This is a genomic window from Enterococcus sp. DIV1094 (assembly GCF_017316305.2).
Taxonomy (GTDB): domain Bacteria; phylum Bacillota; class Bacilli; order Lactobacillales; family Enterococcaceae; genus Enterococcus_B; species Enterococcus_B mangumiae.
In genome coordinates this window covers 2,736,101-2,793,771 of sequence record NZ_CP147250.1, presented here as the reverse complement: position 1 = coordinate 2,793,771, position 57,671 = coordinate 2,736,101, and the positions used below count along the sequence as shown (strand labels likewise).

The 57,671-nt window shown below is 39.2% G+C and carries 55 protein-coding genes (2 of these 55 running past the window's edge); 37 read left to right on the top strand and 18 right to left on the bottom strand.

What is annotated here, in order from left to right; all coding sequences use genetic code 11:
* The 4 genes from DOK79_RS13250 to DOK79_RS13235 all read left to right on the top strand — a co-directional run.
* On the top strand, window positions 1–738 hold the 3' portion of the coding sequence (locus DOK79_RS13250; protein ID WP_206854178.1) for an amidase. Its footprint begins 720 nt before the window's first position; 738 of the gene's 1,458 nt are visible here — the last part of the coding sequence; its start codon lies off the left edge, out of view; it ends in the stop codon at window positions 736–738.
* 177 nt (window positions 739–915) lie between these two features.
* Window positions 916–1,605: a hypothetical protein gene (locus DOK79_RS13245; protein ID WP_206854176.1), complete on the top strand. Its 690-nt coding sequence runs from the start codon at window positions 916–918 to the stop codon at window positions 1,603–1,605.
* A 7-nt stretch (window positions 1,606–1,612) separates the two neighbouring features.
* Window positions 1,613–2,575, top strand: coding sequence for a sce7725 family protein (locus DOK79_RS13240; RefSeq protein ID WP_206854174.1), 963 nt, complete (start codon window positions 1,613–1,615; stop codon window positions 2,573–2,575).
* A gap of 15 nt (window positions 2,576–2,590) precedes the next feature.
* Window positions 2,591–3,097, top strand: a complete 507-nt coding sequence (locus DOK79_RS13235) for a GNAT family N-acetyltransferase (protein ID WP_206854172.1) — start codon at window positions 2,591–2,593, stop codon at window positions 3,095–3,097.
* Between the two features lie 26 nt (window positions 3,098–3,123).
* Here the strand turns inward: DOK79_RS13235 and DOK79_RS13230 are convergent, their stop codons facing one another.
* The 3 genes from DOK79_RS13230 to DOK79_RS13220 all read right to left on the bottom strand — a co-directional run bounded on the left by DOK79_RS13230 (window position 3,124) and on the right by DOK79_RS13220 (window position 6,819).
* Window positions 3,124–3,684, bottom strand: a complete 561-nt coding sequence (locus DOK79_RS13230) for a guanylate kinase (RefSeq protein WP_206854170.1) — start codon at window positions 3,682–3,684, stop codon at window positions 3,124–3,126.
* A 168-nt stretch (window positions 3,685–3,852) separates the two neighbouring features.
* Complete coding sequence (locus DOK79_RS13225) at window positions 3,853–5,034, bottom strand: nucleoside transporter C-terminal domain-containing protein (protein ID WP_206854169.1); 1,182 nt, start codon at window positions 5,032–5,034, stop codon at window positions 3,853–3,855.
* Window positions 5,035–5,316: 282 nt separating this feature from the next.
* Window positions 5,317–6,819, bottom strand: a complete 1,503-nt coding sequence (locus tag DOK79_RS13220; protein ID WP_206854167.1) for a DUF1846 domain-containing protein — start codon at window positions 6,817–6,819, stop codon at window positions 5,317–5,319.
* 159 nt (window positions 6,820–6,978) lie between these two features.
* Here DOK79_RS13220 and DOK79_RS13215 point away from each other — a divergent pair, with 159 nt between their 5' ends.
* From DOK79_RS13215 to DOK79_RS13160, 12 genes are all read left to right on the top strand, one after another.
* Complete coding sequence (locus DOK79_RS13215) at window positions 6,979–7,170, top strand: hypothetical protein (protein WP_010735437.1); 192 nt, start codon at window positions 6,979–6,981, stop codon at window positions 7,168–7,170.
* 193 nt (window positions 7,171–7,363) lie between these two features.
* Window positions 7,364–8,242 carry a viral A-type inclusion protein gene (locus DOK79_RS13210; RefSeq protein ID WP_206854165.1) on the top strand — a complete coding sequence of 293 codons (879 nt, stop codon included), beginning with the start codon at window positions 7,364–7,366 and terminating at the stop codon, window positions 8,240–8,242.
* The gene (locus DOK79_RS13205) at window positions 8,242–9,318 is read left to right on the top strand and encodes a hypothetical protein (RefSeq protein WP_206854162.1); all 1,077 of its coding nucleotides are present in this window, start codon (window positions 8,242–8,244) and stop codon (window positions 9,316–9,318) included. The genes DOK79_RS13210 and DOK79_RS13205 overlap by 1 nt, the downstream gene beginning before the upstream one ends.
* A gap of 178 nt (window positions 9,319–9,496) precedes the next feature.
* On the top strand, window positions 9,497–9,889 hold the full coding sequence (locus DOK79_RS13200; RefSeq protein ID WP_242543221.1) for a DUF4430 domain-containing protein: 393 nt from the start codon (window positions 9,497–9,499) through the stop codon (window positions 9,887–9,889).
* Between the two features lie 28 nt (window positions 9,890–9,917).
* Window positions 9,918–10,886 carry a cation diffusion facilitator family transporter gene (locus tag DOK79_RS13195; RefSeq protein ID WP_206854159.1) on the top strand — a complete coding sequence of 323 codons (969 nt, stop codon included), beginning with the start codon at window positions 9,918–9,920 and terminating at the stop codon, window positions 10,884–10,886.
* Window positions 10,887–11,131: 245 nt separating this feature from the next.
* Window positions 11,132–11,911, top strand: coding sequence for an AzlC family ABC transporter permease (locus DOK79_RS13190; RefSeq protein WP_206854156.1), 780 nt, complete (start codon window positions 11,132–11,134; stop codon window positions 11,909–11,911).
* Complete coding sequence (locus DOK79_RS13185) at window positions 11,904–12,221, top strand: AzlD domain-containing protein (RefSeq protein WP_206854153.1); 318 nt, start codon at window positions 11,904–11,906, stop codon at window positions 12,219–12,221. The genes DOK79_RS13190 and DOK79_RS13185 overlap by 8 nt, the downstream gene beginning before the upstream one ends.
* A gap of 129 nt (window positions 12,222–12,350) precedes the next feature.
* On the top strand, window positions 12,351–13,943 hold the full coding sequence (locus tag DOK79_RS13180; RefSeq protein ID WP_206854150.1) for an oligosaccharide flippase family protein: 1,593 nt from the start codon (window positions 12,351–12,353) through the stop codon (window positions 13,941–13,943).
* A 252-nt stretch (window positions 13,944–14,195) separates the two neighbouring features.
* Window positions 14,196–15,044, top strand: a complete 849-nt coding sequence (locus DOK79_RS13175) for a DegV family protein (protein ID WP_206854148.1) — start codon at window positions 14,196–14,198, stop codon at window positions 15,042–15,044.
* 151 nt (window positions 15,045–15,195) lie between these two features.
* Window positions 15,196–15,675 carry a DUF6530 family protein gene (locus DOK79_RS13170; RefSeq protein ID WP_010735448.1) on the top strand — a complete coding sequence of 160 codons (480 nt, stop codon included), beginning with the start codon at window positions 15,196–15,198 and terminating at the stop codon, window positions 15,673–15,675.
* A 21-nt stretch (window positions 15,676–15,696) separates the two neighbouring features.
* Window positions 15,697–17,919 (top strand): AAA family ATPase, encoded by a 2,223-nt coding sequence (locus tag DOK79_RS13165; protein WP_206854146.1) that lies wholly within the window; start codon window positions 15,697–15,699, stop codon window positions 17,917–17,919.
* Between the two features lie 177 nt (window positions 17,920–18,096).
* Window positions 18,097–19,737, top strand: coding sequence for a glycoside hydrolase family 13 protein (locus tag DOK79_RS13160; protein WP_206854144.1), 1,641 nt, complete (start codon window positions 18,097–18,099; stop codon window positions 19,735–19,737).
* An 87-nt stretch (window positions 19,738–19,824) separates the two neighbouring features.
* Here DOK79_RS13160 and DOK79_RS13155 read toward each other — a convergent pair whose 3' ends face one another.
* The 7 genes from DOK79_RS13155 to DOK79_RS13125 form a co-directional block, all read right to left on the bottom strand.
* Window positions 19,825–20,373 carry a TIGR01440 family protein gene (locus tag DOK79_RS13155; protein WP_206854142.1) on the bottom strand — a complete coding sequence of 183 codons (549 nt, stop codon included), beginning with the start codon at window positions 20,371–20,373 and terminating at the stop codon, window positions 19,825–19,827.
* Between the two features lie 16 nt (window positions 20,374–20,389).
* A complete protein-coding gene (locus tag DOK79_RS13150; RefSeq protein ID WP_206854140.1) occupies window positions 20,390–20,887 on the bottom strand; it encodes an ECF transporter S component in 498 nt (165 codons plus the stop codon).
* Window positions 20,888–20,891: 4 nt separating this feature from the next.
* A complete protein-coding gene (locus DOK79_RS13145; RefSeq protein ID WP_206854138.1) occupies window positions 20,892–21,683 on the bottom strand; it encodes a bifunctional hydroxymethylpyrimidine kinase/phosphomethylpyrimidine kinase in 792 nt (263 codons plus the stop codon).
* Between the two features lie 230 nt (window positions 21,684–21,913).
* On the bottom strand, window positions 21,914–23,443 hold the full coding sequence (locus tag DOK79_RS13140; protein WP_206854136.1) for an AMP-binding protein: 1,530 nt from the start codon (window positions 23,441–23,443) through the stop codon (window positions 21,914–21,916).
* Between the two features lie 300 nt (window positions 23,444–23,743).
* On the bottom strand, window positions 23,744–24,742 hold the full coding sequence (locus DOK79_RS13135) for a tyrosine-type recombinase/integrase (protein ID WP_206854133.1): 999 nt from the start codon (window positions 24,740–24,742) through the stop codon (window positions 23,744–23,746).
* Between the two features lie 257 nt (window positions 24,743–24,999).
* Complete coding sequence (locus DOK79_RS13130; protein WP_206854132.1) at window positions 25,000–26,310, bottom strand: sensor histidine kinase; 1,311 nt, start codon at window positions 26,308–26,310, stop codon at window positions 25,000–25,002.
* A gap of 4 nt (window positions 26,311–26,314) precedes the next feature.
* Window positions 26,315–26,989 (bottom strand): response regulator transcription factor, encoded by a 675-nt coding sequence (locus DOK79_RS13125; protein ID WP_206854127.1) that lies wholly within the window; start codon window positions 26,987–26,989, stop codon window positions 26,315–26,317.
* Between the two features lie 142 nt (window positions 26,990–27,131).
* Between DOK79_RS13125 and DOK79_RS13120 the strand changes: the two genes are divergently transcribed.
* The 7 genes from DOK79_RS13120 to DOK79_RS13090 all read left to right on the top strand — a co-directional run bounded on the left by DOK79_RS13120 (window position 27,132) and on the right by DOK79_RS13090 (window position 33,816).
* Window positions 27,132–27,857 (top strand): polyphosphate polymerase domain-containing protein, encoded by a 726-nt coding sequence (locus DOK79_RS13120; protein ID WP_206854125.1) that lies wholly within the window; start codon window positions 27,132–27,134, stop codon window positions 27,855–27,857.
* Window positions 27,847–28,521 (top strand): DUF4956 domain-containing protein, encoded by a 675-nt coding sequence (locus DOK79_RS13115; RefSeq protein ID WP_206854123.1) that lies wholly within the window; start codon window positions 27,847–27,849, stop codon window positions 28,519–28,521. Before DOK79_RS13120 ends, DOK79_RS13115 begins: the two co-directional genes overlap by 11 nt.
* 15 nt (window positions 28,522–28,536) lie before the next feature.
* A complete protein-coding gene (locus DOK79_RS13110; RefSeq protein ID WP_206854121.1) occupies window positions 28,537–30,381 on the top strand; it encodes a carbohydrate-binding domain-containing protein in 1,845 nt (614 codons plus the stop codon).
* 279 nt (window positions 30,382–30,660) lie between these two features.
* Window positions 30,661–31,734, top strand: coding sequence for an ABC transporter permease (locus tag DOK79_RS13105; protein ID WP_206854119.1), 1,074 nt, complete (start codon window positions 30,661–30,663; stop codon window positions 31,732–31,734).
* 4 nt (window positions 31,735–31,738) lie between these two features.
* Entirely contained in the window at window positions 31,739–32,422 is a 684-nt protein-coding gene (locus DOK79_RS13100) for an ABC transporter ATP-binding protein (RefSeq protein WP_206854118.1), read from the top strand.
* Window positions 32,423–32,441: 19 nt separating this feature from the next.
* Complete coding sequence (locus DOK79_RS13095) at window positions 32,442–33,059, top strand: TetR family transcriptional regulator (RefSeq protein WP_206854115.1); 618 nt, start codon at window positions 32,442–32,444, stop codon at window positions 33,057–33,059.
* Between the two features lie 178 nt (window positions 33,060–33,237).
* Complete coding sequence (locus DOK79_RS13090) at window positions 33,238–33,816, top strand: histidine phosphatase family protein (RefSeq protein ID WP_206854112.1); 579 nt, start codon at window positions 33,238–33,240, stop codon at window positions 33,814–33,816.
* Window positions 33,817–33,891: 75 nt separating this feature from the next.
* On the opposite strand, the gene DOK79_RS13085 is transcribed toward DOK79_RS13090, so the two are convergent.
* Complete coding sequence (locus DOK79_RS13085; protein ID WP_206854109.1) at window positions 33,892–34,773, bottom strand: MurR/RpiR family transcriptional regulator; 882 nt, start codon at window positions 34,771–34,773, stop codon at window positions 33,892–33,894.
* Window positions 34,774–34,984: 211 nt separating this feature from the next.
* On the opposite strand from DOK79_RS13085, the gene DOK79_RS13080 reads away from it, so the two are divergent.
* The 12 genes from DOK79_RS13080 to DOK79_RS13025 all read left to right on the top strand — a co-directional run bounded on the left by DOK79_RS13080 (window position 34,985) and on the right by DOK79_RS13025 (window position 46,535).
* The gene (locus DOK79_RS13080) at window positions 34,985–36,022 is read left to right on the top strand and encodes a Gfo/Idh/MocA family oxidoreductase (RefSeq protein WP_206854106.1); all 1,038 of its coding nucleotides are present in this window, start codon (window positions 34,985–34,987) and stop codon (window positions 36,020–36,022) included.
* Between the two features lie 168 nt (window positions 36,023–36,190).
* A complete protein-coding gene (locus tag DOK79_RS13075) occupies window positions 36,191–37,225 on the top strand; it encodes a LacI family DNA-binding transcriptional regulator (RefSeq protein ID WP_206854103.1) in 1,035 nt (344 codons plus the stop codon).
* 133 nt (window positions 37,226–37,358) lie between these two features.
* Window positions 37,359–38,693: a PTS sugar transporter subunit IIC gene (locus DOK79_RS13070; RefSeq protein WP_206854101.1), complete on the top strand. Its 1,335-nt coding sequence runs from the start codon at window positions 37,359–37,361 to the stop codon at window positions 38,691–38,693.
* A gap of 12 nt (window positions 38,694–38,705) precedes the next feature.
* A complete protein-coding gene (locus DOK79_RS13065) occupies window positions 38,706–39,143 on the top strand; it encodes a DUF3284 domain-containing protein (protein ID WP_206854098.1) in 438 nt (145 codons plus the stop codon).
* 71 nt (window positions 39,144–39,214) lie between these two features.
* Complete coding sequence (locus DOK79_RS13060) at window positions 39,215–41,461, top strand: alpha-galactosidase (RefSeq protein ID WP_206854094.1); 2,247 nt, start codon at window positions 39,215–39,217, stop codon at window positions 41,459–41,461.
* The gene (locus DOK79_RS13055) at window positions 41,458–43,506 is read left to right on the top strand and encodes a beta-galactosidase (RefSeq protein WP_339092288.1); all 2,049 of its coding nucleotides are present in this window, start codon (window positions 41,458–41,460) and stop codon (window positions 43,504–43,506) included. The genes DOK79_RS13060 and DOK79_RS13055 overlap by 4 nt, the downstream gene beginning before the upstream one ends.
* A gap of 83 nt (window positions 43,507–43,589) precedes the next feature.
* Complete coding sequence (locus DOK79_RS13050) at window positions 43,590–43,877, top strand: rRNA processing protein (protein WP_206854091.1); 288 nt, start codon at window positions 43,590–43,592, stop codon at window positions 43,875–43,877.
* 160 nt (window positions 43,878–44,037) lie between these two features.
* Window positions 44,038–44,229 carry a hypothetical protein gene (locus DOK79_RS13045; RefSeq protein ID WP_206854089.1) on the top strand — a complete coding sequence of 64 codons (192 nt, stop codon included), beginning with the start codon at window positions 44,038–44,040 and terminating at the stop codon, window positions 44,227–44,229.
* A 35-nt stretch (window positions 44,230–44,264) separates the two neighbouring features.
* On the top strand, window positions 44,265–44,609 hold the full coding sequence (locus tag DOK79_RS13040; RefSeq protein ID WP_206854088.1) for a hypothetical protein: 345 nt from the start codon (window positions 44,265–44,267) through the stop codon (window positions 44,607–44,609).
* On the top strand, window positions 44,606–45,121 hold the full coding sequence (locus tag DOK79_RS13035; protein WP_206854086.1) for a hypothetical protein: 516 nt from the start codon (window positions 44,606–44,608) through the stop codon (window positions 45,119–45,121). Before DOK79_RS13040 ends, DOK79_RS13035 begins: the two co-directional genes overlap by 4 nt.
* A 114-nt stretch (window positions 45,122–45,235) precedes the next feature.
* Window positions 45,236–46,180, top strand: a complete 945-nt coding sequence (locus tag DOK79_RS13030) for an L-lactate dehydrogenase (protein WP_206854082.1) — start codon at window positions 45,236–45,238, stop codon at window positions 46,178–46,180.
* 115 nt (window positions 46,181–46,295) lie between these two features.
* Window positions 46,296–46,535 (top strand): hypothetical protein, encoded by a 240-nt coding sequence (locus DOK79_RS13025; RefSeq protein ID WP_206854078.1) that lies wholly within the window; start codon window positions 46,296–46,298, stop codon window positions 46,533–46,535.
* 47 nt (window positions 46,536–46,582) lie between these two features.
* Here DOK79_RS13025 and DOK79_RS13020 read toward each other — a convergent pair whose 3' ends face one another.
* Both DOK79_RS13020 and DOK79_RS13015 read right to left on the bottom strand, forming a co-directional pair.
* Complete coding sequence (locus DOK79_RS13020; protein WP_206854076.1) at window positions 46,583–46,756, bottom strand: hypothetical protein; 174 nt, start codon at window positions 46,754–46,756, stop codon at window positions 46,583–46,585.
* Between the two features lie 696 nt (window positions 46,757–47,452).
* On the bottom strand, window positions 47,453–49,996 hold the full coding sequence (locus tag DOK79_RS13015; RefSeq protein WP_206854074.1) for a cation-translocating P-type ATPase: 2,544 nt from the start codon (window positions 49,994–49,996) through the stop codon (window positions 47,453–47,455).
* Window positions 49,997–50,256: 260 nt separating this feature from the next.
* Between DOK79_RS13015 and DOK79_RS13010 the strand changes: the two genes are divergently transcribed.
* Window positions 50,257–50,745 (top strand): GNAT family N-acetyltransferase, encoded by a 489-nt coding sequence (locus DOK79_RS13010; protein WP_206854072.1) that lies wholly within the window; start codon window positions 50,257–50,259, stop codon window positions 50,743–50,745.
* Window positions 50,746–50,787: 42 nt separating this feature from the next.
* Here the strand turns inward: DOK79_RS13010 and DOK79_RS13005 are convergent, their stop codons facing one another.
* Both DOK79_RS13005 and DOK79_RS13000 read right to left on the bottom strand, forming a co-directional pair.
* The gene (locus DOK79_RS13005) at window positions 50,788–51,102 is read right to left on the bottom strand and encodes a hypothetical protein (protein WP_206854070.1); all 315 of its coding nucleotides are present in this window, start codon (window positions 51,100–51,102) and stop codon (window positions 50,788–50,790) included.
* A 70-nt stretch (window positions 51,103–51,172) separates the two neighbouring features.
* Window positions 51,173–53,344, bottom strand: coding sequence for a type IA DNA topoisomerase (locus tag DOK79_RS13000; protein WP_206854068.1), 2,172 nt, complete (start codon window positions 53,342–53,344; stop codon window positions 51,173–51,175).
* Between the two features lie 418 nt (window positions 53,345–53,762).
* Here DOK79_RS13000 and DOK79_RS12995 point away from each other — a divergent pair, with 418 nt between their 5' ends.
* Entirely contained in the window at window positions 53,763–55,643 is a 1,881-nt protein-coding gene (locus DOK79_RS12995) for an RNase A-like domain-containing protein (RefSeq protein ID WP_206857292.1), read from the top strand.
* A gap of 70 nt (window positions 55,644–55,713) precedes the next feature.
* Here DOK79_RS12995 and DOK79_RS12990 read toward each other — a convergent pair whose 3' ends face one another.
* From DOK79_RS12990 to DOK79_RS12980, 3 genes are all read right to left on the bottom strand, one after another.
* Window positions 55,714–56,295 (bottom strand): hypothetical protein, encoded by a 582-nt coding sequence (locus DOK79_RS12990; RefSeq protein ID WP_206857294.1) that lies wholly within the window; start codon window positions 56,293–56,295, stop codon window positions 55,714–55,716.
* 14 nt (window positions 56,296–56,309) lie between these two features.
* Window positions 56,310–56,876: a hypothetical protein gene (locus tag DOK79_RS12985; RefSeq protein ID WP_206857296.1), complete on the bottom strand. Its 567-nt coding sequence runs from the start codon at window positions 56,874–56,876 to the stop codon at window positions 56,310–56,312.
* Between the two features lie 623 nt (window positions 56,877–57,499).
* Window positions 57,500–57,671: the 3' portion of a Txe/YoeB family addiction module toxin gene (locus DOK79_RS12980; RefSeq protein WP_206857298.1), read on the bottom strand. 95 nt of this gene lie beyond the right edge of the window; the window shows 172 of its 267 coding nt (coding positions 96–267); its start codon lies off the right edge, out of view — the gene reads right to left on this strand; its stop codon occupies window positions 57,500–57,502.

Sequence of the window (57,671 nt, the reverse complement as noted above, 5' to 3'; positions counted from 1 at the left end):
CAACACCCTGTGAAAAAACGGTTGAAAATCGCGGTCTGTGTTGATTCTCCAATCGGCACGAAGGTGAGTGAAGAAGCGCAGCATGCTGTTCGAAAAGCAATGATGTTTCTTGAACAAGCAGGACATGAGATCGTTGAAATGCCTTATCCTTTAGATGGGCGCACATTGATCAATTCGTATTACCAAATGAATGGTGCTGAAACAGCCGCAATGATCGAATCGATTGAAAAAGGCTTGCAACGAGGAGTTGAAACTAACGAGCTTGAACCGATCTCATGGACACTATGGCAGTATGGCAAGAAACTTTCCGCGGCAGACTATGTCCATTCATTACACGTATGGGATCATGCAGCTGTTACCATGGAGACTTTATTCGAAACCTTTGATTTGTTCCTTTCACCAACTACCGCGGATACTGCACCGAAAGTCGACGCTGATTTACAAAGTGACTTGATACGTCAACAGATGGCTGAGATGCCACATCTATCCGCAGACGCAGGGTTAGCAGTCGTTTCTGAGATGTTCGAGGAGAGCTTGACGATCACACCTTATACGCAGTTAGCAAATCTGACAGGGCAACCAGCAATCAGTTTACCGACGCATCTCAGTGCAAAAGGGTTACCGCTTGGCATTCAGTTTATGGCTGCCAGAGGAAGAGAAGATCTACTGTTCCAGGTTGGTGAATTATTTGAACAAAACGGCTTATTTCATCTGCCAGTTGGAATAGAGAATGAATAAGGGATTACTTAGAAGAAAAAACGAAAAATGTGACATTTGATCTGCATTTTTCGTTTTTTCTATGTGGTTATCGGATTGGGAAATAGTAAGGATGAGTAAAAAATAAAAATGACAGTTGGATTTTTCCGCTTTTTCAGGTAAAATGAAAAGGCGAAAGTATGTTCGGAGGTGGAGCTGATGAAAACTCCTTTAACGATCGAGCTTGAATCATCGTTGTATCATTATTGTATCGAACAAGGAGGAATCGTTGTCGAGGAAGTAACGATGCCTGATGATCATGGAATCGTTGACACATTAAGTTGTCTGACAAAATTTGATGGAACAAGAGAATGGCGCTGTTACGAGCTAAAAGTCACAAAAGCAGACTTTCGGTCAACCGCTAAACTATCTTTTGTCGGTCATTATAATTATTTTGTTTTACCTAGAAAATTATATGAAGAAGTCCAAGGCGAGATCCCACCAGAGATCGGTGTATTAGTTTATCGTTCTTATGCAGTAGAAGAGGAGATGCCGGTTCCTGGAACCTTTGTCATTGCCAAAAAAGCGATGCGTCGAGAACTAGGAGTAGCTGAAGACGCATTGACCAATCGCTTTATGGCCTCTTTATTCAGGGAAGTCAGAAAAGCAAAACAGATGGAGCGTGGGGTAAAATACTTCCCATCAGAACAGTTATACAAAGAACTGAAAAAACGTTCTGAAACGCAAGATCCATTCTCAAAAGAGCGCTACTATGAACGCTTTATCGAAGAAATCGAAAACCAAGCAATCAATGACTTACAAGAAGAAAATCGTGCCTTGCAACAAGAACAGGAATGGTTGCGCCAACAACGCCATATTCGACGCCTGCCAACTGAACCATTGGAGTGAACAATCTATGTATTATCCTTATTTACGTGGCAAACAATTCGATTTACTAGCTTTGAAGGAAAGCTTGAATCGAGGTCTATTGTCCTCTCAAGTCCAACCAATCATTGAGCCAGTACGTGATTCCGCGACATTAAAAAATATCATCGAATTGTTTCAAAAAAAGAATCATCCATTGATCGTGATCAAAAATCCTCAAGTGGGGCAGTTCAAATTATTTGAACAACACATCCACACGTGGGCAGTCAGTGAAAATAGCTCGTTAGCACAGGCAGAGATCATTACACCAAGTAATTATGAACAAGTGATCGAAACACCACCGCCGTTTATTATTTTTGATGGCCAACATCAGCCAAGAGAGGTGGCTATTTGGCAAGATTTAATCGCGACAAACGCAACTTTTTTCATTCCTGATTCCAGTCGCTTGCGTATGCAGTTGCCTGAAAATAAGATCATTGTCCGCGACCAATTCCAAACGAGACGTCATGTAGAATCTTATGCAGAAAAAAATGATGATTTCTTCAGTGACGATCATCTTTTCTATCAAATCGATGGTTACAACGGTTTTTCTGATTTTACGATTGAAGGAAGCCGCTATTTTGATAAAGGTTTTCCAAGTCGAGCGCTTGCCTTGCACCTTACATATGTGGATGCTTATGGAAATCTTCGAATCAAACACTTTGTTTCAGATAGCAATGATTCTGCGAAAGATCAGGCGTTGAAATTTATAGAAGCAGCAAATAAAATGTATGGTTGGTTGATGAAGAACCATCAACAAATTTTTATTACCGAAGGATTACTTGAATTAGTCAGTCTTTATCGACAACAAAAATTTCCTGGCTTAGGTGTCTTGAAAAAGTGGACTCTGATGCATCACCTCGAATTAGTCAGTCAGTTATTGGAACATCCGACAGACTGGCTGCGTAGTGGTTCAAGGGTAGATAAGTTATATGAACTGATCACGACTCAATAAAAAAGGAGCGAATATATGTACCTTAGAAAAACAACACCGAATGACTTACCTAGAGTCATGGAAATCATTGATCAAGCAGCAGCATATCTTGCTGAACAAAGGTTGCCTCAGTGGCAAGGGGAGCAAAAACCATCAGAAAAACAAATAAACAAGGATATCAAACGACAAGAAAGCTATGTCTTGATTGATGAAGGAGTCATCGTTGGGACTGCCTCGCTTGTTGCCGGCATTGATCCAGTATATACTGCAATCGACGGAAAGTGGGAAGGCGAAGGTGAGTATCTCTCGATTCATCGAGTCGCACTTGATCAAAAAATCAGAGGGAAAAAGATAGGGAAACAGTTATTAGAACATTTGTTGACGGTCGCCGCCTATCAAGGAGTTACCGACGTTCGAATCGATACCTTTCCGACGAACCAACCAATGGAACGAACGATCTATTCCGCCGGATTCAGTTATTGTGGAATGATCGAGTTTCCATTTACACATGGCGAACGAAAAGCGTATCAAAAACGTTTATGAATAGTTAAAAAAAGCAAATCACCTGTTTAGCGATGTTCCGCTTCTCGGATGGCTTGCTTTAAATTTTTTGCCTCGATCAACAAACTTTGATCATTTTCAAAAATAATCAATGTAGGGACGTTTTTCAATTTTTCCAGTTCTCTTTGGTCTTTTTCAAAAAGAGTTAAGCGTTGTTGGATTTTATCTGGTGCATCCCCACGTAAATGAAGGCGTTCGCTTAACACCTTTTTTGACACCGTGATAAATATCGGCTGGATACAGTCACCGAATGTTTCATACAAGTGCCAAAAGCCTGAAGCGGTAAGAATCGTGTAACAATCACCGCGTGCAAGAAATGATAAGATCTCTTGTTTGCTCGAACCGTAATAATGATTGGCGTACTCATCCCATTCGGCAAATTCTTGACGTTTGATCATCTGTTCAAATGTTTCTTTAGAAACAAAATGATAGTCGATTTGATCTTGTTCATTTATACGAGGTGGGCGAGTCGTATAAGTAATGATTTTTTGTTGATGAGAAAATACGGCTTGTGCCAAACTCGTCTTACCGGAACCAGAAGGCCCGATAAATACATAACATCTGTTCATACGTCATTTTCCTTTCTAAAAGTTCAAACGAATGGCTAATAATAGAATGAATATATACCGAAAAGTTGAAACCTGATCATTTAAATAAAAAAACTTAACTAATCCAAACAGAAGATCTGTCCCAATCAGCTAAGTTCAGTATACTTGAAGCTTTATTTAATTGAAAGTTTATACGAGAATACCTGTAACGATCGCACTTAAAAAGCTAACCAATGAGGCAGTGAACAAGATTTTCAACCCATGTTTTGCCACTAAGTTTCCTTTTTCTTCATTCAACCCTTTCATTGCTCCTGAAATAATCCCAATTGAAGAGAAGTTAGCAAATGAAACTAAAAAGACAGATAGAATAGCAGTTGTTCGTTCAGTAAACTCGAATGTACCGGTTGATAATTCGGTCATCGCCACAAATTCATTGGTCACTAATTTAGTTGCCATGATACTACCGGCATCAACTGCTTCATTCCAAGGAATCCCACTGATAAAGGCAAAAGGTGCAAAAATATAACCTAAGATTTGTTGGAATGTGATCCCAAAAATACCATTGAACAACGCGTTGATCATCGCAATCAATGCAACGAAACCGATCAACATCGCTGCGACAGTGATCGCCACATGGAAACCGTCTAAAATATATTCGCCTAGCATTTGGAAAAATGTTTGCTCTTTGTCTTCTTCAATCACTAGTTCATCTTCTGTTTCATCCAACTCATAAGGATTCACGATCGATGCAAGGATATACCCACCGAAAAGATTCAATACTAACGCAGTGATGACATATTTTGAATCGATCAGTGCCATATAAGAACCAACGATCGACATCGAAACCGTCGACATGGCAGAAACACTCATTGAGAATAACCGTTTTTCTGTTAAGAAAGGTAATTCTTTTTTGATCGAGATGAAAACTTCAGATTGCCCAAGGATAGCTGAAGCAACACCATTATAGGATTCTAATTTTCCCATGCCATTGATTTTACTCAAGCCTAATCCAACAGCTTTCATAAATAGCGGGAGGATTTTGATATAACGTAAAATCCCAATAATTGCAGAAATAAAGACGATCGGCATCAACACATTCAAGAAGAAGGGGAAGCTACCAGCGTTTGCTACGCCACCGAATACAAAATCAACGCCCTCTCCAGCAAATGCCAATAAATGGTCAAATAGTTTTGCCAACATTGAGACAACTGCTGTACCAAAAGTCGTTCGCAATAAAACAAAACCAAACACAAATTGTAAAACTAGCATGATGACTAACGGTTTGCGTTTAATGGCTTTTCGATCACTACTAACCAAAATCGCCAATCCAAAAATAAAAAGTAAACCAATAATTCCAATAAACTGACTCACAAAAAATCACTCCTTACCAAATTCCGTTTAATTCTACATGTTATTTTTATAGAATACGAATCTTTTGAGCGAAATTTCATGAGATTTTTAGACTAAAGCGTATACATAAATAACGAATATAATATAACGTGAGAAAACAGGGGAATAGTGTGAAATAGCAATTAATTAAAAGAATCAACTGACTGGTTTTTATCTAGTAAAAAGCTTCTTGTTACAGAATAAAGCAACTAAAAAGCGAGTCTAAATCATTATAGTGATTTTCAACCCGCTTTTTTGAAGTTTTTATTGATAATACAAGTTTTCTGAAGGGTAAACTGGTGCACTCGTGATGTCGATACCTAATTGTTTAAGATTTTGTTCATCGTTCTTATTGATCATCACGGTTGAATGTGCTTGAGCGCCTTCAAGTTCTGCTAGTTTTTCATAAGCAACTTGGGCGATTGGATTGGTGACTGCACTGATCGATAAAGCAATCAATACTTCATTGAGATTCAGCGTATCGATAGAAGAATGTAATGCTTTACTCTTTAATCCTTGGATCGTTTCTAAAACGAGGGGTGACAACAATGGGATCTCGTCTGAGATATGCGCTAAATATTTGATAGCGTTCAATACAACCGCAGCAGAAGCATCCATCAATTGGCTAGTTCGACCAGTTAAGATCACTTGGTCTGGGAGTTCGATAGCAATAACAGCCATCGGTTCTGTACTAGCAGCTTGACTCGTTTTAGCATATTCATGGGCAGGAGTTACGACTTTGCGATCTTCTGGACGCAAACCGACTTCTTCCATGATCAATTTGATGCGATTCACTGCATCTTCATCCGTCAATCCTTTTTTAAAGTCACAAGCTGTTTGGAAATAGCGTCTGATGATTTCTTGTTTTGACGCTTCTTGAATGACTTCATCATCAATAATGCCAAAACCTACACGGTTGACACCCATGTCGGTAGGCGATTGATAGACTGATTCTTTGCCAGTGATTTTTTCGATGATCCGCTTTATGACTGGGAAAGTCTCCACGTCACGATTATAGTTGACCGCTACTTTGTTGTAGGCATCAAAATGAAAAGAATCGATCATATTGACGTCTTTTAAATCGACGGTTGCTGCTTCATAGGCAATATTCAATGGATGTTTCAATGGGACATTCCATACTGGGAAAGTCTCAAATTTAGAATAACCCGCCGCATTGCCTTTTTGGCTTTCGTGATACAGTTGATTCAAGCAAGTGGCTAATTTCCCACTACCTGGTCCAGGCGCTGTCACAACGACGATCGGTTTTGTTGTTTCAATGTATTCGTTCTTCCCAAAACCATCTTCTGACACGATTTTTTCGACATTGATCGGATAATCCTCGATCTCAGCGTGTTTATATACTTTGATATTACGGCGTTCCAACTTATTGATGAAGACTTTTGTTGCTGGCTGTCCGTTGTAACGAGTGATCACCACGCTATTGATCGATAGACCATATCCACGTAATTCGTCGATCAAACGCAAGATATCCATATCATAAGTAATGCCATAATCGCCACGAATCTTATTCCGTTCAATATCACCTGCGTACACACAAATCAAAATCTCAGCTTGATCACGTAATTTTTGCAACAATTTGATTTTTGCATCTTCTTCAAATCCGGGCAAGACACGTTTTGCATGCTTGTCATCGACTAATTTTCCACCGAATTCCAGATACAACTTATCATAATGATGGACACGTTCAAGGATATACGCAGATTGCTCTTCAATATACTTCTCTGAGTCAAAACCAATTTTTTTCACTTGTTTCCCTCCTTAGCTACTCTCGCATTTTTTCATTTTTTAGAGGTTTCGTCAACTATCAATTGAGTATGTAAAGAAATTTCAAAGAAAAAACAGAAGAATCATGCTTGTCTAAGAAGTCATTCATTGGTATGATAGGTTTGATAAGGAAGGTGTCCCATGAAAAAAAGACAAAAAAAGAAAAACGCGTACAAACAGTATATACGCTCGATTTTTACAGGCTATGAGCATATGCTAGAAGATAGCGAACTGAATGAATTGAAGTTTTCTTATTTAAACGAAGAAACATTGCTCACAAGAGATGAGAACCAACGCATCCATTTCACTACTAGAGATTTACCCAAAAAATAATGCTAAGAGCGGGGAATCGACGTCCCGCTCTTTTATATTTTTTGAATCTCCAGTTCAACCCGTAAAAAGTAATTTTTATTGTAAGTCAGCGCATACTTAGTAACACTTTTTACTTAGAAAATGATACTATTGAATTACATAGAATAATTGATGAAAATTGATGCGTTCAAAAGCATGAGGAGGCAAGTAAGCTATGATAGACCCAGAGATGAATGAACACCATGATGAAAATGAATATGAGGAAGCATCTTCGTTTTACGATATCAAAGAAAAAGCGAGTATGAATCTTTCTCAATTATTAGAAGATCTGCAAGCTTTTGAACAAGCAGTCCGCGAAGAAAACATTCCCGCGATCTATCAGTTATACAATGGACGTTTGAATGATGAGCTTAAAAAGAGCTCGAATGAAAATCATGAGATCGATCAGCTGTTGATGCGCAAGATCCATGACCGTTTCTTGCAAGAGTTTCCTTTTATGGTGCACACAGAGACTATTTCACCAACGATGAGTTATTACCAGATCGGGACGTATTATCATGAACGTCCAACAATCGGGATTGACGCTAGTTTACCTGAGATCTTTGTGTTGCCACAAATCGATGAGGAATGGGAAAAATATGCAACGAAAGAAACGCTTGATTACGATAAACAAATCAATGAGTTAGAGGCAAAAGTAATCACTGCGAAAACTGAGATCGATCGTTTGGATGATGCTATCAAAGAAATCGACCGTCAGATCACAGATTTAGATGATACAAAGGGCTTTTTGAATCGTAAAAAAATAGACGAAGAGATCCAGGCTTTGGAACAAAAAAAACAAGCCTTAGAAAATGAAAAATTAGGATGGCTTCCGTATATCGAAGAGCCAGAAAAAATCCAAGAACAAAAGCAATCATTATTACATGAAGAAAAAGCGGACCAATTACGTGCCGCAATCGTTGAAAAAGAACAACGACAAATAAAAAAATACTTTGGTGAAATGGAAGGTTTCAGACAGTCGATCCATCGTTTCTTGATGTCGTACCTTGGCAGTGAAAACCCTGAATTAGTCGAAGAGGGAGGGGACGAGTGATGACAAAACAAGAAGAATTAGAAAACCAAGTGCTAACACCTGAAGAGCATGGAACAAGCGAACCATTAGCAGAAATCCAAGTCAATGAAGAAGAAATAGACAATGAGGTAATGGAAACACGCGAAGAAGCAAAAATCCATGAAAAAGAAAAAATCGTCCCGAACGCAACGAACCAATCGGGCAATGATCGCTCAACGGTCGAACATGCAGTCAATGAAAACCAAGCATATCTTTCGGGTAAGCAAAATGATCATGAAGACATCGTTAATTTGATTGCAGCAGCAGAAGAAGAGCTGGCTGATCTACGTCTACGTAAATACTTGATCGAAGCGGACTTTAATGAATTATTAGTCGCTTATCATCGCTACGTCTTAGAAGATACACCGCTCTCTACGATTGCTAAGACGAGTTTGATCGAATACTTTGCTTACGAATTATTAAAACCATTGAATGATACTGGCTTGGAGTTATCCAAACAAGCATACGATGTCTGGGAAACTAGATATTTTTCGATCAATTATAGTTTGACTCCGCAAAAAGAGTTGATGTTCTCCTTTGTGTTACCTACGATTGATCAACGGTACCAGGTAGAATCCATCAATTTGATGCGAGTTTCCCCAGAACACATGACGATCGAGATCGATGATGACCGAGTATTGGCATTGATCCGTCATTGGTCGGTCGAGCGCGTGTTTTCAGCGAGCCAGATCACGATCTTCAACCACAAGCTGAACCAATTGTTTGCCTATGCGCGCAAACTCGGCTTTACAGTAGATCAAACACTATTAGACAATACAAAACCACTACGATTAGATATTGCCAGCAAGTTCCCAGCTACGCAAGAAGTGTTAGACGATATTTTTATCGTTGCTATGAAAAATCCGCAATATGATATGGAAAAATTAGATAGCACGACTTATAAAGTGTTACTTGATAAAGGACAGTCACTCCAAATTTCACTTAACGATCAAACACAGACAGACTTAGCGATTTCTTCCGGTGACTATCATCGTTCAGTGATCGATTTCTTCATCAATTACGAGTTTTTAGTTCCCTTGATGGTACGCAAAACTTGATAGTATTTTTTACACTTGTTGATCAATGAAAGAGGTTGTGACGGAAGTAGTCAGCCGAAATAAGCCGGAACAGCCAAAATTGTTTTTAACAGTTGCGGCTGTTCCGGCTTGTCTATTTTTATTTGGAGAGCTTCATCGATTATGGATGACAAACTTTTCTATGAAAAGGGGGGACAAAATGAAAAAGATAGGAACTAGTCTTATTATTTTTGCGACGATGCTATTATTCATTAGTGGTTGTGCGGATCAAACATCCAAACCAACAGATCAACAAACTTCATCACTCGTTAGAGACGAACAAGCAACGATCACTTTACAAGAAGATGGGGAAGATAAACTGATAAAAAAAGTCATTTTCAAAACTGGACAAAACTTATTAGCAGTACTTGAAGAAAACTTTACAGTGGAAGAAGATATGGGCTTTATCACTTCGATCAATGGCCATCAACAAAATGAGAAAGAAAAAAAATATTGGATGTTCTCTGTAGATGGTAAAAATACTAGGGTAGGTGCCAAAGAAACCATTCTGAAAGATGAGCAAACCGTTATCTTCAATCTAGATACTCTTTGATATTTTTTAAGTGAAGGGATGAAAAATCATGGAAAATTTAAAGAAAAGCGGCATGTTTTCAGTACTTGCTGCGTTGGGTGCCAATCTTTTAGTTGCACTTAGCAAGTTCGTCGGTTATGCCATCAGTGGTAGTGCGGCAATGTTGAATGAAAGTATCCATAGTATTGTTGACTGTAGCAATCAAGTGTTGCTTTTAGTGGGCGATAAACGAGCAAATCGTGGCCAGAGTGACTTGCATCAATTTGGCGAAGGACGCGCAAAATACTTTTTTAGTACGATCGTGGCTATGATGTTGTTTTTCGGTGGGGGCGCACTTGGTGTGATGGAAGCTTTCGAAAAGCTGACACATCCCGCCCATGAAGTTGGTAATCCATGGATCGTTATTCTGATCCTCTTATTTGGTTTAGCAGTAGAAGGCAGTTCGTTACGTATCGCCATGAAAGAGATCCGTGAATTAAACACTGAAAATCTTTCAACGATGCGTTTTTTGCGAGAAAGTCGCCACAGCGAGATCTTAGTGATTTTCACAGAAGACCTGTGTGCAGTGATCGGTCTTGTTTTAGCATTAGTTGGTACACTATTGACGATGGTGACAGGGATTGCTGCTTTTGATGCGATCAGTGGTCTATTGATCGGATTTTTATTGATGGGTGCTGCGATTTTTCTTGCAAAAGAATTTTATAGTCTGATCATTGGTGAAAGTGTGACCGCCTCAGATTTGAAAAAAATCAGACGTGCTTTTGAGCGAGGTGAAGTCAATCGAGTCATCGATATCAAAACCGTCCATTTAGGGCCAACCGAAATTTTGGTCGCCGCTAAAATCGATCTTCAAGAGACAGAATACCAAACACATCTGATCATCAATGACATCGAACGGACGATTCGTGAACAATTAAATGATAAAAAAATCTATATTTATATCGAAACGGACAAATATGATCCAAATTATTCTAACATCCCAAGAACGCAAACGAATCACACAAGGACACTCGAATAAATTATAAAAACCTGTGTTATTTTTAACTTTAAAATGATTGTTTGTTAAAAAAAAAATACCTTATACTCATTTAAAATCATCAAAAAAGCAGGGAAAATCCTCTTTTTTGATGATTTTCTTTCATTTTTCTCCCTAAAAATGAGAAAAATATTATGTTGTTTTTCGTTAAAACGGCTACATTTTTATTTATTTGTGTTACAATAAGTCCGCTATTTATTTGTTGTAAATTGAAGGAGATATCGTTAATGAATAAACAGAAACGGGCGCCTTGGCAGCAGTCGTTACATGCGGCATTGCCACTTTGCCTCAGTTATATCCCAGTTGGATTAGCTTGTGGGGTCTTACTACAACAAGTTGGTTTTGATCCACTCTTGGCAGGTTTATTATCCATCTTAGTATTTTCTGGCGGCGCACAATTCTTGGTTGCTTCAATGTTGGCTACACAAGCGCCTCTTTCAACCACACTCTTGATGGTTTTTTTCTTAGAACTACGGTATATTTTGCTAGGATCGAGTCTTTCAGGCTTTATGAAGAAAGAAAAGCGTTCCTTTTTAGCTGTGTTTTCTCAATCATTGAATGATGAAAACTATGCAGTCAATTATCTAAAATATTCAACTGATCCCACTTGGGATAAAAGAAAAGCCTTATATGTCAATTGGTTTTCGATGGGCGCATGGTCGATCAGTAACATGGTCGGAAATCTTTTTGGATCCGTGATTCGGGTGGATACAGACTTGGTCCACTTTGCCTTAACTGCCATGTTTATTTTTATGTTCGTCATGCAAATGAAAAATGCCTTGTTGATTTTCACTGGACTCTTTTCGGGTATATTAAGTGTCATTTTTATGGTTTTATTCCAAAATACTTTTGGGTTGATCGTCGCGACACTGATTGCTTCCTCTGCTGGTTTTGCAGTCGAGCGTGCCTTCAAGAAAGAAAGAGAAAAGAAATCTAGTAAAAAGGAACAGGCTTTGAATGAACCATTGTTCCATTTCCCAGAACAGGAGGTCCAACATCATGACTGAATGGTACTTGTTGTTACTGGTTCTCGGCTTATTTGTCGTTGCCTATATTCCACGAGTTTTTCCAATGCTTTATTTCACACACCGGAAAGTGCCTGCATGGTTTAGTGAGTGGATGAAGTATGTACCAGTCGCTTTATTTGCGGCTTTAGCTTTCAAGGATGTGTTTATCACTCACGAACATTTAGATATCGCTTGGAATATCAAAATCGCAGCTATGATACTGGTCGTAGGTGTAGCCTATAAGACACGCTCAATGGCTTTATCTGTCATCACTGGTCTAGCTTCTGTGTTTTTATTGTCAATGTTATAGAATTTCTTAAGCTTCTCAAAAAAATGGAGAAGCTTATTTTTTTGTTTTCATCAACGAGTTGTCCTTCAAGTTTTTTTTGTTATAATAGGGAAGATGTTTATTCTAAATAGAAATAGTTGAGGTACAGGTATGAATAAGAAATTGATGCAAGGGACATTTTGGCTGACCTTTGCCAATCTACTCTGTAAAGTTTTAGGTGTCGTTTATTTGATTCCTTGGTTAAGTATGATGGGGAACAATCAAGACGGCATGTTAGCAACAACTTTATATAACGTGGGCTATTTACCTTATGGCCTTTTCCTAATGTTAGGTACTGTTGGGTTTCCAAATGCGATTGCAAAGAAAGTCGCTGTGGCAACAAAAAATGACGACGAACAAGCGTGTCGTATCATTTTTCGCAGTACGATCAACATCATGTTCGTGATCGGGATCCTCTCTGCGATCTTGATGTATTTGTTTGCGCCAGCTTTGGCAAAAATCAGTCCCATCTCGAATGTGGATAATGGGATCTTAGCAATCCGTAGTTTATGTCCTTCTTTAGTCGCCATTCCGATTTTAAGTGCGATGCGAGGCTACTTCCAAGGGAAAAACCATCTGCGTCCTTATGGTACTTCATTGATCATCGAGCAAGTGATCCGTGTGATCGTCATCTTAGCTGGTACGTATTATTTACGCGTGCTGACAGATGGGACGATCGTACAAGCGGTCTTGATCAGTACAGTTGCTTCATTCTTTGGAGGGCTTGCTGCTATTGGTCATATGTTTGTTGTCGGACGACAAAACGATTATTTCCGATTAAAGGATTTTTGGATCTCTAGTCGCTATTTCCAAAAAGACAATCGGTCAGCGTCTGTTTCGATCATTCGAGAAACGTTACCGTTTATCTATGTCGGTTCTGTGATTACGATCGTCCAAATGATCGATCAAGTCACGATGAAACCTTTCTTACATCTTTTCAGACCAGAAATTGCGGATCAACAACTTGAATTTTTGTTCAGTCGTGCATCGGTCAATCCAAATAAGTTGACCTTGATCTTGATTTCAATGGTCGGAACAGTCGCAATCAGTAGTTTACCGATCCTAAGTACTTTAGGAAAAAAAGACCGTCTCCAAATTGAAAAAACAGTAGGGGACAGCTTCTCGATTGCTTTGCTGATCTTGTTACCTTCACTCGCAGGGATGTCATTATTGGCAGGTCCATTATATACATTGTTCTTTGGCTATGATCCAGAGAGTGTGGGCTACTTCCAAATGGCGCTATTGGCTTCCTTATTCTTCTCGTTGTTTACGATCTTATCAACGATGCTTCAATCATTGAATCATCATTTGGTCGCAATCAAACTGACGACAGAAGCGATTATCTTAAAAGTGGTCTTCCAAGCAATCGGGCTAGCTTTGTTCGGCGGATATGGCATGAGTTTGTCAAATACATTGGCTTTCGCTTTTGTATTTGTTCGCGGGTATCTTTATTTATCAAAAGAATACCGCATCTCACCATTTGCCAAGATCAGTCAATTTTTCTTGAAGACGTTCCGTTCGACTATGGTGATGTTACTCCTTTGTTGCGTTCTTTTCTTTGTGTTGAGTCTGTCATTATCCATGACTTCAAAAGCGCACGCAGTCGTTTATTGTGTCGTGATCGGCGGCTTTGGCGGTTTGACATTCTTGTTTGCACAATTTGGTAGAAATGCTATGCAAATGGTCAAAAGCTTCAAACGGTAATATATGATTTTAACAAGCACCATTCAATCGATCAATCATCAATATTCCAATAATAAGTCAGGACGTAAGAAAAGATATTTCTAGTCTTGGCTTTTATTTCTTTTAGAAGAGGATGAAAGGTTCAAATCTTTGCATTTTGATAAAAAACATGGGTTCCTTTTTCTATAATCCGGACAAAGGTTCAAATATTTTCTTACTTATGATATAGTATTAAAGACTGGTAAAATTCTTTGAAACGAGGAACTTAAATAAATGAAATTAGCAATCGTAACTGACAGTACAGCTTTCCTGCCAACACGTATCAAGAACCATCCTGACTTATATGTGATCCCCATCCCTGTGATCTTAGATGGCAAGATCTATAACGAAGGCATTGACATTGAAGCAGACGAATATTACGGGCTGTTGAAAAACAGTAAAGATTTCCCTACGACTTCCCAACCTGCAGTAGGTGAAGTTCTAGCACTTTATGAAGAACTAAAGGAAAAAGGATACGATACGATCTTAAGTATCCACTTATCAAGTGGGATCTCTGGGTTCGTCAATACGCTATTTGCGATGAAAGACGACGTCAAAGATATGACGATTGTTCCTTATGATTCTAAAATCACTAGTATGCCCATGGGCCATATGGTAGAATCTGCTTTAGACTTAAATGATAAAGGTTATTCACTTGAAGCTATTTTAGCGCATGTCGATCGAATCAGAGACAATACATATGCCTATTTGATCGTAGATGACTTGAACAACCTTGTCCGTGGTGGACGCTTGACGAATGGCGCAGCACTTATCGGTGGCTTATTGAAAATCAAACCGATCTTGACTTTCTCAGATGGAAAAATCATTTTATTCGAGAAGATCCGTTCCAGCAAAAAAGCTTTTGCACGTGCGGAACAAATCATTGGTAAACGAAATGAAGAGATCAAACCACCGGTCAAATTATATGTGATCCATGCGAATAATCTTGAAGTTGCAGAAGAAGAAAAAGCAAAATTACAAAAACAATATCCGCAAGCAGAAATCGAGATCGGCCACTTTGGTCCTGTTATTGGTAGCCATTTAGGTGAAAAAGCGATCGGTATTGCGATTTCCGCGCAATGATTCTGCCAAAACAAATAATGATAGTAAAGAACAGTTTGAGCACATGTTGCTTAAACTGTTTTTTTGCATTTATAACTGATTTAACTTATACTAGCGTTAAATATCTAGTAGTTTACTAAATTACTAAACGACTAAAAAGGAGTAGAGAAGCATGGAGATCCCAACAAATCTAAAACATAAACCAGTGATCGTGGTAGAAGATTACGACAAAGTAGACGGCAGAAATGCCTTGCATACAGATGCTAAAGGTCTGTCATTAGGATTAGCACAGTGGAATGATCGTGGCAAAGTCGATATTTCCGGAAAAGTGTGGCGTCACACAGGTGAAAAGTGGTCTCGCCAATCAGAAGAATTACCAATTACACGAATCCTTGACTTAGCGATTTTAGTTGCGCAAGGAAGTGTGTATTTTCAAGATGCGTACCGCCACGAGAAATTTTATGATCCTGAAAATCCAGTTGTCGATATCATTGGCTTACAAGGAAATCGGATGACTGTGGAAGTCGATACTAAAAACCCTAAAATCGATGAAGATATCATGTTGTATTATGATGCATTACAAAAAGATGGCGAATTACTTGGTGAACGTTTTCGTATCTTGAAACGTTTGTTAGATGATCTAGGGTATTAATGTCATAAGGAAGTGTTTATCATGGAAAACTTTTCACTCACCGATCAACGTGTGTTTACACCGATCGAAAAACAAATGATCTGGAAAAAACCAGCTAGTCACCAAACAAGTGAAGAAGAACTGCGCATTGCCACTGAGATCAAAGCAAACTGGCATGATCCAGAAATGAAAATCAGTAATGTGCTACTTGAAGGAGATGCTGGCTCTGGGAAAACCCAACTAGCCAAGGCACTCTCTTTTGATCTACAACTGCCTTACACAAAAGTGACTTGTTTTGCAGATATGGATAAATCAGATGTCTTTGGTGCATTATTACCAGTGATCGAATCCGATCAAGAAGACGATCAGGAGTTATTAGCCGCGATTGAGCAAACAGACACACTCGACGCTGTGTTGCGCTTGATCCAGCAACACTATCAAATCGATCAACAGGCTGCTAAAGCAAAGTTAGCTGATTTGGTACAACGGATCGAAGAGCAGCAAGAAAGCGCGGTCCATTATAAATATTATCCGTCTGAGATCGTGCGTGCCATCGAAAAAGGCTATTTATTAGAAATCCAAGAGCCCACGGTGATTCGTGACGCTTCGGTTCTTGTTGCTTTGAACTCTGCCTTAGAAACAAATGGTTTGTTAAACTTACCGACAGGAGTGATCCAACGCCACCCCGACTGTGTCATCGTCATTACGACGAATCGTAATTACCAAGGTAACCGACCGCTGAATGAGTCATTACGAGATCGGATGCAGCATGCTGAGAAAATGGATTTACCAGAGCTTTCAGTCATGGTGGAGCGAGCAATTAGCAAGACGCAAGTCAACGAACCAACACTTTTGTTGAAAATGGCAGAGATCATTCGTCTCTTAGACGAAACAGCGAAAGCAAATGCGATCAAGGGTGTTGCTGGGATGCGTTCTTACTTTTATTGGGTCAATACGATGAAGCAAAACCAAGATATCTTTGCTTCTATTTATCCAAAAGTGTTGTATAAACTAACGACTGATCCAGATGAATTACACATCTTGACGACTGCATTGACGGATAGCGGGCTTTTAGATGAGCTGAGGGAACTGATTCGACAAAAGAAATGGGGCGACGTATCAAAGGAAGTTGCGCCGGTCAAAGGTCGGAGGATCAGTGAAGAAGAAGCGGCAGAGCGCCAAATCGAAACATTGGTAGAAGAAACCGCATCACTGGGTGAAAGCACCGCAAAAGAAGAGGAAGCCGTGCCAGAAGAGACTGCGGAAGAAAAGACACAAGCTGAACCTTTACCCTTAACGGAAGAGCGAAGCAAAGATGTCGAAGGACGTAGCCAACAGCAACTACAATCGGAGGATGAATCAGAAGAGATGTCTGCTTCAGATATGGAAGCTTTGGACAAACAACTGAAACGTGAGCTGAATAAAGAAGCACGTCAACTGATGAAGAACACGATCCATGAAAAAGAGGGATTGATCGTTCATCGTCCTAAGTTCGAAGTAGGAAATCCTGAAGTGGTAGCGATTCGTCGAGAAATCGATCCCGTCGTTGATTCATTGAGTCGCCAAATCCTTGATTTATTGGAAAATGAAGAAAGTGACACCTACCAAAAAGGGAAGTATGAAGGACAGCGGTTCAATGCTAGTCGGATCGCTTATGGTGATCTGCGGCAATTTGATAAAAAAAATCCACCGCATGAACAGCCTTCATTGGCGGTTGGATTACGAATCGATGAGTCTGGTTCGATGGTTCGTGACGATCGGATCTTGGCGGCTAAAAAAGCAGCATTTGCTGTTGCGGCATTTGCGAAACGAGTACGTATTCCTTTGTTGATCTACGGTGATACAGCCGATGCTTCGACAAGAGAAAAAACCTCGATCTTTTCGTACAAAGAATTTTCAGATTCATTTGATTGGTTAGAACAGAAATTGGTAACCATGAAACCAAGGCAAAACAACCGCGATGGTGCAGTTTTACGTTTGATTGCTGGCAAACTAAGTGAACAAACAGCTACAACAAAACTGATCATCAACATCAGCGATGGCCAGCCAAAAGCCTTACCTGATTACACGGGTGTTAAAGCAAAAAATGATATACAAGAAGTATTGACTGAATATGAACGGCAAGGAATCGTTTTTGTTTCTGCCGCAATCGGACAAGATAAGGAAGAGATCAAAGAAATTTATGGCGCAAGTCGGTTCGTGGATATCACTGATTTGACAACGTTCCCTAAACAAATGATTCAATTGATTTCTCGTTATCTATAAATAAATACTAAACGAACATCAAAGATGAGGTATACTATGGTCTTTGATGTTCGCTTTTTTAATTTTTTTCATGTATTATCAGCACTACTCCATCTGATGTTCGCATAAAAAAGTTAACGGTAACAAATATGTAACCGCTTGAAATTAAGCTATAATAAAGAAAAAAGGGGGATAAGTATGAAGCAGACCGAAAAGTGGTGGAAAGAAGCAGTTGGTTATCAGATCTATCCAGCGAGCTTTAAAGATAGTAATAATGATGGGATTGGCGACATCAATGGGATTCGCGAGAAACTAGGCTATTTGAAAGAACTAGGGATCGATTTTATTTGGATCAATCCAATCTACAAATCTCCGTTTGTCGATAACGGTTATGATATCAGTGACTATCAAGCGATCCTCGAGAAGTTTGGCACAATGGATGATTTTGATGCTTTATTAGCAGAAGCGCATCAACTGGGGATCAAGATCATTATGGATCTTGTCATCAATCATAGCTCGGATCAGCATGAATGGTTTATTGAATCCCGCCAGTCGGTCGACAATCCTTACCGTGATTACTACATTTGGGTCGATGGCACACCGGATCAAGCGCCTAATGGCTGGCAATCGATTTTTGGCGGCTCCGCATGGGAATATGATGAACAAACTGGTCAATACTATTTACACATTTTTGCCAAAGAACAACCAGACTTGAACTGGGAAAGTGACAAACTGAAAGACGAACTCTTTACAATGATCCGCTGGTGGTTAGATAAAGGCATCGATGGTTTCCGTTTAGATGCGATCTCTCATGTCAAAAAAGATGAATATTCTGTCGAAGCGACCGAAAATCCTTTTTCTCCTTTTCAAAATGTCTCGGGTATTGAAGATCACTTGACGGAATTAAAAGAGGTCTTTGATGAGTACGATATCATGACTGTGGGAGAAGCAAGTGGTGTTTCGGCAGATGAAGGACCTGAGTGGGTAGGGGATAATGGCTACTTCGATATGATTTTTGAATTTGATCACATCTCGATCTGGAAACATGAAAAAGATGGGGACTTAGATGTATTAGGTTTGAAAAAATCACTAGGCGCTTGGCAGCGGTCATTGGACGGTAAAGGGTGGAATGCTCTTTATATGGAAAATCATGATGTACCAAGGTGTGTGTCAGTCTTCGGTGACACGACCCCAGCATATTGGCAACTGTCTGCTAAAGCGATCGCTATGATGTATTTCTTTCTACAAGGGACACCGTTTATCTATCAGGGACAAGAGATCGGTATGACAAATCTACCATTTTCTTCAATTGAAGAGATCGATGCAGTGGATTCGAAAAGACTTTATCAACAATTACTTGATGAGGGACGATCAGAAGAAGAAGCCTTGGATATCGTCGCAAATACGACCAGAGATAACAGTCGGACACCGATGCAATGGAATGAAGAGTCATATGCTGGCTTTTCTACGGTTGATCCTTGGCTGATCGTCAATCCGAACCACCAAACGATCAATGTCGCTGAGCAAACGAATGATCCACAATCGATTTTCTCTTTTTACAAAGAGATGATTGCGATCCGTCGCGAAAATAAAGGATTGATCTATGGTAGTTTTAACGAGTATCTTACAGAAGATGAACAACTCTTTGTGTATGAACGAGTTCTTGATGAAGAACAATACCTGATCATGGTCAATTTGACCGATGAACCAGCAACGTATTCTTTACCAACAGAAATTGGCACAAACTGGGAAGTATTACTGGAAAATCAACCACGTACAGTATTTGAACTAAGTGGAACATTCGCTCCGTATGAAGCACGTCTTTATCGAAAAAATTAGTGAAGTGAACGTGTGGTAAAAGTGTACAGTCAAAAAAGCCCAAAACCCGAAATTTTTAGAATGATTTCAGGGTTTTGAGCTTTTTTATTATTCGTATTGTGCACGAGGTCCGCCAATGTATTTCGGACGAGACCGTAAAGCAGTCACATGAGCGCTGCCTAGTGTATTCGAGCGAGGTCGGACAGGAACTTGAACATGTTTGACGTGCATGCCGATCGCGGTGTCACCAATATCGATTCCTGCTTGAGCGACAACATGCTCCACTTCGACAGGATCACTGAATTGATCAAATGCTGCAACTGAGCAGGCACCACCCGCGTGAAGTGCAGGAATGACAGAGACGATCTCAAAGTCTTTCTTTTCAGCCACTGAACGTTCGACAACTAACGCCCGGTTCAGGTGTTCACAGCCTTGAACTGCTAATGAAATCCCTAGTGGGTCCAGCTGTTCTTTCAGTGTTTCGATGACCCATTGACCGATTTCTGCATTTGAGTTTTTCCCAATGTGTCCGCCAACGATCTCACTTGTACTACAGCCTAAAACAAATAGATCGCCTGCTTTAAGATTGGCTTCGCTTAGAATATCTGAAACCATTTCCGTTAATTGTTGTTTGAAGCTGTCTTTTGTTACTTCCATTTTTTATTCATCCCTTTTACTTGGTTTTTACCGTTGTTTGTTGCAAAGGCAAGCGCATCAATGCTTTTGTCAGAGGAATCGCAACCACGATACCGACAATGTTTTGGACCAAATTGCTTGGTAATGAAGCGACACCGACTGGCCAGTCATACAACAACCAGCTAGCAAAGAAATAGCCTAAGACCATAATGATCGTACCTAATGTCAAGCCGAAGCCCCAACGCACAGAACCTTTCCCTGCAAAGTAACCGGCAACCCATCCTTGTAAACCATGGATCAATAAAGAGAAGATCGCCCATTGGGGATAACCAGCAAGTAAATCAATAAACAAGCCACTTCCTGCACCAACGATCAAGCCGCCCATCGGACCAAAAAGCGCAGCTGCGGCATAAATACCGACTTCACATAGCGTAACAAATCCATTGGTTCCAGGGATTGGGATCAAGATGACTAAAGAGATCCCGACAGTCAAAGCTGTTAACATCGCATAGATAGCAATTCTTTTCGTATTCATTAATTCATTCCACTCCTTTTCCTTGTGACCAAACACTTCCCGTCTGATCCTTCATCATGACACCGTTCAAGATACAGTCATAGACAAAAGCCTTACTGCGTGCAACAGCCTCTGTCAAAGGATAGCCTAAGACAAGATTAGCAGTAATCGCTGAGGCAAACGTACAACCTGCACCGTTGACGGTTTGTTGTTCTAGTTTTTCCCGTCTAAAAGTAATCGATTCTTTTCCATTGAATAACACATCCAATGCTTCATCCCCGATGATTCCAGTACCGCCTTTGATCACGACGTTTTTCGCACCTAAAGAATGGAGATATTTCGCACAATCCACCATTTGGACAAATGTGTTGACTGGTTGACTATAAAGTAGGGCAGCCTCCTTTAAATTAGGTGTCAAAACATCCGCCAGGGGAAATAGCTCCTGTATCATTTTTTGCATATAGGCTTGATTTAAGGTATCGTTTGTTTCCTTAAATGCAAAGACAGGATCGATCACGATTGGCAGATCTTCAAAATGGGTAAGGAAGTCACGTACAATGTCGATTGCTTCGATTGAATGTAATAACCCGATTTTTATTCCATCTAAATCGGTCATTTGTTTGATCGAATCCAATTGTTTGGCTAACCATTCTGCCGGAATCGTCTCTAAAATAAATGCGCCATCTGAGTCGAGCATGCCGATACAGGTCAATGCACTCATTCCAAAAATATGATGGTTCTCAAATGTCTTTAAATCAGATTGGATCCCACCGCCAGCAAATGGATCCGAGCCGCCGATCGTTAATATTTTTTGCACTTTCATCCCTCCACAAAAAGAGTATACCGTTTTCGAGTTCAAAGAAAAACAGCCAATTGGCAGATTGTTAGGTCAGCCAATTATTTAAATATGATTGTAATTCAAAATTCAAGTTTGAACGAAAGAAGAGGGAAGAAAAACTAACGTCTTTTGAAGTTTAAAAAGCGATCAAACCATAAAAAAGCAAGCACCTTCTTCAATAGAGGAAGGGTGCTTGCTCAAATTGGTCATTAATTATTTGCTTCTTTGAATTCTTTTTCGATTTGCAAACGTTGCACTTTCATCGTTGCGGTTCTTGGAATATCTTCATAGGCACGTAAGATTGGTTTGTTCAATCGTGGTAATTCATGGACTTGGTTCCACCAACGATCCCAATCCATCTCTTGATTAGGTGCTAAAGCGATGATTGGTTGTGGTGAATTATCTTTGTCACGAACGATCACGACTTCAGCTAAAAATTCCAAGGAATCTAATAAGTAGTCTTCGATTGCTAACGTACTGTTGATCGTATCGATCAAATCGACTTGACGATCTTTCAAATGGAGGTGACCTTCATCATCGATACAACCGTAGTCGCCACTATCCCACCAAACACCATACACGTTTTCTTGGAAGCGAGCATCTTCTTTGTAATAAGTCAATGCACGACCTTTTGAGAGTAAATGGATGTGTCCATCTGTGTTAGCAGGTAGTTCATTACCCGCTTCATCAGTGATCCTTGCTTTCGTCAAGTCGCCTAAACCGACACCCATATCACGTGCATCACTAGTTTTTAGGCTTTCTAACGTATGAGCTTTTAAAATCATTGGCCCACATTCACTTTGTCCGTAAACTTGTAAAAAGATCGCATCTTTAGTCGCTGATGTGTGTAGGAAAACTTCCATTGTTTGATTGTTGATTGCATCAAACGTAGAGTGGTAGTAGCGAATCCCAGAAAAAGCTTCTGGATGCTCTCTAGCAGTAAAGCTCCATTGCACGAAATTATTCGGATGTGTCTCTAAAGCAATTGGCGGATTCTCTAATAATAATTTCACTACATGTTCACCTTGAGGATCTGCAATCGGCATCATAGGAAAGCCCATTGCCATCAGTGAAGAAATACCGATGTTGAATCGAGAATGAACAGGTGAGATATGAAAAGCAACTAACTTTTTCTCGGCAATTTTAGTAAATACTGTTTTTTGCCATTTTGTCCGCCAGCCCATCGAATGAGCAGAGTGACAAATCAATTTAGGGATACCAGTCGTACCTGAAGTATGAGTCATATAGGAGATCTCATCGTTATCTAATTTCTTTTGTTCTACAGGAGTGGCTGGTTGCTTGATCAAATCAGCGACAGCTAATTGTTTGCTTTTTGTGCCATTCGTGATTCCTGCCACACGTTCACATGTAACTTCATCGAATAAGAGATAAGGATCTTCCAAGCGATCGACAAATACTTCAAGTGTACTTGTTGGTAAATGGTAAGAAGGCATCACAGGGACAGCACCTAGATAAGACGCAGCGACAGCCATCAAGTACGTGTCAAAAGCAGAACTTTTGTAAATCATGATTTTATCGCCAAGTGATACACCTAAATTCGCAAGTTGATAAGCGCGTGTCAACACTAGCTCATGACATTCCTTGTAAGTGCTTTTAGAACCAAGTTCTGGAAAAGCCACTAAGGTTTGATCGAAAATCATTGGGACATCTGGTGTTCGTTCTGCCGCTTCTTGAAAATTCGTATAAAGATTAAGTGGGGTATAGTCGATTGTTTCCATCTTTCACGCTCCATAAACATATTTGTTAATAAATGTACAAAGTCTTAATTATGATAGCACATCCTTAAACTAAATAACAGAGAAATTTAGTTAGTAAGATAGCCGAATGATTGAAAAACATACGATTAAATTTGGCGTAATCAGCATTAAAAATCTACTGAATATTTTTATATCATCCATAAAATAAGGATAGATATTTTTCTTTCCCCCCATGTAAGATTCTTTTTTTAAAACACTAAGAACTCAAAAATGCAAAAGCGACTTCTTTGAAAAATAAATATTTCTGATCCAACCTGTTTGTCATCGATAAGTGAAGTCACGCATCTTCTCATAAATTTCTTCAAATGAATGAGAACGAACATAGCGATTCCCGCAGAGATAATTCACAGCATCTTTGTCACCTAAATATAGCTCAGTGTAATAGCGGAAAGTTTTTCGACACAATTCCGGTGAAACATTTTTGTACACAGCGATTCGCTCAAGGACTTGGCGGATCGTTCGAGGAGAGATTTGCTCATCGTGAGAAGAGCGGAAAACAAATGACTCACCAGATGATTCTTTTTTATGTTGGTCATAATAATTTGCGAGTATCGGCAGTGCTTCATTGGGAATAGGTACTCGATTCAAGCGGTTCGCTTTTCGATCAACAACCAAAATCTGTTTCGTTAAATCAATGTTTTTCCACTTTAATTCCACAACTTCATGGATCTTCAAGCCACAATAGAGCAGGACAGCCACGATTGCCAGATTTCTTGCACGATTTTTTCGTTCAAAAAGTGCTTCTCGTGGGGAATTGAATCCTTTTGAAGGAATAAAGAGAGAGTCAAAATCGCTTAATAAAGAAGCATCGATATAACGTGGAGCAGGAGCAGTCGTCTCTGGTAAGCTATCTCCTAATAAGGAAATCTCTTTTTCAATCGAACCTTTTTCATATAAAAAACGTAAAAAATGATTCAAGGCATACTGTTTGCGAGAGATTCCATAATACCCATTTTTAAATTGTTGTTGTGTTTCTTGTGAAGCGGCAGTATGAAAAGCGCGTGTATGAAGGTAAACTTCACTCAAAAAATTTAGATACACTTGTTTTTCCAACTGAATGATCAACTGGTCATCAATCTCTTGTTTATGCGTCTTTCGTAAATAGTCTGTAAATAAATGGAAATCTTTTGCATACTCAAAGCGACTAGCCAACGATAATTTTTTTTGATTTACTTGTAAAAATTCATTGAAAATCGGAGGCAATTGAAGCATCCGTTGTTTCAATTTTTCTTGTAGCTGTTTTCTTGTTTTCATATCCATGCAAAAAACCTCCATTTCTTATTTGAGAATAGGGAAGAAGCATCTAGCCAAATTTTTCGATAGGATCACTTCAAACCTTTTGCTTATTCGTCTTTTAAGGTAAGCAACAAAATGTATCAATTATTTTTTTCCATAGGTTTATTTTACTACAATTAGCCAATGAATACGAAAAACAAAACCAATAAAAAACACTTCATCCTAGCCTCAGCTATTGATCGAAGTGTCTTTTAACGTGTGATTAAATCTAACAGTGTCGCTTATTTGATAGGCAGCTGGATTTTAAAATCAACGCCTAAAGGTTGATGATCCGCTACCGTCAATTGTCCTTTATGTTGTTCGATCAATTGTTTCGCAATCGCCAAACCGAGACCATAACCGCCAGTTTCTTTTGATCTTGCTTGATCCTCGCGGTAAAAGCGATCAAAAATCCGTTTCTTGTCTTCATCGCTGATCGAAGGGCCGGTATTTTTGACATGGATCACCCAATCTTTGTTCGTGTTCGTTGAGGTGACGATGATTTGATCGTGTGTACTTGTATATTTCAGTGCGTTATCCAATAAAATCACTAAGACTTGATGGAGTTTTTTCGGATCTGCTAAAACGTTGATATCTGCTTGATTATCTAAAAGAAATTCTTTTTGATCAATCGTTGCCATCTCTTGGAAAGGCTTGACCAGCTCGGCAATAAATCCTTTGGTACGTAACTCTTGCTTCGTGAGTGTATCTTGACTTGAGTCATTCCGTGCTAACGTCAACAAGTCCGAAGTCAACCCAGTCAAACGTCTCGTTTCAGACAATGCTTGTGCGATACTTTCAGATTCATCAATGATCGTATGGTTCGGTTTGGTGAATAAATGTTCCAAACTATTTTGGATGATCGTCAAAGGTGTGCGTAACTCATGTGAGGCATTTTCGACAAATTCTCGTTGTCGCCGCCAAGAAGCAAGGATCGGACGCATATTGAGCTTGGATAAATAATAACTGACGCCGATGGAACCTAACCAGAAAACAATCATGCAAAGAATCATGATCGTTTGGAATGTTCGCAAAGAAGAACTGATTTGATTGGTATTTTCTAACACTTGGACATAGGCAACTTCGCCTTGATTTGTTGCTTTTTTGGTGATGGAACGAAAAGTAAGGGGTGTTTCTTGTCCATCTTGCCCCAAATCAATATTTTGGATCGTGTCTAGATGAGTGGTGTCCAGCTTGATTCCTTCGATTTGATTAAACCGTCCGCCGATAGTTTCTTTATTCAATACTTCACCCGAAGCCGACCACAAAATGACTTGCGTATTAAAACGATCACCTTCTGGTAACGAGTCTGCCTGACGTGGCGGGATTTGCGCGTTTAAGAAAGGATCGCCTTGTTGGTACCGTTCGATTTCTAATTGCACCATACGAGAATTGATCGTGCTGTTTTTCAACATCAGATCGGTTTCACGATAGGCGGTCTGATTCAATAGTTGCAAAATGATTCCGCCAAGCAAAAGAAAGATCACCGCAAATGCTGTCACGTTAGCTGCAAAAAGTTTTTTACGTTGTCTATTTGAAATACTGTCAGTCATAGCATCACTCTCCCTGCAAGATATAGCCAACATTACGTAACGTTTTGATTTCTTTATCCAAACCCGTTTCACGTAGGTGCTTTCTTAGATTACTCATATAGACTTCGACGACAGTGATCGTCGTGTCTGAATCAAATCCCCAGATACGGTCAAAAATCTGTTCTTTTGTCAAAATGATCCCTTTATTTTGCAAAAAATAAACAAGCAGTTCAAATTCTTTCCCTTGGATCGGTAGAAGTTGTTTCTTATATTCGACCGTATTTTGGTGCAAGTCGCAGATGATTTCTTGATACGCCAACGAATGTTCATTAAAAAGTCCCAGCGAACGTTTCAATAACGCTTTGATGCGCATCAGTAATTCTTCCCGATAAAAGGGCTTGGTCAAATAGTCATCCGCGCCGCGCTCAAAGCCTTCGATCTTATCTTCTAAGCCATCTTTCGCTGTCAAGATCAGCACAGGGGTCATCATTTTCTGTTTCCTTAGCTGTGCTAATACTTCATACCCATTCATTTCAGGGATCATCAAATCAAGAACTGCTAGATAATAAACCCCAGATTCTAATTCATATAACCCTTCACTACCATCATAGACTTGAGTCACTTCACCGATTTCAGAAATGATTTCTTTGATATTTTCCGACAATACGTGATCATCTTCAATCACTAATAATTTAATCATACGTTACACCTCAATTGTTTTAGCATACGTGTTGATTTTACCATGATTAGCATAAAGAAAACTTAAATTTCGGATTAAGTTACGTTTAAGCTAACCTTTGTATGCTAGATGGCATCACTTAAGAAAACCAGGAGGAAAGAAAATGAAATTAAAAAATGTATTTCAACGCAAAGAAACAAAATACCTATTGACTACGACTCAGTTTCATTCGTTTATTGAAGAACTGAAAAAACAGATGCAGATCGACGATTACGGGTTGCATACGATTTTATCGTTGTACTTTGATACAGCAGACGATCGTTTTATTACAAATTCCATGAATAAGCCGAGATACAAAGAAAAATTCAGGGTGCGAAGTTATGGGGTGCCGACTGATTCATCGCTCGTTTTTTTGGAAATCAAGAAAAAGGTCAATGGGATCGTCTATAAAAGGAGACTTCCGCTAACTTATTCTGAGTATCTAAAATGGCTCCAAACAAAAGACTTTCCTAGCGAAAACCATGAACAGATCCAACAGGAAGTGGATTGGTTATTCAGAAAAAATCCGGATTTATCACCGAAGACACTGATCATTTATGAGCGAATGTCGCTATTTGGCAAAACCGATCCTGACTTTCGTGTAACCTTTGATCAACACATCCGTTTTCGCCAAACAAATCTAGATCTAGCCATCACCGGAGAAGAAAACTTAGTCGCACCAGAGCTTGGCGTATTGATGGAAGTCAAAGCGCTAGGGGCATATCCTTTGTGGTTTGTCGAGTTACTCAATGCGTATCAACTGAGAAAAGGAAGTTTTTCAAAATACGCAGAAACGTATAAGCGACATTTATTTATTCAAACAAAGGAGGAGAATCAACATGTTATCTAGTTTGATCGAATCAGGTACGACTATTCAACCATTCCAGTTATTGCTATGTATCGCCACCTCACTACTATTAGGTTTATTAGTCGCCTTTATCCATATGCAACGGAATGTCTATACAAAAAGTTTTGTCGTTACTGTTGCAGTCTTACCGATACTCGTTCAATCCGTCATCATGCTAGTAAACGGGAACCTGGGAACAGGGCTAGCAGTTGTTGGTGCGTTCAGCTTGATTCGCTTTCGTTCCGTCGCTGGTGGGTCAAGGGAGATCACGAGTATTTTCTGGTCAATGGGTATCGGGATTGCTACAGGGATGGGCTATGTGACGTATGTACTAATATTTTCAGTGATTGTCGCAATCTTTTTATTAGTACTGTACCTTTCACCATTTGGCAATCAGAATAAAGTAGCTGAAAGAGAATTGAAAGTAACGATCCCAGAAGATTTAGATTATCCTGAACTATTTACTGATATTTTTGAGAAATACACGTATACGCATCACCTCAGTTCAGTCCGAACAACGACAATGGGCAGTCTGTATGAATTACGCTATATCCTCTTATTGAAAAATCACCAACAGGAAAAAGAAATCATTGATCACATCCGTGTACGTAATGGCAATTTACCGATCGTACTAGGCAAAGTAGCAACAAATCGCGAGGAATTATAAAGAGGAGGAACGCGCATGAAAAAAATCTATTCATTGATTACCGCCAGTCTATTATTGACCGCCTGTTCTTCAGCAGATTCGACTTCTTCGAATCAGGCGAGTACAGACGCGTCCGAAGCAAGTACGGCGACAACGCTGTCTACTGATGCGACAACGACAGAACAACAAACGACTTATGGCACCTATGAGACAGAAGATTTAACAACGAGCTATGAGAAAAGTTCTGCCATCGACATCCAATTAGGCGAGAAGACAGAAGTTACAGGAGAAGGCGTCGAAGTAGTGGACGAACAAGTAACGATCACGCAAGGAGGAACCTATGCGATCAGCGGGACTCTGACTGACGGTCAATTGATCGTGAATGTGCCAAAAGAAGAAAAAGTCCATCTTATCTTCAATGGTGTAACAATCACCAATTCTAACGGGCCGGCTGTTGCGATCCAACAAACAGAAAAGGCGATAGTAACCCTAGCAGAAAATACCGAAAATCATTTATCTGATGGTGAAAACTATACACTTGCTGAAAACGAAACGGAACCAGACGCAACACTATACAGTAAAGAAGATTTGACCATCAACGGAACCGGTGCATTGACTGTCGATGGAAACTATAGCAACGGCATTCGTAGTAAAGATGATTTGATCTTGATATCTGGCACTTACACGATCAACGCGAAGAATAATGGGTTGAAAGGAAAAGACGCTGTAGCCATCAAAGGAGGAAACTATCAAATCACCACGGAAGAAGGGGATGGAATCCAAGCGACCAACGCAGAAGATGAAACAAAAGGATATGTAGCGATCGACGGTGGGACTTTCGAGATTAATAGCGGAACAGACGGTATCCAAGCGGAAACTGCTATCAATAGCCAAGAAGCAGAAATCACGATCCAAACCGCCCAAGGAGCAGACAGCACCAATTTAGATACTAATGAAAGTTATAAAGGAATGAAAGCCGGTAACAACGTATTGATCAGTAGCGGAACGTATGTCATCAACAGTGCAGATGACAGTATCCATACAAATAATCTTGCGGAAATAACCGGAGGCACGCTCACGTTAAGCTCTGGGGATGACGGCATCCACACGGACAACGAATTGACCTTCAATGGCGGTATGATCGAGATCCAGCAATCCTATGAAGGAATCGAATCGGCAGTCATTACCTTTAATGACGGAGAAATAAATGTCACTGCCAGCGATGATGGGATCAATGCTGGTGGTGGTAGTGACACAGAAACAACGACTGGTCAATTTGGCGCTGACAGCTTTGGCGGACCACCCGATGCGTCGGATGATAGTAAAAAAGTGATCATCAACGGTGGTACTGTCTATGTCAATGCAGAAGGTGATGGTTTAGATAGCAATGGCACTATCGAGATGTCAGGAGGGACGATGTTGATCGATGGCCCAGTAAATGGCGGCAACGGTGCATTAGATTACGGTGGAACCTTTACTTTAACAGGTGGAACCTTTGTGGCAGCTGGTTCCAATGGGATGGCGCAAACCGTCAGCGATAGTTCCACTCAGGCAACGGTAGCAATCAGTTATGAAACTGTCCAACAAGCAGATACACTGATGAGTATCACATCAGAAGCAGGGGAAGCAGTGCTTGCCTATCAACCATCAAAAAATTATCAAACAATCGTTGTCTCCTCACCACAGCTTGCGGTTGGGGAAACGTATACTATTGCTAGCGGCGGAAGCACTCAAACTGAAGGCAAAAATGGTCTTAGTGAGCAGCCGATAGTCAGTGGTGCGAATGATCTAGGGACTTTCACTTTCTCAAATACTTCAATGACGATCTCTCAATCCGGTGAAGCAGTCTCCTTTGGTCAAATGGGACCAGGAGGATTTTAGATGTTAAATCTGTAAGGTAAAGTAATAATAGCGACCACCAAGATAGTATGCCAATAAGCACTATTTTGGCGGTTGCTTTTCGTTTATTCCTTTCATCCTATGAAAATCATTGCTCGCATCCAGCTAAGCAGTTCTCAGTGTTTTTTTCTTTAAAAAAATAATAATCTTATGAACTGAATAAGCAAACCAAGCAATTGACTTTTGGTCGATACAAGCGCTATACTTTTCTCCAGTGACACTTTGTCACTCGCAAAGTGATCGAAATGGAGGAATCAAAAAATGTTTTTAGCGATAAAAGAAATGCGCTATGCCAAAATGCGTTATGGACTGATCATTGGGATCATGTTTTTAATCGCCTATGTCGTTTTTATGTTGACGGGTCTAGCAAGCGGACTATCCGAAGAGTTCAAAAAAGCCATCGTTGACTGGCAAGCACAAGAGATCGTATTGTCTGAAGATGCAAATAAAGTATTTGCTGCTTCCCAATTAGTAAGAGGTGATTTGGATCAAGTAGAAGCCAAAGACAAAGCACCGATTGGTTTGTTCAGCGGAGCAGTCAAGGCAGAAGAAAAGGAAAATATCACTGTCTTCGGTACGACTAGAGATGCGTTTTTATTGCCTGACTTATTGGAAGGCGAGATGTTCAAACAAAAAAACGAAATCATTATTTCCAAAAATATGGCTGATCTAGGTTTTTCGATCGGCGAAAAAATTAAAATAGGTAGCTATGATGAAGACTTGACGATCGTGGGGATTTTCCCAGAAACTTACTATACCGTGGGACCGGTCGTTTATACGGATCTTGATACATGGACACAGCTGAAATTTGGCGATCAACCGTTTGCCTCTGATGAGAAAAAACCAATCAATGCCATCGTCACCAAACAAGCAGCCACCATTCAAACAGACGGTGGATCAAAAACACTGCAAAAATTGTCGATTGAAGACTTTATCCAAAGTCTACCAGGATATTCTGCACAAAATATGACATTGAATGCGATGATCTATTTCTTGTTCGTTGTCGTTGCAGCTGTTGTCGGCATCTTTATGTACGTGATCACTTTACAGAAAACAGCAATTTTCGGCGTGATGAAAGCGCAAGGGATCAGAAATTCATTTATCGCTCGGTCACTAGTAGCGCAAGCATTCATTGTCGGCTTTGTCGGTGTCCTATTCGCTGTCGGCTTAGCTTACTTGACTAGCTTGATCTTACCAGCAGCCATGCCGTTTGCCATCATTTGGTCGCAATGGCTATTGTATAGCGGGATCTTGATCGTCGTAGCCATGATCGGTGGTCTGTTCTCGATCCGAACAGTCGCTAAAGTTGATCCAGTAATTGCGATAGGAGGATAATGAAATGAAAGAAATCTTGACAATGAAAAAGATCGTCAAAAAATTTGGTAATGGACGTACAGAAGTAACTGCCCTAAAAGAAATCGATTTTTCAGTGAAGCAAGGAGAATTTGTTAGTATCATTGGTCCTTCAGGCTCAGGAAAAAGTACCTTTCTAACAATCTCTGGTGGCTTACAAACACCTAGTTCAGGCGAAATAACCATTAACGGACATTCTTTTTCCGAATTAAATGAAAAAAAGCGAGCGGATTTACGCTTTAAGGAGATTGGTTTTATTTTACAAAGTTCGAATTTGATCCCTTTTCTAAAAGTCAAAGAACAATTTTATTTAGTTGATCGTGTCGCTAAGAAAAAAGAAGAGGACGAACGAATCGACGAACTGCTGAAATCACTAGATGTCTACGAATTGAAAGACAGCTATCCGAAAGATTTATCTGGCGGGGAACGACAACGTGTAGCGATCGCGAGAGCATTGTTCAATGAGCCAAGCTTGATTTTAGCAGACGAACCGACAGCAAGTTTAGATACCGACCATGCATATGAAGTTGTTAAATTACTAGTGAAAGAAGCACATGAGAAACAAAAAGCCACGGTCATGGTCACACATGATTCTCGGATGATCCAATGGAGCGATCGTGTCTATCGCATGGAAGATGGTTATTTGACAGAGCAAACAATCGCAGAGTAAGCAGTAAGGGAGAATGCTTATGCCGAAAGAGACTTTTTTTAACATTTCTAAAGAAAAGCAGCAATGGATCTTAGAGATTTTACTCGATAAATTTTATGATCGGCACATCAGCCAAGTCAAAGTCTCCGAAATCGTTGAAGCCATGGAAATGTCCCGCGGTGCATTTTATAAATATTTCCAGGATTTGGAAGATGCATACACATTTACTGTACGAAACTACTCCAATCGAGTCCACGGAGATATCATTGCATCGATCAATCGAAATCGAGATCACTTTTTCTTAGGCATCGAAGAATACCTTGCTTGGTGTGGTGGATTAAGCAAGGATAGTCCTTATTGGCGATCGATCAAATTACTGACCCGAGCGAGTGACCTTGGTTCATCAAAACGTTTACCTACTAACCACGATTCATCTATGGTCCAACAATGGCTGGATTTATTGAAAATCAACCAGATCAGCATGGACACAACAGAAGAAGCAATCAGCTTTTTGTATTTCGTGATGGCTCTTGTCATGAATTCTTTGACCGATTATATGGTCAATCAATGGACCGCAGAAGAACTGATCGAAGATTTTCGCTATAAAGTCAAATGGTTAGAAATAGGGATAAAAAGCAAGAATGCGAATGAACAATAGAAAGTAAGGATACGAAAATAAGCGCCTCCTTCCACAGATTTATTCTGTATTTGGAAAGAGGCGCTTATTTTTGTCACAAACTCATCGAAAAGGAAATTTCCCTATTGACTTAGAGTTCACTCCAGAGGCTATACTAAAAAGTGAACATACATACACAAATCGATATGGAGGACTCGTGATGAAAAAACTTTATCTTATGCGGCATGGTCAAACGTTGTTCAATCAATTAGGCAAAATCCAAGGCGCTTGTGACTCTCCTTTGACAGAAGCGGGAATCAGACAAGCAGAAGTGGCGAGAGAATATTTCCAGACCAATCAAATCCCTTTAGATGCGTATTATTCATCGACCCAAGAACGAGCATCCGATACGTTAGAGATCATTATCGGACAAAAGGAATACCAGCGGAGTAAAGGGTTAAAAGAATGGAATTTCGGGCGATTTGAAGGGGAAAGTGAAGCCTTGAATCCGAAAAGACCAGTTGGGGAAACTTCCTATGGCGATTCGTTTGTCCCATATGGTGGCGAGTCTGCAAAAGAGCTGCAACAAAGAATGAACGCGACCTTGACCGATATCATGGAAAAAGACCATCAAAACGTTTTAGCAGTGAGCCACGGTGGTGCGATGTACTTATTCATCCAAAAATGGTTGCCTTATGAACAAGTGGCTAAGATAAAATTTGCAAATTGCTGCATTTTAGAATTTGCGTATAGCGATCGTCAATTTAAATTCATACAAGCGATCAATCATCAATTTTAAGAAGTATTTTTACTACAGATAAATAGCCTAAAGACAGAAGTGCTAATTCTCCTGTCTTTAGGCTATTTATAGTTGCTACAGCTCTTGCTTTTTGTATTCCTTTAACAGTCCTTTTTGGATCAATTCTTGTTTTTCTTTCAAGTTCAATAAATTTTCTTGATAGTTTTGGGCATACATCAAGGAGTACAAGGTATTTAAGACGTAGTCAAAGGCAATTTGAGAAGAAAAGGTGGCTACTTTCGCAAAATCATATTCTTCCTGGGAAACGACTAGCCGCATCGCTGCTTTTTTTGCCATTTCAGACTGTTCATTTCCTGTAATCAATAGACTAGGTGCTCCGATATGGGTTAGATAAGTAAGAATCCGTTCATAATGATGGATGCGCCCACTATAGCTAATAAAGATAGCACAATCATTCTTCGTTAAATTAGCCGCATTCCAAGATGAATCGCTATATTCTTCCGCTAAGATCAAGAACTTATTCAATTTCACTAATTTATTTTGGAATTTCCGTGCGGTTATTTGCGAATCTCCTTTCGCAAATAAAAAGATGCGTTCCGCTTGGTTCAAGACAGTCGCAATTTTTTCTAACGATTGATCTTCAATTTGAAATTGCGCTTTTTTTATTGCTTGAATCGATAAGTCTGCCATTTTTTTGGCAATCATCTTCGCATCATCTTCGACGGTAAAAGGAAAATTGGGATCGATCACTTGATTGAACTGGGCAACCAACTGATGGACTTCTCGCCCAAATTCAAAACGAAATTCTTTAAATCCACTATAACCGAGCTTTTTACAAAATCGGATGATGGCCGAGTGGGAGGTGTAGGTCTCCTTTGCAAGCTCTTCGATCGTCATATAAACAGCTGCTTCTCGGTTCAATCGTAGATAGTCTGCGATCCGTTTTTCATTTGTCGTAAATGTTTCCTGTGACACTAATTTCTCTTCAATAAGCATACACAACACCTCACAATCTATCTTACTGAATAACTCGAAAAATAACCACTTCTTTTTACAGTACTTTAATATTGAACATCTTTTTCAGAAATCATGCCCTTCTGTCAGTTTCTTTGAACATTTTTGCCAAAAAAACAAGAAACGATTCTCTTTTTTTCATTCTGTCTTATACTTAAAAATAAGAAACGAATCGAAAGTAGGAGGAAACGACATGTTAACAATCGCATACTTAGGCAATGGCAAAAGTACCAATCGCTATCACTTACCGTTCTCAAGAAGACTACCAGACAAAATCAAGGTCAAAAAAATATTCTCACCATCGGCACCGGCATGGGAAACATTTGATGACATCGAATATACCAATCAGTTGTCTGATTTGTGGGAAGATCCTGAGATCCAATTAGTCGTCATCACGACCCCCAGTCAGTTTCATGCAGAATATGCAAAGCTTGCTTTAGAAAACGGTAAGAACGTTTTAGTCGAAAAACCCTTTGCCGAAAATTCAAAAGAGGCGAAAGAGCTATTTGACTTAGCAAATGAAAAAGGATTGTTCATCCAATGTTACCAAAATCGTCGCTTTGATTCAGATTTTTTGACGGTCCAAAAAGTCATCGAAAGCGGGAAGTTAGGTGATATTTTAGAAGTCGAGATGCACTATGACTATTTCCGCCCAGAAATCCCAGAAAATACAACAGAATTTTCAGTGGCAAATAGCTACCTTTATGGTCATGCTTGTCATACCGTTGATCAGCTGCTTTCTTACTTTGGTGAACCAGATGATATCCATTATGATGTCCGCCAACTATTAGGTACTGGACGGATGAATGATTACTTTGATTTAGACTTTTACTATGGCCGTATGAAAGTTTCCATCAAATCTAGTTATTTCCGTATCAAAGAACGACCAAGCTTTGTCGTCTATGGCAAAAAAGGGATGTTCGTCAAACAGACGAAAGACCGTCAAGAAGAACACTTAAAAATGTTCTATATGCCTGAAAATGCAGATTTTGGTATTGATCAACCCGAACACTACGGCGTATTGACGTACATGGATGAAGAAGGAACTTATCACGAAGAGAAAGTCGTTTCTGAAGTCGGTGATTATCGACGTGTGTATGAAGGGATTTACGAAACATTGATCAACGGCGCAGAAAAAATCGTTAAAGATGAAGAAACGTTGTTGCAAATGAAAATACTCGAAACAGGCATCCAACAGATCGAGGAAGCGAGAAAGGTATTTGAGGATTGAATATCTACAAAAACTCAATAGATACCCACAGCATCATTAAAGAAGCACTGAAATCCCAAGCTATTTTTTTTTGGGGGCAGTGCTTCTTTTCTTAAACGCTAAATCCCCATTCGCCTTTTCCTCATTATTCTGGTACTATTTAGTAAACAGTAAACAAGAGGTGAGAGGATGGCGTCTATACGTGATATTGCAAAAATCGCTGGGGTTTCAGCAGCTAGTGTTTCTCGTATCCTGAACGAAGACCCGACATTTAGTATCAACGAACAAACACGCGTGCGAGTGATTGAGATCGCCAATCAATTAAATTATTCTGTCGATAAAAATAAACGTGGAACTCGAAGTTTAGGTGACGAAATGACGATTGCTTTGATCGTACGACATCAAGTAGAGGCAGAATTGGATGATCCATATTTCCGCAAGATTCGTGGTGGTATCGAAAAAGAAGCCGCCAAGTGGCGTTTTCGCACGATACGTGCTTTTCACATGAGAGATGCGCATAAAGAATGGAAAGAGTTAGCGAAGTATGGGGCTGTCATCATGATCAGCGAAATGACGGTCGAAGCAACGAAAAAGATCGCTGCAATCAATCCGAATTTGATCTTGGTAGATAATTATTCCAACTCCGAAGAATTTGACTGCATCCAGACAGACTTCCAACAAAAAACAGTCGAGGTCTTGGAAGTACTCCATCGCAAAGGGCATCGGAATATCGCATTTATCGGCGGACACAGCAGTCGAGTGGCTGAAAACGGAGAAGTCCATAAAAGCAAAGAAGAGATCCGCACAGAGTCGTACTTGAAATGGATGAAACTAAATGGACTCCAACAATATGCTACGGTGTATCAAGGAAACTGGAAACCCGAAGATGGTCTTCGCTTAGGTAAAGAGATGTTGGCCCAACAATCCCCACCAACAGCTGTCATCGTTGCCAGTGATCCGATGGCGGTCGGTGTTTATAAAGCCATCAGTGAAGCAAATAAAAAAATCCCTGAAGATATCGCTGTCGTAAGTTTTGACGATATCGAAATGGCGCAGTTCATGACGCCAAGCTTATCAAGCATCAAAGCGAATCCTGAAGAAATGGGCCGCTTAGCGGTGCGTTTAGCAAAAGAGCGCATGTTGAAAGAACGGACGATGCCGATTCGAGTGATCTGTCGCAGTCAGCTCGTTTTACGAGATTCCATTGGACACTCATCTGATTAATAGTATGTTAAAAAAGTTCGAGAAAGAAAGTTTCTTGAACTTTTTTTCTTTTTCTCTTGTGTAAACATTAAGTAAACAATTATACTCGCAAAGTAAACGTTTGCATAAAAATGAATAAAAGGAGTTATCAAACATGAAGTTTGTCGATAAATTAGCTGAAAAAATGGTTCCTGCTGCCACACTGATCGCAAATAATAAATATCTGCTTAGTCTCCGAGACGGTTTTATGATGGCTTTTCCTGCAACAATGTTTGCTTCGATCATGATCATTATCCAAAATTTGCCAACAACGTTTGGCTTCGCTACATTTCTACCGGAGGCTTTCAATACTTTCTTAAATGAATTTTTTGGTCCTGTAGGAAATGCGACAATGAGTATTTCTGCACTTTTTATCGTTTACGGGATCGGCTATCAATTAGCTGGTCATTATAAACAGCCGCAAGTCTTTGCTGGTGCCATTTCACTTTCTTGTTTCATCATGCTTTTACCATTTGGAAGTGACGAAGCAATGGGGACCTTTATTCCTTTATCTAAACTAGGCGCTGAAGGAATGTTCGTTGGTATTTTGACAGCGATTGTCGCGACAGAAATTTATAGCCGCATCAGTCGTTCAGGATTTACGATCAAAATGCCAGAATCTGTTCCGCCGATGATCGCTGAATCTTTTGTGGCAATCATCCCTGGTGCTGCTCCTTTATTTTTATTCAACATCATCCGTTACTTGTTTACTTTTACGACATGGGGAAATGCAGTCGATTTCGTTTATCAGATGTTGCAACAACCTTTGATGGGGCTAGGCGGGACTTTGCCAGCTGTGTTGATTGCTGTCTTCTTTACGCAACTTTTCTGGTGGTTCGGTATCCACGGTACATTAGTTGTCAATGCGGTGATCGATCCGATCATGGGAGCATTGGCGATTGAAAACTTTGAAGCGTATAAAGACGGCGTAGAGCAGTTGCCACATATCATCAATACGACGTTTATGGGCGTTTTCGTCAATCAAGGGATGCAACTTGGGATTTCGATCACGATGGCGTTCTTTATTGCTCGTTCGATCCGTATGAAGAAAACGATGAAAACGATCATTGCACCAGCTATTTTTAACGTATCCGAACCAATGACGTTTGGCTTACCCGTTGTATTGAACCCTGTAGCATTCATCCCTTGGATCCTAGCGCCGCTGGCTTCCACGACGATCTCATACTTTGCTATTTACTTTGGTTTGGTTCCTCGTCCAATCGGAGCAACAGTAGTCTGGACTACTCCAATTTTACTTTCAGGTTGGTTGGGGACAGGTTCGATCACCGGCGCTCTTTTACAAATCGTAACAGTAGTAGTAATGACACTGATCTGGGTACCATTCTTAGTTGCGATGGACCGTGAATACTTGAATGAAGAACGTCAACAAGTAAAACAAGAAAAAGAAAATCAATTGATGGACGGGAAGATCACCATCGAAGAACAGTAGGGAGTGAGCTTTGTGCGAATCGATACATTGAACTACCGAAAGAAGATCCCGACAAAAGCCGCAGAATTTTACCAAGTACTACTTGAGGAACAATTGAATTATTTTCAAAGCAAGGATGCTTCGATTATAGAGCTGACAGAAGGAACAACTGTCATAACTGCCTTGCAAACGAAGCTAGGACAAACGAGCGTTGAAAGTACGATGACGATCCGCCGATTGGTCAAGGATGAATTACTTGAAATGACGACTGATTACGCAGGAGGAAAAATCATTCAAACGTACCAACTGAAAAGTCAAGAAAACGACCAATTCACGTTGTTGTATTCCGAAAGAAATGAATTGGTCGATGCTAAAACTCAGTTAAGCTTGCTGTTTGTCCTGCCTTTTTACAAATTCTTTTACAATCGGAATTTAGCAAAACGAGTCAATTATTTGCTGCAAAAGATTTAGTCTTTTGGTAAACAACCAAGCGACGTATATCCTTTTTTCTAACTATAAATAAAGAAATGGTGATGCCTCACATGATTGAACAACTAAATGATCGCTTATTTCATATGAGCAATCCTCACACTAGCTTTATCCTCCATGTCATGCAAAATGGACAGATCGAGCAAATTTATTATGGAAAACCTTTACGCGGTTTAACTGACGAAGAGATCGACTATTTAGTCGCAGAACAGAATAAATCGGCTGGAACAGTTAAGTTTTTTGAAGATGATTCGAACTTTACCTTAACCGATCATCCACAAGCATACCCAGTGTATGGTACTTCTGATTTTAAAGAGGGGGCTATCGAACTTTCGAGTAATCAAGCGCCTTATTATACAGATTTTCGTTTTGTCGAAGCAACGACTAAAAAAGGAAAGGCAAGAAACCTAGATTGCCCAACAACTTATGGGGATAAGGAAGAATCGGAAACACTTTCTTTAAGATTAATAGATCAAGAACGTCAACTAGAGCTGATACTTCATTACACACTGTTTTGCGATTCTACTGCAATCGTTCAAAGTCAGACATTGACGAACCAATCTAAAACCGATTTGCAGATCCACCGCATGCTTTCAGGCGTGTTGAATCTTTCTACTAAAGCCTACGATTTCACCCATTTTTCAGGAGCATGGCTGAAAGAACGTCATGAAAAGAAGCGTCCGCTTGAGCAAGGGATCGTCTCAATCGGTTCACTAAAAGGAGCAAGTAGTCATCAGCACAATCCCTTTATCCGTTTAGATCATCAACAGTCAACGCTTGACCATGGCGAAGTTTACGGGTTGAATCTCGTTTATTCCGGAAATTTTATTGCTCAAGCAGAAGTGGATGAGTGGGATAAAACGAGAGTGATGATCGGCATCCATCCCTCACAATTCAGGTGGACTTTAGCTCCTGAAGATTCTTTTACAACACCCGAAGCGGTCTTGATGTATAGTGATGCGGGGACGAACGGTCTAGCGCAACACTTTACGCATTTTATCGAAAATCATCTGATCGATCGTAAATGGCGAGATACACCACGACCGATCGTATTCAATAACTGGGAAGCGACTTATTTTGATTTTACTGAAGAAAAACTTTTATCTCTTGCGACCATTGGTAAACATTTAGGGATGGAATGTTTTGTTTTAGACGATGGCTGGTTTGGTAAACGAAACAATGACCGTTCCTCTTTAGGTGACTGGACAGTTGATAAACAAAAATTTCCGACTGGACTTGCTTCCTTTGCAAATAAGCTAAAGAACATGGGGCTTCAATTCGGCATGTGGTTTGAACCGGAAATGATATCTCCTGACAGCCAGCTGTTGAAACAACATCCTGATTGGGTAGTCAAACATCCTTATTCACGCATCTCAGTCGGACGTGGGCAATATGTCCTTGATTTTTCAAATCCAGACGTGGTAGCAGGCATCTATGAGCAAATGGCAGCCATTATTGAAGAAACGAACTTAACTTATATCAAATGGGATATGAACCGAAATATCACTGAAGCCTATTCTGCTTATTTAGAGAAACAAGCAATCCATCAGCAGGAGTTCTTCCATCGCTATGTTCAAGGGGTCTATGCGCTTTATGGCAAATTATTGACCGCTTATCCTGATCTTTTGATCGAAGGGTGTGCTGGTGGCGGCGGAAGATATGATTTAGGCATACTATTTTATAGTCCGCAAATCTGGCCTAGCGATAACAGTGACGGGGTGGAACGTTTAAGTATCCTGAGTGGAACGTTGGCAGGCTATCCGCTTTCCAGCTTTAGTAATCATGTTTCTGCTTCACCTAACCATCAAGTATTACGTGAGACTTCTTTAGCCTTCCGCCAAGATGTAGCGATGTTTGGGCCTCTAGGGTATGAATTAGACCTCTTGGCTTTGACAGACGAAGAGAAGCAACAGATCAGCGAGCGTATCGCTTTTTACAAAGCACATCGTCACTTGCTGACTCATGGAAAATTTGTTCAGATTTTGCCAAATCGTCCGTATGATAATGAAATTTGCTGGGGTGTTTTTAGTCATGATCGATCCGAGGCGATCATTGGGTTTTATCAAAAAATGGCACGAGCAAATCCAGCCGCAAAAGCTTATCTGCCTTTTCCAGATTATCTGAAAAAAGATCGTTATTATCAAATCAATGGACAAGAGACGGTCTCTGGCAATCTTTTGAAGAATGTTGGCTTGAAAAAACCTCGTTTGTTCACAGGAGTCAATCATGCGACTTACCAGCTTGCCGGGGATTGCCAATCATTCATTTATCATATCGTAGAAAGGAAGGATACGAAGTGAAGACGTATAACGATACTCGTTTGCTACATGGCGGCGATTATAATCCAGAACAATGGTTGGCTCATCCTGAAATATTAAAAAAAGATTTCGAGTTGATGGATAAAGCCCATGTCAACACAGTGACTGTCGGTATCTTTTCGTGGAGTACATTAGAGCCGGAGGAAGGGGTTTATCACTTTGAGTGGCTAGACAAAGTATTTGAAGCGATGCACAAACGAAATGGTCGCGTCATTTTAGCAACACCAAGTGGCGGAAGGCCCCAATGGTTGAGTGAAAAATATCCAGAAGTCAATCGGACCAACATTCTTGGACAAAAGCATCATCACGGCTTTCGACACAACCACTGCTACACGTCACCAATCTATCGAAAAAAGGTCCAACAAATCAATCGACAATTAGCCGAGCGCTACGGCAACCATCCGGCGCTACTAATGTGGCATATCAGCAATGAATACTCTGGGGAATGCTATTGTGACTTTTGTGCAGAGAAATGGCGTGACTGGGTCAAAGACAAATATCAGACACTAGACGCGGTGAATGACGCATGGTGGATGACATTTTGGAGTAATAGTTATTCCAGTTGGTCTCAAGTCGTTCCGCCTTCACCTCTAGGAGAGCATAAAGTACATGGCATGGACTTAGACTGGAAACGATTCGTGACGGATCAGACGATTGATTTTTTCCTCAATGAAATCGAACCGATCCGAGAAATCACTCCTAATCTTCCAGTTACGACTAATTTTATGGCAGAAGGACATGATCAACAGGACTTTATCCCACTTGAAGGACTGGATTACTCCCGCTTTGCAGAAGTCATTGATATCGTTAGTTGGGATAGTTACCCTGACTGGCATAATCCGTATGAGCCCTTACACCTGACTGCGATGAAATCGGCTTACATCCATGACCAATATCGTTCCTTGAAAAAACAACCTTTTCTTGTCATGGAATCAACACCTAGTTACGTGAATTGGCACGCATACAACAAAGCAAAAAAACCAGGGATGCATATTTTGAGTGGGATGCAACAACTTGCACACGGTTCAGATAGTACGCTCTATTTTCAATGGCGGCAATCACTCGGAAATTCCGAAAAATTCCATGGTGCAGTCGTAGGACATGATAATTCAGAGAAAAATCGAGTCTTCCAAGAAGTAGCTACTTATGGTAAACGTTTAGACACGCTAGCTGCGATCAAAGGTACACCAAAAGAAGCTAAAGTAGCTATTCTATTTGACTGGGAAAGTAATTGGGCATTAAAACGTGGAGGCGGGTTTGGACGACCAACTCGTCGCTATATCCAAACGTTGCAAGAGAATTATCGATTCTTTTGGGAAAGAGATATTGCGGTAGATATCCTTACACCGAATCAAGACTTCTCTGATTACGCGTTAGTCATCGCGCCTATGCTCTATTTGATGCAAGAAGATACGATGAAGGAACTTTCGGAGTATGTGAAAAAGGGCGGTATCTTGATCGGTAGCTATTTTACCGGGATGGTCAACGAAAATGATCAGTTACATCTTGGCGAATGGCCACAAACACTACAAACCATTTTCGGGTTGCTTCCACAAGAGCTTGAGACCCTTTATCCAGGGGAACACAATCAAATTCTTTACCAAGGGAAATCTTATCAAACCAAAGATTACTGCGGGATTGTCCAAGAAACGACAGGAAAAGTGATTGCTACGTACAGCCAAGATTTTTATGTCAACACACCTGCTTTAGTTGAAAATCGCCTAGGACAGGGAACAGCTTACTACTTGGCTGCTCGTACAGATCTTGATTTTTTAGAAGTGTTCTATCAGCCGATGATTGAAAAATTAGCGTTGCAACAAGAGATCGTCAAAGACACACAGCCAAAAGTATCGATCCAATCTCGAACAGATGGTCAACACAACTATTACTTTCTCATGAATTTTTCTGAAGAGAGACAACAGCTTGAGTTGCTTCAACCGCTCTTGGACCTTGAAACCAATCAAACGCTTACTGGCTTACTCACATTTGCCCCTTATGAAGTAAAAATTTTAAAGAAAGAAAATTAATAACTTCAATCTCACCTTTATATTTTGACAGTTATTTTATTCTTGTTGTAGGATAGAGATAGAGCAACAAGGAGGACAAGCATATGACTAATTATGATGGAGAAAAAGAAAAACGATTAAGAGGGTCAATGGCGCCTAAAACGGACGATGAAGTCGCGTTAGCCGGGACTAACTCAGGAGAGACAACCGACAAAGAAGAGGCTTTAGCTGGAACTAACTCTGGCGAAGCAAAAGAAGTCGCAATGTCTGGTTCAAATGCAGTAGAAGAAGAACCTACACCTGAGAAACATCCCTTAAAAGAAGAAATCGAAGAAGTGGTGGAAGAAGCAAAAGAAAAATTTGATGCGTTTAAAGCCAAACATAAAGAATAATCAATCAAAAGAACTTACATCTATAAGAGCCTCACTGACGGCTTGTGGATGTAAGTTCTTTTACTTTTTTTCCAGTATCTGTCAAAAAAAGTTTTATCGAACCTATCCTTTCATTATAAACTATGATTGCGTATGTATTTTTTAAAGGAGGTGATAAGTAATGAACGGGCAACTAGATATCATTCAATTAGTTACGAAATATTTCGCCAAAAATTCTTCAATGATCATTGGTATTGCAAGTCTTGCCATCGTTTTAAGCGTTTTTATCTCAGTAAAAATGGTTGCACAACCAAAAGTAGGGAAACCGTCAAAGCAAACAATCCCTAAAGAGCGTTATAAAATTAGAAAATAGTCGCTAGATATTAGAGGAGTAGGGGGAAAAAGAACATGGGGATGTTTTGGGTTTTACCTTTCATTGCACAACAGCAAGAAAACTTTCCATCAGCTAGTCAAGCAGGTAGGATTGCTGCCTTTCTGTTGTCGTTTATTATTGAGTTTGGCTTTTCTGGTTTTTTTACGATCTATTTACTTGTCGTAATCATTTGGCAATTATTTAAATTTATAAAAAGAGTGAGTCGGAAAGATCGCAGGCACTTCAAAAAAGAAGTCGCTGCTTCCTACAAAGCTCAAGAAGAAACAATTAGGATAAATATAGAAAAAGAAAAAGCACGAGCAAGTAGACAAAGAGACGTGTTTGAAACATGGGAACAAAATGAGGAGGACGATTATTGAAGGATTTTTTACTCTATCAGATACATAGATTTTTTAATACAAATACTTATCGAGAAAAGCTACTCGTTCGAATGAATAAAGCAATCGATGAGACTTATAACGCTACTAATTACCCGACCTATACTGGTCAAAATGAAATTGAGCGTTTAGCCGATAAACTACAGCGAAGTCAGAGAAGAAAAAATTGGTTACCTAAAATCGGGGACCCACTATATAAGAAACCTTATTCAAAAATCTATCTTGAAGATTTGCAATTAAAAATTTCTGAAAAACGATTAGATAGTGATGCTAACGACAGCCAAATCTCGCGACAGAACAGCACAAATTCACTTCCTAGCGAACAGCAGACAAGCGGAACATCGAAATCAGAACTTCGAACTTCAGAATCTAAAGTGATCGATCTCTCAACGCATTTGGCAAATTTATCAAAGAAGAATGATCCATCGTTAAAAGGTTCACGCAAGGGGATACCTAGAGTAAGAAGGACGCAATCTGATTTTGGTCGCTACTGATTTTCTATAAAAAATTATTATAGTATGTATAATTTCTATATTATTGAAAAATGATAACAACAGATTTATAATTTTCATGAAAATAACAAAGAACGGATGAAAGGTGTGTTAGACATGAAAAAAACAAGTCGTAAAGTTGTTATCGTAGGTACAGGTTTTGTCGGTACAAGTATTGCTTATGCGATGATCAATCAAGGTGTTGCCAATGAACTTGTCTTAATCGATGTCAACCAAGAAAAAGCAGAAGGAGAAGCATTAGACTTACTAGATGGAATGGCATGGGGCGAAAAGAACGTTTCTGTGTGGTCTGGTGATTACAACGAATGTAAAGATGCTAACCTAGTGATCTTAACTGCTGGTGTCAACCAAAAACCTGGTCAAACACGCTTAGATCTAGTGAAAACAAATGCGATGATCACACGTCAAATCGTGAAAGAAGTAATGGATTCAGGCTTTGATGGCATTTTCGTCGTAGCTTCAAATCCTGTTGATATCTTGACTTACTTAACATGGAAAGAATCAGGCTTACCAGCTTCTCGAGTGGTAGGAACTGGAACAACATTAGATACAACACGTTTCAGAAAAGAAATTGCATTAAAACTTGCAGTCGATCCACGTAGCGTTCATGGATATATCTTAGGTGAACATGGGGATTCAGAGGTTGCTGCTTGGTCACATACAACAGTTGGTGGCAAACCAATCATGGAATATGTAGAGAAAGATCATCGTTTAGAAGAAAATGATTTAACAGTGCTTGCTGATAAAGTAAAAAATGCAGCATATGAAATCATCGATCGTAAAAAAGCAACATATTACGGTATCGGTATGAGTACTACTCGAATCGTCAAAGCAATCCTAAATAATGAACAAGCTGTCTTACCAGTTTCAGCTTACTTAAATGGCGAGTATGGGGAAGAAGATATCTTTACTGGTGTACCATCGATCGTAGACGAAAATGGGGTAAGAGAGATCATTGAATTATCGATCACTCCTCAAGAAAAAGCAATGTTCCATCAATCAGTTAGTGAATTAAAAGCAGTACTTGATACAGTACGCTAAAACAACAATCAAATAAACAAAAAGACGGGGAAATCGGAAAGTAGCAAACATCATTTCCGAGTATTCCCGTTTTTTTGTTAATATAGAAGAAATATGCGAATAGAAAGGAGAGTCTATGGGGATAGCCATTATCAATGAAAAAATTATGCCATTGGTTGGCATTGCATTACTATTATGGGTCGTGATTCTCAGTTTATTACTTATATCTTTACTATGGAAAAACAAAAAGACGAAATACAGCTGGGATAAAAAAGGAGCACGTGTGGTTCCAATTATTATCGCTATTGTCGTACATATTATATTTGGGATATTTATTGGAGTCATATTTTATCATACTTCTGTCATTCGTTTTTAAATGTGTAGATAGAGAAGAGGGCACTAAAAAAAGAGCCTGTCAGACTCTTAGAACTTGTTGAACTTGTCAACAAGTTTTTGTTTTTCTGTAGCAATTTTCTCTAAGTCTAAAATCGCTTTCTTTGCACGCATTAGTTCGATCAATTCAATCATGTCTTGTTCAGTTGCTTCATTCAATATGTAATGTTTGATTTTTGCTTTATCCAGTTTAACAATTTTCATTTTTTCACCTCAAATTTATTCTAAACATAACATATCACATGAAATAAAGTTCAAGAGAACAAAAAAAGCGATTTTAGGCAAAAACAGGTACTTATGTAGATATGTTATGTGTAGCGATAATTACTGAAAAATGTTAGTGACAGATTGGATGAAACGATCAGCAAGACTTAAATACAGATAAATCATAAATGATCTATAAGTAACGACAGATCAAACAATATAAATCTAACGCTAGCAGATTGATTGAACTAACATTTGTTGAAAAAATTATTTCTTACGGGAATGTCTAAAGTAAAATCATTCGTTAGTTAAATATGTAGTGCGTAAGAAAAAAGTAAACAAAACGATGCAAAATAATTTTAAAATATTGTAGAAGAGAAAAAAACGGTTTTTGAGGTCAAAATCGAATGATTTAGGTTGGAACATAGGTTTAGTTCTTTTTGAATCTACTTTGTATAATATATATTATGTAAACTAGAATAAATAAAAAATGATTAATTGCATAATTCCTCGTTCTAACCCCTCTTATCAATCGTAAATCACCATAATTCTCTTGTTTTTTAGTTGTCTGCATTTATTTATTGTCATTCGCGCTTTTTTTGGTCATTTTAAGAAAAGTTCGTCTGCAGCATTGAGAAAAAAATCTACAGACGAACATAATCAGACTTAACTAAGAGAAAAATCTTCAGTTACTCATTAAAACAGATGTGTCCATTTTTTTATTTCGATATAGATGACTGGAATTAGAGATAAACCAAGGACCCATAACCAGTTCGTGAGACCAATCGTAACAAACCCAAAGATATGTTGTGTAACAGGGATTGTTACTAACAAAACGATGATCAGTGCGCCAATCATTGTTGTTAAGACAAGCAATGGATTACCTAGAAATTTTAAGCGTAAAATCGATTGTTCACTGCGACAGTTATACATATGGATGATCGTTGATAAACCTAATACTATAAATGTCATGGTTTCAGCAATAGCAACTGATTGTGTGCGTCCAATAACTATAGCCAATAAAGTTACGATCGTAAACACAACAGAGATTTCAAGAATCTTAACTGCCAATCCTTGAGAAAAAATACTCTCGTTTTTATGGATCGGTTGTTTTTCCATATTTTTTTCTTCTGAAGGTTCTACACTTAAACTAAAACCAGGAATTCCGTCTGCGACTACTTTGATGATCAATAATTGAATGGCGGTGACTGGCGCTCCCCAACCGAAAATCAAAGAAAGCAATACGACCGTCAGAGCCGAAATATTACAACCTAACATGGCATAAAGTGATTTTCGGATATTTTGATACACTCTCCGCCCCTCTTCTACTGCTTGGACGATCGTGGCAAAATGATCGTCTACTAAGATCATATCAGATGCTTCTTTTGCCACTTCAGTGCCGCTTCCCATAGCAATGCCGACGTCTGCTGCTTTCAGCGCTGGGGCATCGTTCACTCCGTCCCCGGTCATTGCAACGATTTCGTCATTTTCTTGAAAGGCTTTAACGATCCGTATTTTATCCTCAGGTGACGTTCGAGCGAAGACACGGTACCTATCGATCCTTTTAACTAAGTCTCTATCACTGATTTTTTTCAGTTCAGCTCCTGTGATTGCTTCGTTTCCTTCCTCCAATATCCCCACTTCTTTAGCAATACGTGAAGCGGTCAATAAATGGTCGCCAGTGATCATAATGGTTTTGATTCCAGCTTGTTTAGCTACTTCCACTGCTTTTGCCACTTCTTTTTTCGCCGGATCTATAATACCGACAAAACCAGAAAAAGTTAGCCCCTCTTCTAAATCTTCCTCGGATATGTCTTCAATCGGTTGTTGAAAAACTTTGTACGCTACTCCCAAGACACGATACGCTTGGTTAGCAAGTTGATCATGTATCGTTAAATAGTGTTCATTGGGATTTGCCAATTGTAATCGGTCAAACGCCCCTTTTGTTACCGAAACATATTCTTTACCAATCTGATAGACGTCCGTCATACGTTTTCTTTTTGAATCAAACGGCAATTCTTTGATTTTTTTCAAGTGAGAAAGATGTTCCTGTAATTCCTTCTCTGAAAACCGAGTATCTATTGCCTTTTTTATGGCTGATTCAGTTGGATTACTACCCCCTTCATTCTCAGAAAAACTACTGGCAAGATAAAACAGGAAAAGGAGATTTTTTTCTTGATCTTCTGTGAAAGATAGCAGAGCCGGCATTTCTGCTAGAGGAGCAATTTTTTTCACTGTCATTTTATTTTCAGTGATCGTCCCCGTTTTATCTGAGCAAATCACTGACACGCCCCCCACTGTCTCAACAGTCGATGGTGTTCGCACGATCGTTTTCTTAACTGCCATGTTTCCCATACCTACAGCTAGAGAAATGGTTACAACAACAGGTAACACTTCTGGTATTGCCGCAACTGCCATTGAGATAGCCGTCATAATACTAGTTTCTACGCTCAATCCTTTCGTAATTCCTATGCCAATTGCAAGGAAACCGGCAATGATTGCCACGATTCCCAGTATTTTCCCAAGTTTTTGCATTTTGATTTGCAGAGGTGCGACATTGGTGATTTCATTCGAGATCAAGTGAGAGATTTTTCCGATTTCCGTCTCATTTCCAGTTTTTTCTACTAAGATCGTCGCTTTACCTGTTACGACTAATGCACCAGAAAAGACTAAATCTTTACGATCGCTCAATCCGTCAGTCTCACTGGCTTGATAAGAAGCATCCTTTTCGTTTGGCTCGCTTTCTCCCGTCAAGAATGATTCGTCAACAAAGAAATTAACACACGAGATTACTTTCGCGTCAGCAGGTACACGATCACCTAATGTTAGTTGAACGATATCGCCAGGTACGATCTCCGAGCTATTGATTTCTTTGACGACACCTTCTCTTAAAACACTACTAGTTGGAGTACTCATTTTTTTTAATTGTTCCATCGATTTTTCTGCACTTTTTTGTTGCCGTATCGACAAATAAAGATTTAATAAAACGATTGAAAAGATAACGACCGGTTCTGTAAAGTCATCTGGATGTGTTTGATACGCAATATACGTGGACAGTCCAGTAGCAACTAATAAGATCAAAATCGTGATATCTTTCATTGCTTCTTTCACATAGGTAAAAATACTTTTATTTGCTTGAGTATCAATCGAATTTAATCCATAGTATCGTAATCGCTCTTGCGCTTCTTGCTGTATTAATCCTTTTTGTACATCTGTCTGTAAGTTTTCGATTTTTTTCATTCTGCCTAATACCTCCCAAAACAAAAAGGAGCCAGGCAAACGAACCATTAAAGCCTACGGTTCGTTTGTCTGACTCCTGCAAGATCGTTCCGGCGAACGCTCTTAAGTCATAATTTTTTATGAGGTTATTATTTCACAGTTCAAGCAAAGGGTCAAGAAAGAAGTTGATTGAACATTCAATACTTCTACAAAAAGCAAATTGACGTTGACACTTAAATCGATTACGATAAATGAACACTAAAGAAAAGGAGCCACGTTCTATGCGAATAAGAGAAATCACCCCTCAAGATGACTTAGCAATAAAAGAAATCATTCAAAATTCTCTCGAATCACTCGGTTTAGCAATTGAAGGCACGGCGTATTTCGATCCTCAATTAAGTCATTTATCAGACTATTACCAATCGTTACCTCATGCAGCTTATTGGGTCGTTCAAATCGATGATCAAGTGGTTGGCGGAGTTGGAATTGCGCCCTTCGACGAGCAAAAACAGATATGCGAATTACAAAAATTATACTTAGCACCAGAAGCTGTTGGTTTAGGGATTGCGAATCAATTGATGGAAAAAGCATTATCTTATGCAAGTCATTATTATCGCGAGTGCTATTTGGAAACGATGCACGCCTTAAAACCCGCATGCAAGCTATATGAGAAATTTGGTTTTCACTTGATGTCTGCCCCACTACCTGGCTCTGACCATTCAACAATGGATGCCTGGTACATCAAAAACTTGAAAAAAGACAGTGAATAAGATGTTTTCTCTTACCACTGTCTTTTTTTACTCTAAATCTATTTATATAAACTTTTGAACAAATTGAGTGATCACCGGTAAGAAATAAACAACTCCCGCCGCTACTAAGACGAAAAACAACTGTTTTCGTTGTTTCTTTCTTTTCAGTAAGTTGCTAGTCGTATGCAACAAATAAGTACCACTCTTAGCTGCTGCTGTCACCGTGGTTAAGATCACAGTCGGTGAATAGCCAGTAGGATGTTTCGTAATAGCTAACAACTTCGTGCCATATTCCGGATAGGCGATCACCGCTTGATATAAAGCAACCAACGTCAATAACCCCATTGCATAATTCAAAAGTGAATTGATTTTTTTCACGTATAAGTACTCCTATTCATTACTTAGATATTTATAATTAAAGCATATTGACTTTTCGGAATATATATCTTTATTCTTGTTTCTCCATCCAGGGGAATGAAAAACCGATCGTTAAATCCTCTTTCAATACTAGAACAGCGTCAAATTTCCCTTTTTTACCAGTGAAGCCTTTGACCACTTTACTAGTCTTCCCTTTTGATAGTAAATCTCTAAGATTCGTTTTGGTCAATTTTTTCTTGGCAATCGTGGGCCATAATTTAAAATCGCATTCCTTATTCGTACATGTCGCAATCTTTGGATATAACATCACGATCCCTTTTTTACATTTCGGACAGCGCCCTATTTGATCATTCTTCTTTTCCATCGCTTCGATTTGCATCAAGCCACTTTGTTCTTCCGATAAATCGACTTTTTTCACTTGTTCTGGTACGACTTCTAATAAATGGAGGATAAACTTTTTGATATTTTCTAAAAAGACTTCTGGCGTCCCCTGACGTTCACCGATCTTCTTCAAATAGCTTTCCCAACGCGCAGTCATTTCAGCACTTGTCAATAAGGACTCCCCTGCGACAGCTTTACACAAAGTAATTCCTTTAGCAGTCACTTGGATATCGTTTTTATTGACTTCTATATAGTGTCGTTGCTTCAAGTTTTCAATAATACTTGCTCGGGTAGCTTCTGTTCCGATTCCTTCGACTTCTTTTAAGATCTCTTGCGCTTCTTCATCGTCTAAGGTCTTCCCTGCTGTTTTCATCGCAGTGATCAACGTTCCTTCATTGTATGGCTTAGGCGGCTGAGTTTCTTTCTCAAGACTCCTTAGATCAACCGTAACCACTTCTTGTTCACTGACTTTAGGCAAAAGTTGACCATCTGATTTTTTCTTGCTTTTGACAGACAAGATTTGTTGCCACCCTTCTGCAATCGGACGTTTCCCGACACTCTTCAAACGTAATCGTTGCACCCCTGTAAGTATCACCGTTTCTTCGTAGCGATAGTTTTCAGCAAACATTGCTAAAGTCGTACGCATCACTTGTAGATAGATCGCTTGTTCCAGCCGAGAAAGCTTCGCAAAACGTTCCTTCGTCGGTAGCGTTTTCGTTGGAATGATCGCATGATGCTCTTGGACTTTTTTGGCATCGACATATCTTTTTTTAGGAAATGTTTCTGGCGTTGCTACCTCTTGGATTCCTAGAAACGCTTTATACCGATCAAGATTTTGAACAAGATACTGGTGTTCACTTTCTGTAATATAAAAAGAATCTGTCCGAGGATAACTCAAAAACTTACTTTCATACAACCCTTGGACGGCATCAAGCGTGGCTTTCGCACTAACTTTCATCAATTGGTTCATTTTCGATTGTAAGCTAGATAAAGAAAACAACCTTGGGCTACTCTGTTGCTTTACTTTTTTCGTTACTTGTAAGATCGTTCCTTGCTGGGGACCTAAATGAGCGCCTTTATCTTCAATCGCAGCAACTAATTCGTTCGCAGTCTTAAAAGTTTGTTTCGGCTCGATTTTACCGACAAACTGCCCATGTTGACTTTTGATCTGTGCTTCCCCTTCGAAATAAGGCTCTTTTTTGAACTTCCTGATTTCTTCTTGTAACTGATAGATCATATAAAGCGTTGGCGTTTGGACACGACCTAATGAAAAACTTCCAGAGATCCCCTTTTGTTGCAAAAGTAAACTATATAATGGACTACCATTCATCCCAATCAGCCAATCCGCATGTTGACGCGCTTGCGCTTCTTTATATTTTGGATAAAACTGCTCCGCCGGTTTTAGTTGCTTGAACCCTTGATAAATAGCTTCTTTTTCCAATGAATTGATCCATAAACGAAAGTACTGCTTTTGCTTTGTAAATGCGTTGGCTTGCTGGATGATCGACCAAGCAATCGCTTCACCTTCACGGTCACTATCCGTTGCGATAATAATCGTATCCGCCGCTTGTAATTGCCGTTTAACAATTGCAAATTGCGTCCGTTTCTCTGGAGGGACCGTGTATTTGAACTGGTCTGGAAATATCGGTAAGTTAGGCAGTGACCACTTAGCCCAACGTTCTTCATACTCTCCAGGAGGAACCATTTCAACTAAATGACCAAATCCATACGTAATCGTTACTTCCCCTGAAAATAATGGATCACTGATTTCAAAATAGCCCTCATGCTTTTTCCTTTTTTTGAATGTTTCCGCATATGCTTTTGCTTGAGAAGGCTTTTCAGCGAGTATCACTGTTTTCATGTTATCCATCCTCCTCTTGATAAAATAAGAATTCTTTAACAGTTTACCAAATGGTTTTCAAAAAGAATAGCGAAAAAATTGAAGATGTTTTTGCTAAATGAAAAAAAGCGTAACAAAAAAATAACTATAATCATCCAAAGAAGAACATCCATCTTTTTATTATTATTATCACGTTATTTTTATATAAGAATAAAAACACTGATAAAAGAACAGCATAACTTAACATATAATTAGTATTTTCAAAGAAAATAACTATATAAAAAAATGAGTTTTTTTATAATTAATATTTTAAATAAACTTGCAGTTTTTTGTTATATTTTGGAAAATATAATTAAGTAATCTACGACACAAATAAGGAGGTTTTTAGCAATTGAACTGTTGGTAGTCACTCAAGCCATTTGATAAAAAGGAGAAAAAAATGAAAAAATTTTATCGCCTATTACTTGTTGGTCTGTTGCTTGCACCTTTTGCCACTTTACCACTTGATGTCCACGCCCAAGAATCAATCGCTAGCGAAATCACCCAACCTGACGAAACCGTCGTTCCGATCGATAACACCTCACCGATTCCTACGTCTGCAGAACCACAAAATGCAGCAGTCGCCTTAAATATCTTTAATGGCATGAGCATGTCTGCTTTTGCTTCTGGATTATCAGGCAGTACACTTAGCGCCGGTTTACTCTCGACCACAGCCGCTGCCGTCCTTGCTCCTGCATTACTAGGCATTGGCCTAGGTGTCGGGTTTTATCAGCTCGGTGCCTCTTTAGGAGTTGCAACAGCTGATTTAGCGAAAACAAACAGCGGCTTATTTGAATCGATCGGTAGCAGTGCCGCCACTCAAAATGAACTGAACGCTTTTGCAATGTCTGGGATCGATTCTACAACAAATACCTACAATTTCTCCGCAGCCTTACAAAGCCGCTACGCACAAGATGTAACAAGCAATGCGTTGATGCGTGAGTACTTGACTGGCGAGAGCGACCACGGAATCTTTTCTTTCAATGTCAGTGACCGTGTCGAACTTCATCGTCGCTATATCAATTACACCATTCCTTGGGCTTTACGAGAGCAAGCAGCGGTAGTCGGACGCAACACGTCACTAGCCGATTCTTTCTCCAAGAATGAGTTCTTTGTTTTAGAAAGCATCCAGTATGGCGAATCCGTTCGAGGAGCAGATGATGCCATCTTGAACATCACCGGTTCTTCTTACTACGGCTATGATTTCCCAGAACCTTTTAACTATCAAGTCAAACTTGACACAAGTATTTCTACACTCTTGACGGAAATCACAACAAAAGAACAATTGCTCGACTATGTTCAAGCAACTACTCCATTTGAATTTGGGGTCGTCAATGAACCTTCTAAAGCCTTAGCCATCGAGACCGCCAAAGAAATGGCCGTCGCGTACTATGAACGAACGAGCCAAATCAGCCAAAGCTTAAGCGAAGCCTTGGCTCCCAATAACAACGGATTAGACTTTGATCCATCAGGAATGATCGCGACACTATACGGTGCGGCAGTCGTATTGGATCGTGCTGGAAACTTCATCTATGCTCAAACGCAGCAAGCAGTTCCGTCACATTTAGTTGGGGCAATTGAGTTTTCTTATAGTGAAGGGGCAATACCAAATGATGATTCAATCACTATTGATGGAAAACGTGGTGTGTTGGATGAAGAGACTGGAGATATAGTTGAGGACGGGACAGACAATATTTTAGTTAAAAGAGCTATGGGCACAACTTGGAGTTTAGCGGCCTCATTAATAATTGCAAATCTTATAGAATCCTTAACAGAAGATGATGAGGAGGAAGATGATTATTGGTATACTCCGTTAGACTTATATTTTGACGAACATTTTGCCTTAGGTGGTAGTAAGGGGCATACTATGAGTAGGCACATCGCAAAAGATAAATCATATTTAATGGATCGTATCATTGAGGATGGTCTAGAATCGGCGAGTACTTTCCATGATATTTCAGGAGCAATAATAACAATCAATTATGGACTCTCTACAGCTAGAGCTCAAGGATATATTCCAGGAAAAAAAGAGCGTTCAAAATATAAAGATCTCGGCAAAATAAATGAAATTCCCAATCATAATATGATAACTTATACATCTATAGATAATTTATCGCCAAATTTAGGCTGGGGGTTTCAAGAAATAGATAATATAGGAATCATTGAGCATAATCAAATTGACGAAGGGTATGTAAGTTTCCAAAAGAAAAGTAAATTTATAAAAAATAATAGGAACTTTTATGTTAAGACATCTCATCCCTATATAGAATCTCTTAAATAATTAATGTAGAAAAAGCACCAATTAAATTGGACTATTTACAAATTTAATTGGTGCTTTTTAAATATTCAAATCAATCTGTCATAGAAGATCCTATGACAGTCAGTTTATTCGATGCAATATCGTAAATCGTCCAAAGAAAGGCATCCATCCATTCTCTCCCAGGAGAAAAGTAATTCGACCAATTGTTATTCCAAGCATAAATGATCAACGCACTTTTCTTAGGGAATAATAATTTATTCAAGGAGATAAAATCTTCTTCGTCCCCACTATATGAATATGGTGGGAAAAGAAATGTTTGTGCATACCAATTTAAATAGCTTCCAGAAGCTGTTTTTTCAACAGAAAAGAAAACTTCTGCCTTTATCCGTTTTCCATACATTAACTCTGGATTTACGGCATAACTCAACTTAATTGGGCTACATCGTATGGGTAAGTGATCAAAATAATGCAAATCTGTATATAGAAGACCTGAAATATTTCTTTTTTCATTCATTACTTTGATAAATTCAAGAGCGGCTTTGCGATGACTGGAGTATCCACGATAACCTGTTTCTTCAAAAAATACATAATCGAGTAAAAGTCCATTGATTGGAAATTTTCTTAAATAGAGTTTTTGTTTAAATTGATACGTATCTTCTTTTAATAACTTCATTCTATCCTCCTCATTCAACTCAATGTTGATGCCCCACATACCGTAAATCTTTTTCTTGTTGGATCATAAATCGTCCAAAGGTACGCTCCTTTTCCGGAATGTTTTCCATAAGCGAAATAATCTGACCACGTGTTGTTCCATTGATAAATGACTAATGTTTCCTTCTCGGGAAACAAGTAATTGTTCAGTTCAATGAAATCTTTCTTACTTCCTCTATAAAAAAAAGGAATTTTAAAAAAAGCGTAGGCATAATCTGAAATATAATGCCCTTCTAAGTCACTATATGTAGAAAAAAAAGGATCGACTGGAATTCTTGTTGCTTCCATTAAATTGAGGTTTATGGAATAGGTTGCGAATATATTGACTGGAAATTCAAGTTTATTCGTATACTCAATTTGATCATGTCCTCTTCTTTGATTGAGGAACGTAACAAATGCCAAAGCTGCTTTTTTGTGACTCTCGTATCCTTGATGATTCTTTTCTTGAAAAAACGCATAGTTGATTGCTAGATCTTTCATCCAGATATTTTTTTCAACCATGGTCAGAACAAATCGATTTGTTTCCTTTTCTAAAAATTTCATTTTCCCCTCCTCTAGAAATGTTGTATGTACTTAACTATTATTCATATACTTTAAAAAAAGATTTATTTTATCCCTAAATTACCAGACTTATTCTTAAAATTCATATTGATCTTTCGAACCTCTAAAACATCAAATCGACAATCTGAAAACTAATTTAAAATCGTTATTTTATGTAAATCAAAATAGTGGGAAGATCTTTATAAATTTATATTATAGCATGATAAATAAATCGACAAGTTCTTTCGTTTAAACCATGTTGTTTTTTTATTACCTCATACCTATGAAACAAACATTTATTTTTTAAGAAATAAAGGTAAAAATAAGCGCATAAAAAAAGCGTTAAATAATTGATGAAATCATTGTGAATGATAAGTTGATTTTGTTAGGGGACAAGACGGAACTGTTGAAATCGGCATCGATCTATGAAGTATGTATAATAAAAAAAGCACCGATTGACAGTAATCAGTGTACTTTTGGAACCTTAGGGATAAGTACGTTTTTAAGGAAATAAGCATGCGTTTGAAACTAGTAAAAAGGAAACACAAAAAGACTCTTCTAGAAGTAAATACTTCTAGAAAAGCCATAAAAAAATATTTGATGACATGCTATCACTGTGTGACCGATTATTCATAGTGAGTCCATGCAGAGTAAATCTCAACAATTTTTTCTTTATCATTTATTTTATACACCACTCGATGTTGGCGATTCAATCTTCTTGAATACCTTCCTTCATTAGTTGGCTTTAGCTTTTCAAATGCTTGTTTAGGGCAATAAGGATCAGTTTTTAATGTTTCG

Excerpts from the sequence above, each read along its gene's own strand:
- DOK79_RS13210 (WP_206854165.1), top strand. The coding sequence starts at position 7,364 with ATGATAGACCCAGAGATGAATGAACACCATGATGAAAATGAATATGAG.
- DOK79_RS13120 (WP_206854125.1), top strand. The coding sequence starts at position 27,132 with ATGAAATTAAAAAATGTATTTCAACGCAAAGAAACAAAATACCTATTG.
- DOK79_RS12995 (WP_206857292.1), top strand. The coding sequence starts at position 53,763 with ATGAAAAAATTTTATCGCCTATTACTTGTTGGTCTGTTGCTTGCACCT.
- DOK79_RS13060 (WP_206854094.1), top strand. The coding sequence starts at position 39,215 with ATGATTGAACAACTAAATGATCGCTTATTTCATATGAGCAATCCTCAC.
- DOK79_RS13205 (WP_206854162.1), top strand. The coding sequence starts at position 8,242 with ATGACAAAACAAGAAGAATTAGAAAACCAAGTGCTAACACCTGAAGAG.
- DOK79_RS13075 (WP_206854103.1), top strand. The coding sequence starts at position 36,191 with ATGGCGTCTATACGTGATATTGCAAAAATCGCTGGGGTTTCAGCAGCT.
- DOK79_RS13235 (WP_206854172.1), top strand. The coding sequence starts at position 2,591 with ATGTACCTTAGAAAAACAACACCGAATGACTTACCTAGAGTCATGGAA.
- DOK79_RS13115 (WP_206854123.1), top strand. The coding sequence starts at position 27,847 with ATGTTATCTAGTTTGATCGAATCAGGTACGACTATTCAACCATTCCAG.
- DOK79_RS13150 (WP_206854140.1), bottom strand. The coding sequence starts at position 20,887 with ATGAATACGAAAAGAATTGCTATCTATGCGATGTTAACAGCTTTGACT.
- DOK79_RS13165 (WP_206854146.1), top strand. The coding sequence starts at position 15,697 with ATGGAAAACTTTTCACTCACCGATCAACGTGTGTTTACACCGATCGAA.
- DOK79_RS13090 (WP_206854112.1), top strand. The coding sequence starts at position 33,238 with ATGAAAAAACTTTATCTTATGCGGCATGGTCAAACGTTGTTCAATCAA.
- DOK79_RS13125 (WP_206854127.1), bottom strand. The coding sequence starts at position 26,989 with ATGATTAAATTATTAGTGATTGAAGATGATCACGTATTGTCGGAAAAT.
- DOK79_RS13245 (WP_206854176.1), top strand. The coding sequence starts at position 916 with ATGAAAACTCCTTTAACGATCGAGCTTGAATCATCGTTGTATCATTAT.
- DOK79_RS13135 (WP_206854133.1), bottom strand. The coding sequence starts at position 24,742 with ATGGATATGAAAACAAGAAAACAGCTACAAGAAAAATTGAAACAACGG.
- DOK79_RS13050 (WP_206854091.1), top strand. The coding sequence starts at position 43,590 with ATGACTAATTATGATGGAGAAAAAGAAAAACGATTAAGAGGGTCAATG.
- DOK79_RS12990 (WP_206857294.1), bottom strand. The coding sequence starts at position 56,295 with ATGAAGTTATTAAAAGAAGATACGTATCAATTTAAACAAAAACTCTAT.
- DOK79_RS13095 (WP_206854115.1), top strand. The coding sequence starts at position 32,442 with ATGCCGAAAGAGACTTTTTTTAACATTTCTAAAGAAAAGCAGCAATGG.
- DOK79_RS13175 (WP_206854148.1), top strand. The coding sequence starts at position 14,196 with ATGAAATTAGCAATCGTAACTGACAGTACAGCTTTCCTGCCAACACGT.
- DOK79_RS13030 (WP_206854082.1), top strand. The coding sequence starts at position 45,236 with ATGAAAAAAACAAGTCGTAAAGTTGTTATCGTAGGTACAGGTTTTGTC.
- DOK79_RS13140 (WP_206854136.1), bottom strand. The coding sequence starts at position 23,443 with ATGGAAACAATCGACTATACCCCACTTAATCTTTATACGAATTTTCAA.
- DOK79_RS13170 (WP_010735448.1), top strand. The coding sequence starts at position 15,196 with ATGGAGATCCCAACAAATCTAAAACATAAACCAGTGATCGTGGTAGAA.
- DOK79_RS13230 (WP_206854170.1), bottom strand. The coding sequence starts at position 3,684 with ATGAACAGATGTTATGTATTTATCGGGCCTTCTGGTTCCGGTAAGACG.
- DOK79_RS13020 (WP_206854076.1), bottom strand. The coding sequence starts at position 46,756 with ATGAAAATTGTTAAACTGGATAAAGCAAAAATCAAACATTACATATTG.
- DOK79_RS13200 (WP_242543221.1), top strand. The coding sequence starts at position 9,497 with ATGAAAAAGATAGGAACTAGTCTTATTATTTTTGCGACGATGCTATTA.
- DOK79_RS13000 (WP_206854068.1), bottom strand. The coding sequence starts at position 53,344 with ATGAAAACAGTGATACTCGCTGAAAAGCCTTCTCAAGCAAAAGCATAT.
- DOK79_RS13010 (WP_206854072.1), top strand. The coding sequence starts at position 50,257 with ATGCGAATAAGAGAAATCACCCCTCAAGATGACTTAGCAATAAAAGAA.
- DOK79_RS13085 (WP_206854109.1), bottom strand. The coding sequence starts at position 34,773 with ATGCTTATTGAAGAGAAATTAGTGTCACAGGAAACATTTACGACAAAT.
- DOK79_RS13040 (WP_206854088.1), top strand. The coding sequence starts at position 44,265 with ATGGGGATGTTTTGGGTTTTACCTTTCATTGCACAACAGCAAGAAAAC.
- DOK79_RS13240 (WP_206854174.1), top strand. The coding sequence starts at position 1,613 with ATGTATTATCCTTATTTACGTGGCAAACAATTCGATTTACTAGCTTTG.
- DOK79_RS12985 (WP_206857296.1), bottom strand. The coding sequence starts at position 56,876 with ATGAAATTTTTAGAAAAGGAAACAAATCGATTTGTTCTGACCATGGTT.
- DOK79_RS13045 (WP_206854089.1), top strand. The coding sequence starts at position 44,038 with ATGAACGGGCAACTAGATATCATTCAATTAGTTACGAAATATTTCGCC.
- DOK79_RS13105 (WP_206854119.1), top strand. The coding sequence starts at position 30,661 with ATGTTTTTAGCGATAAAAGAAATGCGCTATGCCAAAATGCGTTATGGA.
- DOK79_RS13185 (WP_206854153.1), top strand. The coding sequence starts at position 11,904 with ATGACTGAATGGTACTTGTTGTTACTGGTTCTCGGCTTATTTGTCGTT.
- DOK79_RS13110 (WP_206854121.1), top strand. The coding sequence starts at position 28,537 with ATGAAAAAAATCTATTCATTGATTACCGCCAGTCTATTATTGACCGCC.
- DOK79_RS13130 (WP_206854132.1), bottom strand. The coding sequence starts at position 26,310 with ATGACTGACAGTATTTCAAATAGACAACGTAAAAAACTTTTTGCAGCT.
- DOK79_RS13070 (WP_206854101.1), top strand. The coding sequence starts at position 37,359 with ATGAAGTTTGTCGATAAATTAGCTGAAAAAATGGTTCCTGCTGCCACA.
- DOK79_RS13080 (WP_206854106.1), top strand. The coding sequence starts at position 34,985 with ATGTTAACAATCGCATACTTAGGCAATGGCAAAAGTACCAATCGCTAT.
- DOK79_RS13015 (WP_206854074.1), bottom strand. The coding sequence starts at position 49,996 with ATGAAAAAAATCGAAAACTTACAGACAGATGTACAAAAAGGATTAATA.
- DOK79_RS13100 (WP_206854118.1), top strand. The coding sequence starts at position 31,739 with ATGAAAGAAATCTTGACAATGAAAAAGATCGTCAAAAAATTTGGTAAT.
- DOK79_RS13025 (WP_206854078.1), top strand. The coding sequence starts at position 46,296 with ATGGGGATAGCCATTATCAATGAAAAAATTATGCCATTGGTTGGCATT.
- DOK79_RS13180 (WP_206854150.1), top strand. The coding sequence starts at position 12,351 with ATGAATAAGAAATTGATGCAAGGGACATTTTGGCTGACCTTTGCCAAT.
- DOK79_RS13155 (WP_206854142.1), bottom strand. The coding sequence starts at position 20,373 with ATGGAAGTAACAAAAGACAGCTTCAAACAACAATTAACGGAAATGGTT.
- DOK79_RS13160 (WP_206854144.1), top strand. The coding sequence starts at position 18,097 with ATGAAGCAGACCGAAAAGTGGTGGAAAGAAGCAGTTGGTTATCAGATC.
- DOK79_RS13215 (WP_010735437.1), top strand. The coding sequence starts at position 6,979 with ATGAAAAAAAGACAAAAAAAGAAAAACGCGTACAAACAGTATATACGC.
- DOK79_RS13190 (WP_206854156.1), top strand. The coding sequence starts at position 11,132 with ATGAATAAACAGAAACGGGCGCCTTGGCAGCAGTCGTTACATGCGGCA.
- DOK79_RS13195 (WP_206854159.1), top strand. The coding sequence starts at position 9,918 with ATGGAAAATTTAAAGAAAAGCGGCATGTTTTCAGTACTTGCTGCGTTG.